This window comes from Leptospira broomii serovar Hurstbridge str. 5399, from assembly GCF_000243715.2.
Classification (GTDB): domain Bacteria; phylum Spirochaetota; class Leptospiria; order Leptospirales; family Leptospiraceae; genus Leptospira_B; species Leptospira_B broomii.
The window spans coordinates 516,973-574,643 of record NZ_AHMO02000011.1; the positions used below are offsets into that span (position 1 = coordinate 516,973).

Below are 57,671 nucleotides of genomic sequence, written 5' to 3' on the forward strand. Positions count from 1 at the left end.
AATATTCGTCGCTATTTCCTTCGTTGTGATCGATTGTTCTTCGACCGCAGAAGCGATGCTACCGCTGATTTGATTCACTTCGGCTATCACGTTCGTGATACGACCGATAAATTCGATCACTCTTTCAGTGCTTCTTTGGATGGCTGAAATTTTGTTTTTAATCTCCTCGGAAGATTCTGCGGATTGTCGCGCCAACTCTTTTACTTCGGACGCAACCACTGCAAAACCTTTTCCCGCGTCTCCTGCGCCGGCCGCTTCGATAGCAGCATTCAATGCGAGAAGTTTGGTTTGTGATGCTATATTCGAAATACTTTCAATTACATTACCGATCTCTCTCGCGTTTTCACCGAGTTCTTTTACAACTTCGCCCGTTTCGAGTGCGGTTGAGTTAGCTTCTCGAGCGATCTTGGCGGAGTCCGCAGCTTTCTTCGCTACCTCTCCGACCGATACAGACATCTCTTCAATCGAACTTGAAACCATACTCAAATTTTGATTCATCTGAGTGGCAGCTGCCGCAATCGTTTGCGATTGCTGAGACATCTGCTCGGTTCCTGAAGATAAATTTAAGCTAGCGCCGGAAAGATCGCTGGAAGATTGGAGTAAAATATCCCCGTTTTCCTTCAATCTAGCGATCAATCCGGCCGTATTGATCAGCATGCTTAAAATAGCTTTGTCTAATTCTCCAATCTCATCATTTCGGTTATGAACAACGTTAACCGATAGATCTCCCGTCGCAATTCTATTCGCAACCTGAGTGGACTCTTTTAAGGGTTTCAAAATATAACCTATATTATAAAATCCCCATACTATTTGCGTTACCGCAAAAAGAGCCGCTCCCGTATACGCGATCAAATGATTTAAACCGAAATAAATCGAACCTGCCAAAAAGGAAAGTCCTATTACGTTTGCAACGATATACGCCGTTAACTTGAAACGGATGGAAAGCCATCTTGAGCTGGTGGAATCCAATGTGGTCTTACCGGATAATATATCCTTATACAGTTTAGCCGCCGATTCCACTTGAGATCGGTTCGGTTTTCTCCGAACGGAAATGTATCCGACCGTATTGCCGTTTTCGATTCTAGGCGCAACATTCGCATCGACCCAATAATGATCTCCACTTTTACTCCTATTCTTTACGATCCCTCTCCAAGGTTTGCCTGCTTGTATCGTATCCCAAAAATCTTTAAAGACGCTTCGAGGAATATCAGGGTGGCGAACTACATTATGCGGTTTGCCTACCAATTCATCTTCGGTAAGACCTGCGATTTCCAAGAATTCCCTGTTTGCGTATATGACCTTTCCTTTTAAATCGGTCATCGAAACGAGCGTAGTCCCATCGCGCATCGTAACTTCTTGGTCTGTGACTGAAACGGACATTTGTTTCCGTTCGCTCTCTACTTGGTTCTTTTGTGAAACAAAGTTAAACATGCTTTTTTCCTCTTACGCGTCCTCTAAATGCAATAATTCTTCATGGTTTAAGACGATTAACGTTTCGCCTTTAAATACCGCCACATTTCGAATATACCGGCTTTCCCGCTCATCCAAATGGGAGGGACAAGGCTCGAAATTCTTTTCGGATACTTCGATGATATCCGAAACTTCGTCTGCAAGAATGGCAAAAGCCTGTTTCTTACCCTTCAATCTTATGATAGAATACTTATCTTTATCCGGATTTGATTTCTTTCCGAATAGATTCTGAAGATTCAATATCGTCACGACGTCTCCTCTTAGATTCACTATTCCTTCTATATAAGGAGGTGCACAAGGTATCCTTAAAATTTTTTTATTATGATCCACCTCTTTGCATTCGGCAAGAGGTATTCCGTATATTTCTCTGCCAAGAAAGAAAGATAGAAATTGTTTATTATTTATTTCATCCATTCAAGTTTCCTTCATTAGTGTATATCCACTAATGTCAAATTCCTACTTATCTTACTCATCACCGTCTTACCATCTATTATGATTACGATTTGTTCGGAGATGACGCCGCTGCCCAATACTCCTGTGGACAAATCCTCGCTTTTGGTAAACGACGGAATTTCCTCGACTACGTTTACGATTTCTTCGACTAGTAAACCTTTTCTGCCATCCTCGAAGTGCATAAGAATAACGGTACTTTGAGAATGAACTTGCTCGTTCGAGAGGTTAAAGTAATTCTCCAGTCGGCAAAGCTCCAAAACTTCGCCTCTATACTGAATTACTTCTCTCTTCATAATATACTCGATTTGTTTAATATCGATTAGTTCGATTCTCTGAACGTCGTTCGAGTTTATACCGAACAATTGACCTCTCACTGCAAATAGCAGGTACTGATCCTGTGATATTTTTTCCTTCACTGAAAGCGATTTTGTTTCTTCCAGAATATTCGCTTGAAGGCTGAGATATTTGGCAATTCCGGATATATCCAAAATAAGGCTAACACTCCCGTCTCCAAGAATCGCGGCGCCTGTGTACAAATTAAGGCGGGCTAAATCCTTAGTTAACGGCTTTACTACGATCTCTTCGGAATTTTCTATCTCTTCGACAAGCAATCCGAAATGATGCTTCTCGGTGTGGACAACGACTAAATATCTGCTTTCCGTAATAGAACTATTCGAAAGTTGAAGGATCTTATTTGCACTTAGTATAGGAAGTAAATGCCCGCGTAACTGATAGACCTCCTTATTTTCTATCGAAGAAACTAATTTTCGATCCAACAATATCAATTCGCTAATATTAGCTTGCGGAATAGCAAGATGCATACCGGCAGTCGCTACCATTTGACAGTTTATTATGGATAAAGTCTGAGGGAGTGTTGCGCTAATAATCGTTCCCTTTCCGGAGACCGAAGATATCGAAACCGAACCGCCGGCCTTCTGAAAATTCATTTTCACGACGTCCATTCCGACCCCGCGACCGGATGTTGAAGATACGGACTGCGAAGTGCTAAAGCCTGGAATAAAGACTAACTCCGCTAGCTCTTCCGTCGATTTTCTCTCCGCTTCCTCCGGGCTAAGTATTCCCCGCTCGATGGCCTTCTCTCTAATCCTTTCGAAATTCAGGCCGCGTCCGTCATCGCTTACTTTCAGGATAACGTTCCCTCCTCGCAAAGCAGCGGAAAACAGGATATTACCTTTAGCCGGCTTTCCGGAAGCCGTCCGTTCGCTTGCAGTCTCGATACCGTGATCGATTGCGTTCCGAATCATATGCGTAATCGGATCTGAAATCGTATCGATAATATTCTTATCCAACTCGACTTCCCCGCCTTCAAGATGGAGCTCGACTTCCTTACCTGTGATTTTCTCCAAGTCTCTAACTAGTCGCGGAATTTTTTTATAAAACGATTCTAGCTTTTGAAGACGAGTCCTCATTATGCTTTCTTGCGACAACGTAATGAGTTGGCTTAGGTTTCGCACGATTGACAGTAACGAGTGATCCTGATAGGATTCCACTTTCTGTAATAATTGGTTTCGAACGATAATTGTCTCGCCCGCCAAATTAATCATATGATCGAGAGTTTGAAGAGGAATTCTTAAATACGACTCCGCCTGAACATTCGCCGCGTCGACTCTTACTAATGAAGAGGATTCGTCCTTCGGCTTCGAAATAGGATGAAATCCGTTTTCGACTCGTCCGTTCTCTCGACTCTCAACGACAGCTATGAATGCATTGGTTGGAATATTCGTTTTCCTTGATATTTCGGCTACGCTTAAGTTCGATAAGACAACGAGGTACCGCTTATGGGAACCGTTCTTGGACGATCCGTTTTGAGAGGAGTCCAGTTGGCCGGATAGTAGGATTTCACCTACTGTCGAAACGACCGTCGAGACAGGATCATTTCCTGCTTCCTCGTCGATTTCTTTGGATTGATATTTTAAAAAAAACAGGGAGCTATTCTCGGTTTTTGCTTTCTCCACGTATTTCTTAGGAATGGAAACTTTAGATTTTTCTTTCGGAACGATTTTTTCCCCATTCTTTTCTTCCGATTTCCGAGGATACAAACCGAAGCTGGCTTTTTCACCGGATTCGAATACCGTTAAAAAGGAATTAATTCGAATCAAAAGATCTTCGACATCCCATTCACTATTCTTTTCTACCTGGGAGAGCATTTTTCGAATTTCATCTAAGCAATTAAGAATAAGCGCGATTTCCTCATCGGAGGGCTTGGTCTCGGTCTTTCGTCTATAATTTAACAGGCTCTCCAGAGAATGTGATACTTTTGATACTGCAGGAAGATCGAATATTGCTGAATTTCCCTTAATAGTGTGGATTACGCGAAATAGAGTATTTACCTGTTCTGGTTTATATTCTTTTTCAATATCAAGCACTGCCTGTTCCGCTAAATCGAGCAGGTCCGCGGATTCGGCCAGGAAATCCTTCAACAAACTCACATAATCAACTTCCATCTATCCCTCTTCTACGGCGAGCCACTTTAAACGATCAACCAAGAAACTTAATATATTAATAATAAACTGATATTATTGATATATTATTACATAAATATAGAACAAAAAAATAACTTTCTATCATATCGTATCATCGATTCTAACATTCGATCTTAAACTCGACTTTCTATTTCTATTTCGGAACGAATTCGATCTATATTCTCTCCCACAAGAGGTCCTACGTCGCGAAGAAATGCTTTTAAAGCTTCCGAACGGGAGGAGAATGCTGAAAGGACATGTCTTTTATCCTCCTCGTTAAACTCGTGAATATAACGCTCACCCCAAAGTTCCGGCTCGATCTTCCACCAATCCGGAACAGCCTCTTTCAAATTAAAATTGCATCGAAGATATCTTTCCATCAAAATGCAAATCGCGATGACTCTATACCGGGCATTATTCATTTGAAATTAAAATCCTCAAATACTCAATTTCATAATATATCAACATATCGGAAACTGTAGCTCGGCGGCCACTCTTCGAGAACAAGACTCGCTTGTGTGATCGTTTAGTTCGTATATCGATACTTTACAATCCGATTGTCTTGCAAGATTTTGAGTCAAATTCAATCCAATTCCGAACCCGAAGTCGAGGGCATGAAATCGCTCGTCATAAATATGATTCAAACGGAAAAAAGGTTCGAAGACTTTGAAATAGTATTCCTCGGGGATACCGGAAATTCCTGTCTCGCCGATCGAAATGTCATTCATGACGATAAGCGAAATATAGCTCCGATTGGAATATAAGAGAATATGAATTTTTGAGTTCTCCGGGGAGAACTTCATTGCATTCACCATCAGCTCTTTAAATGAAAACTTCACAAAATCCGGATGCGAATAGACGAATTGATCAAACGATCTATCTTCGAAGAAAATCTGCTGATTCTTAATTTTGGCGTATTCTTCGAATTCAGCGATGCTGGATCTAATCGAAGATAGGACGGTTTCAAAAAGGGTACGTTCTTTATGTATAGCAAGATCGAACAAAGATCTGAATTTTTCTAGTTTGTCGGTCCAATCGCGAAGTATATCCTTGTTCTCAAAAATGGAATCAAGCAAATCGATAGGTACGGAATATCGTCCATTCTCGCGAACGAGAAACGATTCGACCAAATCCAATCTAGTAATTAAGGAACCGATGCCTAGCCCCTGAGAAATGCTATGAGTCAAATTATCTAGAATATTTTTACCGATCGTAAGACTTTCCGAGCTTCTTCGATTCTCCTTCCATTGAAGCCAGGCTACTTCGGATACCAAATTCTCTTCATTTAATGCCTTCTTATGAAATTCACTAAGACGACTTTCTTTTTCGCTAAGCACGGCAGAAATGCATTCGACGATTAGATGGATATCTTGCCCCTTATCCAATACGCTATGAATCCAAGGTAACGAAGATATATTCGGATCGAGCGATTCCGACGCCGCATTTATGAAGAAAACGCTACCCGGAGACAATTTTCTTAAAGATCTCAGAAATTTCGTGCAATCGATGTCAGTAAAGCTGGGATCAACGATGATCGCCGGCGGCTCTGTCAACATGCAGTTCTCCAAAGCATTCGCAACGGAAGACACGTATATAATGCCGTATTTTCCTTTCTCAAAATATGTGGATAGATTTTCGGCATAGGCGGTATCGGAATCTATATAAAGGATATTGTTTCTCTGATCGGACAAAAAATTCCTCCCGGTAAAATCCTCAATCAAATCGGCACTCATAAACTTTGACACGAAGCTATCCTAATATTCCGGCGAACCTTATCGAGCGCGTACGGAAAATATTTCTTTCGACCTAAATACAAGGACGGGTTTTAACAGGCCGATCAACAGTGATGGCTTAAAAAAAATTGGCGCATTATAAATTATTAATTATAAGAACTATATACCCTTGAGTAATGTATTCGATTTGTGTTCCACCGGCAACGATCGCCGCAATTTTGTGAAGAATGAATTGTTTTTCTCCCCCTGAGTGAATCTAGTTCAATCATATCTGCGGCATTTCAGAAACAATTGGCGCATTTCTCGAAAAAATCGGTGATAGCAAATTTCCTGAACTTGAGAAAAAAGGAAAATTCATGGCAATGATTCGTAAGCTGAGAATTTTCTATGAAAATCGGATTCTCGACAACTACCGATATTAAATTCGTCCCAATTACATATATTTCTTCTCTTTCGAAGCAAAAGAATATGGTTTTATACTAAAGTGTTTGGCGGAATGGCGTGAAAGCGACTTAAATACGAATTTCTACAATATGAAAGATGAGATTACTTCGGGTTCTTTAGATAAGTATTGTCGAATGGTCGCGTAATTTCGAAGGCTATCCGAGAGAGAAAGCCGCCGCATTTTGCTCGGAAGCTTATGCAGCGAATGCCTTGGACAATAAAAAAACCCCCTTAAGGGCGGGGTCTACTCTATTTGCTTGCATAATCTAAAAAGAAAATTCTTTCACTCTCTTTTTCATTAATTACGAATGTAAGTTATACTTTTAATTTTCATTCAAAAGAAGAAGAGCTGCCTCTTCGGAGCAATCATAAGCTTCGATTTCCAATACAAAATCGTCGCCGGAATTAAGATTTGTGAGAATTTCGAAACCGTTGCCTCTTAGGTCGCCGGAGACTACTTGATTTACTCGCATATACTCGACGTTCGCAATCCCGTACGTATATCCAAAATCGGTCATAATAATCACTTTGCTATCTTTTCCGTTAATTCCGGCGATCGTCCCCTTCATTACAACTACTCCCTACTTGAATATTAACAGGTTCTTTAGGATAACTTAGACGTTGGAATCTTACTAATTAAAAGGAAACTTTTATTCGTTTAACAATATTTTTCCGCACATTTTGCGTCGCAAAATGTAAGATGTGTGTCAGATTAGTTTAGCGTTGCTGCCGGCTCAAAATAGCAGGAAGAAACAACCAATCTAATTCGAAGATTCCTAATCAAAATTCGGATTTCCGTTAGATAAGCTTCTTGCGGAATATATTCGACGCATTGTTCGAAAAAGACGAATGCAATAACTATTTTCCTTGACGTCCCTCTATTTTTTGTGATGCTACGGAGTCCCGCCCGCATATGGATCCGATTTATTTCAATTTTTACTCGTTCGGCTCCCTACTAGCGGCTTTATTCTCGGCGTATGCGGCATTTTTTTTTCTCGGAATAAAGGATAGAAGCAAGGCGGCGCTCAACATAGGCATCGCCACTTTAATCACGACTTTCTATCATTCCGCGTACGCTGTCGGTTTCTCATCCTATGACGAATGGACAATCTTCCATAGATGGTTCATGATTCCGATTCCTTTAATCAGCTTAATTCATTTATTTCTTTTCTTCTTTTATTTTCCGGAACCCCAAAAGGAAAAAATCGGGTTAATTCTTTTTGGAATCCAATACTTAGGAATCTTAATAGTTACAGGATTCTACGTAACGGTTTCGTTAAGGGCTACAAGAACATTCGTATTTGGAAGTCATCACTGGGATTTTCAAACACCCTTGTTTTATAAAATATTTTCGCTAATAGTTTTGATCTATATCATATGCCTAATTGCGGCAGGCGTCTGGAGAGCCGTAGTTGAGAAAGGTAAACAAAGAAGGGCAGTTATTTATATTTTATTGTCGTACTGTTTTCTAAGCATCTTTTCGGGAATTATGAACGCATTAAGCAGGGACGGGACGGTTTCTCGGGCGGCGTATCAGCAATGCGCGGATCTAACCCTCGTCGCCGGCTACTTCATCATGATCGTCTTATATATAAATATCACCAAAGAGCGAACGACCATACTTAGTCGGATCGTCGGCGTCGCTATGGCGACTTTTTTACTCGTATTTCAGTTAGTCGGCTATGCAATTCTCAACGGTTACGAATCGTCCTTCGATACGATTCAAACGAAAACCACCCGATTAGTCGTTTTAAACGGAGAAAGGCCGGATGATCTTTCTTACCTAGTTTCTTTCGATCCCGAAACATCAAAAATTGAAACCGAGTTCGGAAGCAAGGATAAACGAACTGGAGCCGATGATAAAGACGAGTTACGAATGCTCTATTATAAAAGTAAACTAATCCGATTGGGAAACCTAAAAGGAGATCAGCGCTGGGAACGTTCGTCTGAAATTATACGGCAGGATCCAAAGCATTTCTCCGTATATCGGGCCGGTTTAAGAGAGTTTTTACTCTCAAAAGGATCGGAAATCGTCTCGGATGAAGTAGTTCATAGTTTTTTTATTCATTTGGAAAGTAAGTTAAGGGTAATTCGAAGTAAATTCTATAATTCGCCGCAAAAGAATGATAAATCCTTAGCATCCAAGCTTTTCGTTTCGAAAGAGCCCGGCGTATCGGCGACTCTGGAATCATTTTCGAAAATATTCCTGTCCGAAGTCGAAAGCGGAAAAAATGGCGAAGAGATGAACAATATATTCCTATCCACCTTGATTCCGATTCGAGAGGAAGGTGAAAGAATATACCGAGGAATCCGGACATTTCGTCCGGGGGATGAAAGGCCGAAATATTACGTTTCATACATATACACTCATCCCAAGACCGGAATAATTTACGAAGCCGGATTCGATTACAAATCTTTGAGACGATACCTTCATCAACCGGCTTTGATATTGGTCGTTTCCCTGCTATCAATAGTGTTCGTGACTGCCGTAGGATTTAGACTTTTCTTTAAAGGTGCATTATTAACTCCTTTAGATAACATTGTGATAGGATTAAGAGAAGTTAATTCAGGTAACTTAGATTACCGACTAGTTCCCCATGTGGAAGACGAAATCGGTTTTATTGCCCGTTCTTTCAATAGGATGACTCTTTCGATTAAGGCGGCAAGAGCGAGGTTGGAGCAATATGCCGCAGAGCTGGAAGGAAAGGTAAAAGAAAGAACGAGAGAGTTGGAGCACACATTAGATGAGATCAAGGAGCTAAAACAACAACAAGACGGCGACTATTTCCTGACTTCCCTATTAATACGGCCTCTCGGTGAAAATAAAGCTACACAAGAAAAAGTGAAAGTAGATTTCTTCCTTGAGCAAAAAAAGAAATTCTCATTCCGAAACTACGAAGAAGAGATCGGAGGAGATATGAATATCGCGAATCATATCGAACTCAAAAACAGATCCTTCACTGTTTTTCTAAACGCGGACGCCATGGGAAAATCCATGCAAGGGGCCGGAGGAGCCTTGGTTTTGGGGGCCGTATTCGAATCCATTATCGAACGCACACGTTTGATCGGTTCGATTCGCCTACAATCTCCGGAATATTGGCTGAAGAGCGCCTTTACGGAACTTCATAAAGTTTTCGAAAGTTTCGACGGATCGATGTTGGTTTCATTAGTGATGGGACTCGTAGACGATCAAAGCGGAATTTTATACTATATAAATGCGGAACACCCCTGGACGGTTTTGTATCGCGACGGTATTGCTTCCTTTATCGAAAACGAACTTCTATTTCGGAAATTAGGTACGACAGGATTGGAGGGACGAGTTTTCATAAAAACGTTTCAGTTAGAGCCGGGAGACGTTATCATAGCCGGTTCCGACGGAAGGGATGATATACTTCTATCCACCGACGAAATGGGAGGAAGAATCCTAAACGACGACGAGCAACTTTTTCTTAAACTAGTGGAGGAAGGAGGCGGCGATCTCAAACGGATTTATGAGAGAATCTTAAGCCGCGGACCTCTCACGGACGATCTTTCCATGATAAGACTTTCATTCTCCGAAACGAATGAACAGGTCAGCGCAGAGGAAGCGAAAGAAAAGGAAAAGATAAAAAAACTTCTAGTCAAAGTAAGAAAAATGACTAAGAGCGATGAGATGGAGGAAGCGATCTCGTTTTTGGAAGAAGCAGACACGCTAAACAATAGAGTCCCGGAAGTAAAAAAGAATTTCATTCAACTTTATTTGAAAGTTAAAAACTATCGCGAAGCCGCACGATATGCGGAAGATTATTTAGATTTAAAACCCATAGATAATGACATATTATACATAGCTTCCTTTGCCGCAAGGAAAGCCGGATTACTTAGAAAAGCTCTGAACTTCGGGGAACGTTTAAGATTAAGAGAACCGAGTCATCTAAAGAATCTAATCAATTTAGCCCAAATTTACATCGTATTCAAAAAATTCGACGAGGCTGCTTCTACTATAAGGTTTGCCATTGAACTCTCGCCTGAGAATAGTACGATAATGAAGATCAAAGATCTTTTGGATCGATTGGTTGAAAAACAAGAGAGTGAAAATCTTTAACTCGCTTTAAAACCGAATCGATGAAATCGCCTGTATTGTATTACCGAATCCTCTACCCTGCTTGGTCTGCAAGCCCTTCTTTAACGAATTCGGGAGTTTCTTTTCCTTCATCTCGATCTTTAGCGATTTGCTCGAAGTAAGATTCGTAATAAGGAAAATTCGTTCCCATAATTCTATCCCAAACATTGAAATATAAACTATAATTTCCGTGAAACTTCTGATGGTGTAAGTTATGATGCGTGGAAGTATTAATCCATTTTAAAATTGGATGACTTGTCCATCCCCGAGGAAAGAACTCGTATCCAAGATGCCACCAAATATTCATTACCATGGCGTATATCGTGTGAGCGAGAAAGAAGCCGAAATGTATAGGCACAAAACAAATAAAGGGGACCACGTAAAACGCTTCAAGAAACGCTTCTAACCAATGGAAATTATAAGCGGCTAAAGGAGACGGATTTACTGATTGATGGTGGACGGAGTGAACTATCGGATATACTTTCCGGTGATGCATCAGACGGTGAAACCAGTAAAACCATGTTTCATGCCAAACTGTAATTAAAATAAAACTAAATATCGCATAAATCCAGCCGCCGTGTTCGGAAAGATTGAAGTAAATTTTCCGATTTAAATATCCGAATCCCGCTAACACATAAACGGAGAATGCAATCCCGCTAAACATAAATAGAGTAACGGCGGACTGCTTAATTTCGGATATAATCCTTTCGCTTTTAGGGAATTGTTTCTGAATTCTAAACCTTTGAAACGTTCCCTTCTTCCAGACCCAAAAGATGAAAAAAGCCAGGCCGGCAACAGGATAGTACCGAAGAAAATTCATCGTAAGTTGAAAAAGCCCGAACGATTTTGCACATTCCCAACTAAACTCGCATGACGGCATCTCATTACCTCTCGGAAGGAATAACGGAAAGATACTCGACTTTTAGAATTGACTCGACCGCACCGATCGGAACGGGAATAAAAAGGTGTCCGATCCGATCGAATCGGACCTATTTTCCGTTTCTTTTTACGATTCGCTTTCTATATTCGGAAGGCGTTAAACCGGTTTCCCGCCTAAAGACATCGTTAAACGTCGATTTAGAACGGAAGCCCGACGAATAAGCGAGTCAGCAACGTATCCATCGGACTCGATCGAATTTTCTCCATGGCTTCCCGGACTCTATATTCGTTTAATATTTGAAAGAAACTCTTCTTTTCCTCGTTGTTCAAATACTCCGAAAGCTGATGGGTGCTCAATCCTAAACGACGCGCAAGAGTAGATAAGGTCAATTGCTCTTCCCTATAGATTCTCTCGTTTTCAAAAAGATCTTTCAGCTTGGATTTGATATCGGTAAGGTCGAACTTTCCCAACTGGGATGCCTTAACTCGTTTTTCCTCCTCCACGACTTTACGAACCGCCAGAAAAAATTCCGGGTATCTCTGTCTATAAACGTAAATGAATAAAAGAAAAAGGCCAAGCCAAGCCCCAATTATGCCTAAAGGGTCCTTTCCGCCGAAGAGGACCGAATAGGATCCTATGAATGTGCTCAAGATCGCAAAGCTACTGAGAAATAGAATCGTAGCTAAATTAATATCTTTTTTAACGACCGAAAAACGAACTGTTCTGAATAGTCGTACAAGAACCGAGACCAAAAAATAAAGGAAGACACACATGGTGAATAGCACGGGTATTTTTACATGCCAATCGGTCCCGGAGACGGCGATTTTCTCTAAAAGTCGGATTTTATCATCACGATCCTGAAAGTAAAAAGGAGTAAGCCAGATAGCTATTCCTAGCGCCGGTAAAATCTTCAGCAGAAATCTACCAGGTTTTTCGGCGGGGTTTCCCCATGCCAACAATAAATATCGTTCCAACAATGCGCCAAGAACCGCCGAACAAGGAAGGTGAGTGAGAAATAAATAAGGAAAAAGTAAAATATTTCGAGAAGATACAAGATACGCGTGGAATAGAAAATAGGAAAGGGATAGAAAAATCCCGAACAAGACGATTCTTCGATTACCTCTTGAAAACGAAAAAATTTCCCCGATTGCGAAAAGTAACGAGAGTAGAGCCGAAAAAAGCAAGAAAAATGATAAAAACGAATTAGCCAATGTCTTGTGGATTGATTATGTACTAAATTTTAAATATTACGGTTTTATGTTTCTCTTAGCGAGAATTTGAAAAACCTTTCTAGAAACTTTTCAAAAAACTGCTTTCTTGTTTTTTACGGTTTTCTTGATATTATGACTATAGTTCCCTTCTGCAATCAAATTATGGCGGAATATCTCCAAATCACACTCTTAAAAAATGACCGGAATTGGAATATTCGAACTCAAATCATAGATAGAATCGCTGCGTTCCATTAAATCATTCGCCGCGACCTCACTTAGCATCCTATGATTCACAAAATGCGACTATAACCGACAATTATGGAAAATTCGGCGATATATTCAACGCATCCGAACCTGGGAACAAACGACCTACCGGTGAATATGATATCGGTTGGTCCAAAAGTAGTTGCATTATTATACAACTTTCCGAAAACTAACTTAGTTTCATTATTAAACCAGATCGTCAGGAGACGAAAACCATGAAATTTGAAGGCAAGAGAATATTAATTACCGGCGGGAACAGCGGAATCGGTTTAGCGACCGCGCGCAAATTCGTATCGGAAGGTGCGCGAGTTGCCATAACCGGTCGAGATAAAAATACCCTTGAAAACGCCGTTAAGGAATTAGGACCCAATGCAAAAGCGTTCCGCGCCGATGTTTTAAATTCCGATGAACGGAAGAATCTGTTCAAATCACTGGAGGAAGACTTCGGCGAACTGGACGCCGTATTTGCGAACGCGGGGATAGCAAAACCTACTCCATTAGGGAATACATCGGAAATCGACTTCGATCAGATCTTACGTGTTAATATCACGGGCGCATTTTTAACGATCCAAGCCGCACTCCCTTTATTAAAACGTGGATCATCTATAATATTAAACGGTTCCATTATGAGCTCGATAGGCCCTGGAGGAAACTCGGCTTATTCTGCTAGTAAAGCGGGAGTTAGAGCCATGACGAGAGTGTTAGCGGCCGAGCTAAGCCCGAAAGGAATTCGCGTTAACGTCGTCGTCCCTGGAGCGACTAAAACTCCAATCTGGGGCCCTATCGAATCTGCAAAAGCCAGACTGGAAGGCATCACAATGAGCATACCTTTACGGAGAATCGGGGAAGCCGACGAGATAGCAAACGTTGTCGCGTTCTTAGCGTCCGAAGATTCTTCCTATATTCAAGGATCCGAAATAGTCGTCGACGGAGGCACTAGTAATTCGCCGGCAGGAGCTCCAATTTATCTTGGCAAATAAGGAAAGCTATCGATAGAGTACAACTTTGAATATCGGGCAAAGAGGTAGATCCGTGAAACGTAGAAATTTAGATCAAGACGACTGCCCGATCGCGAGATCACTCGGAACATTCGGAGAATGGTGGTCTCTCCTCATTCTCCGAGACGCATTTATGGGAAAAAAAAGATTCGGCGAATTCGAAAAAAGCCTGGGACTTGCGAAGAACATCCTGAGCGTTCGATTACAGAAACTAGTCGCTGAAGGTATTCTTGAAATCGTTCCGGCTTCCGACGGAAGCGCTTACCAAGAGTATATATTAACCCAAAAAGGCAAAAGTATCTTTCCGATACTTGTCGCGATTCGGCAATGGGGGGAGGATTTTCAGTTCGGTAGCGGTTGTCCGGACAAAATTCTCGTAGATCGTAAATACGGAAAAACTTTACTCCCGATTGAAGTCAAATCTCGAGACGGCAGGGTCGTCGGGCCGGAAGACGTTCTTATTCAAAATACTGCTTTACGAAAACCGAAAGTTAAGAAAACCGTGAAAGCAAAAACGACTTAATTTTTGTTACAACAAATTCTAACTGCTTCCATCAATTTAGTCGAATCCCATGGCTTGGAAAATACGGCGTACGTTCCTGCCTCTCTCTTCACTCGTTCGGCTGCCGACTCATCTACATGCCCGGTAATTAATATGGACCGAATATTCGGATACTTTGCATGAATCAAAATTAAAAACTCATCTCCTTTAAGTCCCGGCATCAGCCAGTCCGAAAGAATCAGAATCACGTTTACCCCGGCTTCCACAAGTTCGTCTACGACTTCTAAAGCTTCGTTTCCGTTCAATGCGATTTCATACTGGAATTCGTCCCCGAATTGCTTTCTTAATTCTTGCTTCAACGTGATAAGAATTATAGGCTCGTCATCGACGCATAATATTGCATTTCGCTCAAACACACTTTTCACGGTAGAGCCTCTTTACTGGAATTAGCAGATTTTAGCCACACGCTAAATTTCGTTCGACCAGGTGCACTTTCAAATTCGATCCTTCCGCCCATCTTTTCGATGATCTTTTTACAGATATCCAAGCCCAAACCGACGCCTTCGCCGTGCTTTTTTGTCGTGAAGAAAGGTTCGAAAATTTTACCTTGAATTTCTTTTGGAATACCGGTGCCGGAATCTATAAACGAAGTTATAATCCAAGGTTCTTTCTTTTCAATTATGATTTCCATTTTGCCTTTGTAGTCCATTGAATGCAAACCATTATTCAATAAATTTATCCAGACCTGGTTTAGTTTATCGGCGTTACCTAAGCACTTTTCATTAGTATCGTAATTCCGAACAATTTCGACTCCGTACTTAATTTTACTATGATACAGAGTCAGAATCGTTTCGATCTCCGACCTAACGTCTACAAGGGAAATTTCGTCTTCTTGAACTTCTCCGCCGGGATTCAAATAATTTTTTAGAGCTTCCACGACATGGGAAGCCTTTCCAGTCGCAATGGAAATTACGTTGCTGAGTCGAACGATCGTAGATAGAGAAGCAACAGCTTGTAAAATCTCGGATGCGTTCTCGCTTTGCAACAGCCAAGGAAGATCGTGTTCGACTCTGTACAGCCCGGTTTCTATTACGGAATTAGCGATACTTTCATAATCTTTGATTCCCGATTCGCGTAATGTCCGAAATACTTCCTTTCTCAAAGTTCGATTCGGAAATTCTTCCGAACGGGAAGCTTCCCTCAGACCGACATCCAAAATGATTTTAAACCTTTTTAAATCTTCCTCGTTCAAATTCGAAAGGAGATTCGGTATGCTCTTTATTTCGTCCTGAATAATATCAAGTATAGCGCGATTGGAAGAAACAATCGCACCAAGCGGAGTATTCAATTCGTGTGTCATACTCGCCGCCAATTGCCCGAGAGTGGCTAATTTTTCCGAAAGAAGCAGTTGTCCTTGCGCATCCTTTAACTCGTGCATAGTCTTTTCTAGATTCTGAACGGCTTCTACAAGACTTTCATTCGATTTTTTCAATTCATCAGTTCGAATTTCGATTCGTTTCTCGAGCGTTGCGTTCAAATCCAAAATGGTCGCTTCCGCTTGTTTGTTTTTTGTTATATCGTATGATATTCCGAATATCTCCTTAGGAGATCCGTCCGAATTCCTTCTATAAATCAATTCCCTTGAGGTCAGCCATCTCCAATTCCCGTCTTTATGACGAATTCTATAATAGTGTTCGATTAAATCCTTGTCTCCGGTAGTCGCATATTTCGGGACAATACGATCCATATAGACTTGATAATCTTCCGGGTGAATTAGTATTGGTAGGATTTTACTACCCATTTCCTGAATTTCTTCGACCGAATACCCCAGTACAAGCTGAATTCCGTTGTTCGAATATACGTTTTTCATTTCAACTATATCGTAAATATATAATATATCTGGAGTGATATCCAAAATGGATTCGATAAACTGGTTTCTTTCCAAAAGTTTTTCTTCGATGATTTTTCTTTCGGTTATGTCGACCATCACTCCTCGAAGCCATTTCGGTTTTGCATCTTCGGCAATCACTCGAACTAAATCCCGAAGCCAAACGGTTCGGCCATCTTTACCGATAAATCTGTATTCGAATTCATGCGATTTCAAATTGGCAGTGCATTCTACGCAGTAATTTACCGCACGTTCCCTATCTTCCGGATGAATATGATCCGCCCAAAAGCCAGGCTCCTTCCAATCCCCAACCGAATAACCTAGCAAGCGTTCCGCCTGCTGGCTCACGAAAGTGAAGTTGAAAGTGATGGCATCCGCCTCCCAGACAATGCCCGGTGTGGTAGCAATTAAATCCCGAGACCGTTCCTCGCTTGACTTGGTCCGATGTAGGAATTCTTGAAGTTGTTCAGCCATATGGTTAAACGAACTGGAAAGAACTCTCAATTCTTCCAGGCGACTCATAGGGACCCGTTGAGTCAGGTCCCCTCCGGCCACAGCCTGCGTGGCCTGAGAAATCCGACTAATCGGAGCAGTCACCATGCTTGATAGGAAGGCTGCAATCAGTAAAGAAAGAGCTAAGGCAACCGCAAATACCATAGCAGATTGGCTGTTTCCCGTTCGAACTCCTTCCAAATAATAGGCTTCCGGCATAGCGGTAATGACAATCCAATCCATACTCTTGGAGTTGTCTTGATATGGAGTCGCCTGCATCAACCAATTCTCTCGGGACAAAGGCTTGGCAGTTATAATATGAAAAGAGGATTGGGTAGAAACATCGAGCCCTTGCAAGTTTCCGAATGTCTGCGTCAGTTTTTGAACCGCATTTTGTATCACCGGATCTTCGACCGACTCTCCACCGTTAGGCTGAGGCGTGAAAGATCTAGTTTGATTCGAACTCGAGATTAATTTACCTCTTCGATCTATAATGAAAGCCCGACCTACTGTCGCAATATTCGTATTTTTAAGCAGTTCTCCGACACCGCGTCGCCTTTCGAATTCGCTCGACCTTTCCGACAAGGCTAGAAAATCATCTAATTGTAAATTAATATTTTCGGATATTTCCTGATGTAGTCGCGCGGCGAGTTTATTTGCGGTTTCTTCGGAACTTCGTAAAGTCAAGTAAGATGTCATCCCTACCATTATAAGAACTAATACGATAAAGGGAGTCACTAGAAACATCCGAATCGGCAAGCCCTGATCGTAAAAACCGCCGCTCGGCTTTACGCTCCCTCTTCCGCTTTCCCAGATCCAATCCCTCGCTCCTATGATTTTTTCTTTAATATGACCGGGAATCCCGGCCCAAAACAGGGAGTATCTTTTCGCGAGAGGGAAAGCTCCGAGCATCGCAAACGGAGCGATTATCCAGGTAACGAGCGTAGTGAAAAATAATGCCGGAACGATATTTCGATAAGAAATCTCCGAGGTAAATTTATCCGAACAAATATACCCCCAAAGCTGCGGCTCGATGCTCATAAAAATTAAGACAAATAGTAAATACCAACCCCATGTCTTAGGTTTTCGAAAATCGGGATCCTTGCCTATTAATTGATAAGCGACCCAAAAACATGCAGGATTAATAAAATAGCCTACCAACCAATCTAACAGAAAATCGGGCGGAACGCCTTCCATTAGGTCCGAAATTCCATACGCAAACGGAACCGCGATTAACGCAGGGTAACCGAAAAGCAAAATGCATAAAAAAACGGACAGGTCCTTGAGGGATTCGAACGTTTGCGCTCCCGGTACAAAAACGATCAGGGACCCGAGATATCCCGTTATCAGGATCGAAACGAAGGTTACTATGACGCTTAACAATGCCTGCGAATCCCAGGCTTGTCGTTCTCTACCGAATCCCCACCTACCTCCCGGTCGAAACGTAAAACCGCCGTAGGCGGCAAGCATTAGAGCGAATCCGATCAAATAACCGAAGCGACCCCATACCTCTAGTAATGGGAGAGGTAATGATGCAAAAATTCCCTCAAACCATTTCAGAATGGGATTCATTCTTAGCCTCCACTCCTTCAATAGATGTAAAATTATTTCGATTCATGCCAAACCAGAATTATTAAGGTCGAGACCGATCCTTATTATCTATTACTCGAAAGAAATACCAGAATAAATCCGCTGCCGAAGGACGAGAAATTTAATTCTATAGGAAAAAATCAAACTCATTAAAGAGTCGATTGGGTGAGGATTTACGTAATTCTTCGCTTAATAAAAATACTAAAATTCGAAACGCTTACGGTTATTTTTTCGCATTCCGAATCGCAAAGTCCGTTCAACGACGTTTCGCCTGATATTAAAGTAGAAAAGCGCGTAATCCGCAACATGATAGTTGTCGCTCCAATATTGCCTGTAACCGGTATGGTTCGGTTCCGTCACTCTTAAAACACCGGCTTCACAAACGGCTCCGCAGATTTCCGAATCCACTCGATCAAATGAGAGAGGAACTCCTCCAAAATTCTCTTTTGCCGATCTAAACTCCTGCTTTAGATCCCAACTTAATGGATTCACGCAAATGTACGGGCCGGAAGAATCGTTTGGAAGCACTGGTACTTTAGCATTCTTGGAAAAAGATCTCCAAGAAACGAAGCATCTTGTTTGGAATTTTTCTTCGCAAGCGGGAATCCCGTTCGTATCCGAAAGCGGAACCGCTCCGCCGATTAAATATGCAACTATAAGTTTTTCCGAAAGAGGTTTATGAGAAAACCTTTCTCTTAGAAGTCGAACTGCATGCCTTGTTCCTTGACTGTGGGAAGCGATTATGATAGGTCGCCCTTGATTCCACAATCTTAGATAAGTATCGAACGCTTTCAAGACGTCCGAATAAGCTAGATCAAGAGCCTTTATACCGTCCGCCGCATCTAGAAACGAATATATAGTAGCTTGTCTATATCTTGGCGCAAAAATTCGGCCGACCTCATTGAACACGGTCGCCTGCCTTCGGATCGATTCCATATCGGTTCTATCATTTACGCTTTCGTCATCCATCGATGCATTCCAAGTACGACCGAAGTAGGTGGTAGGATGAATAAAGAAGATATCGACTCCATAGGAATCGAATTTATAAACTTTATAGGGAGATACCGGAATACTAAATGCCTGACTATCTTTTCCGGGAATCGCCGCCCAAGATTTTAAGTTCTCGTAATTCGGAACAGCCGGAGGAACGGTTTTCTGAAAAGATAAAGGAGGGCGAATTAACCAAAGACAAGACGGAATAGAGAGGATTGCGATCAGCGGAAATAATTTCTTCATACGCTCCGTACGGTAACACGTCAGGCATTACGGTAAATTAAATCTTAATCGTGATTCGATTGACGTATAGAATAATTTTCTATACATTATTGGGCAAGAGGATCGAACTCGGAATGGTCTCCTACTCCTCCGTATTTCTCTCGTCGATCGCCTTTATTTCCTTATAAAACGATAAAGAATTCAATGCCAAAGCAAGCTCGGATTTACGATTCGCCAATTCCCATCTCAAAGTTCGAATTTCCGACTTTAGTGCAGTCGTTTCGCTGATCATTTCGAGCATCTGAGAACGTAACCAACGTATTTGTTTTTTTTGAATCTTCGCTTTTGCGAGTAACCGCCAAACGAAGATAACATTCTTCATGGATCTCGGAACTTTTAAGGTCCCCGTCGCCGACAAAGTTCTCTCCTTTAAGGCGAGAGAATGACGAAGTCCTTTTACTAGAAACGATTCGCCGAGCAATCCCTCAAAATAAGCAATGCTAAACCAGTTCGAAGTTTTCATGAATTTAATATATAAAGACTACCCTAACAAGAATAAAGCTAGAAGGTCCTCTATCATCTATTCAATGAACCGCTTGACCATTGCCTTAAATTATTAAATATGAGTCATGCCGAGAACGCTTTGTCTATGCACCTTACGTTTATGTTCGCCGCTAAAGCATTTCTTTCACGGAAACCATATGCTACATTGTGGCATTTTTCAATAATAAAAATCTATTTAGTAGATAAAAAATCTTGAAAACACCTGCGGAACGATTTCAGCATATATTGGACAATTTTCCGGGAACTCAAGAGGAGTTCGGAAATACCATACGTAAATCTAGGCAATTAATCGGGGCGTATGCCGCAGGAAAGCGAATCATACCGGAAGCAACTGCATTAATAATAGAGTTAGTTCACGGATACAATAAGGAATGGTTGCTTAAAGGAGTCGGTCCGGAAAAAACCCAATTAACGAATCCGATTAAAGCTCTAAATAGGAAGGATTCGGATAGAAAATTAATTCGGAAGATAAATGGTCGAGAGGGCATAGTTGATCTAATCGAAGATCTATTACAGCTCTCCGTAAAAGAAACCGAAAGAATTCATAAAACCATTAAGAGTATCATTCGCAAGGGAAAGAAATAGGCCGCTATTTTAAATGCTTCCCGAATATTTTAACTAAGATATCGACCCTTTCCCTATAAGGTAGATCCATAGCCTCACCCAGCCGATAATCGTGCGCGATTAAATTCATGGTCAAGCGTCTCTTCCTGGCTAAATCTTGAACTTCATAATCCATAGGATCAGTCAGACGATAAAAGAATCCGTAAATCGGTTTTGTAATCCTCACGAAATGCGGAAGATCAGGCTCATACATCGAGAAGGTCCTGAGCTTAAATGCATTACAGTTTACGATCGCTACAGTCCAGATAAAAATACCGAAAATGGAACCTATCGCAGCCTGCCCGCCGGAAAAAATCCCGTAATGAGTCGGCTTAATCCAAATATACCATCCTACAGAAACGATGGGAGGCAAAAGTCCTAACAGCAACAAAACCGAACTCGCTCTCGTTTTTCCCCTAAAGCGAATCGCATTCCTTCCAAAATTAAAAATTGCGATCAGGAAAAGTAACAGAGAATGCAAAAGAATTCCGGAATAAACGAACGTCCTCGTAAATCTAAGCTGCTCCCCGGGGTTAGAAGCGAGGGTCAATACGTTCAATCTTAGGCTTTCTTCCAAAAAGAAACCGACAAGGATTAGGTGAGGAATCAGCCATTTCCAATTTGGACGGTAGACTTTCGCATTGTACGATATTGATATTAAATAGATAAGAAAAGGAGCGGGTATACTCGATGCCAGACCCAAATTTAATAAGACATTCAGCCAAGAATAGGGGACAATCTCCCTAAGTATAAAAGAGGAAAACCAAAGCCCCATAAATAAAGTCATGACGCCAAACAGAATCTGCACGGCTTTCCTCGGCTTAGGAACGAGTATTAACGCTCCTAAGACTACAAAAAAAAGAGCCGCGCAAAGATTCAATGCGACGACATGATTCGATGCAACAATTGACATGCTTGCGCCTTATTTAAAGTAATAAACGCAGCAATTTCAAGCAAACTTTTTTTGGGAATCTCGATTGTTTTAAAAAGTACCAATTCCCCATTGCAACGGAAGTCAGGAAAATAAATAGGTCCTGGATAATCCACGCTATGAATGGCGCCGGCAGCTAAATAAACACGTTCTATTCCCCGACGAAAGGGGCTGTACATCCCAAAGACTCGCGAGTAATTTCGCTTAATACAATAATCAGCGACACATCCGAAATTAAGAAAAGCTGCATATGTCCCTCGCGGAGTCCTTAAGAAAGCGACAGAATTCCAATCCGCGACATTCCGATCCAGGACGGCATATCGTTTCGGTAAATCCCCTAAGATCACTCCGATTTCCAAAGGAATTAAATTATTCGGTCTTTTTTCCACGATCCGCATTACCGATAAAATTTCTTCTCCCTTGGTGATAATAAACCAAATCGACCAAGGATCCAAATCGAAAGCTCTCCATTCCGAATCCTCATTACCCACATCCTCGTTCGCTTTTCTAACAAAGTCCTTTATTCGATGGATGAGAGGCCCCTGTGAAAAGCCCGCCACTTTCCAGCATTCGAACGAATCATTCTTCCAATAAACGGACACGCCTACCGGCGAGGTTTCTTGTTCTGTTTCTTCTGCTACAAACATATTCTCTCCGCGAGACCGAACGCCTCATATGCTAGATGATTATGTCATGTCGATAGACATTCACAAAGGATAAGTTTCCGTTATATTCAAAAGTAAAATAAGGATAAGAACCGAAGATAATACTCCAGATGCATTTTGGTAGGAAGGTTCTCAAATTTTATCGAAATGAATAACTATACTTAATCTCCGAATAAAAAATACCCCCTTAGGCATAGATAAAGCCTAGAATTTTCTTATTTTTTAATTAACTTTGAATGTATTAGTAAAAACGAAAGAACTTTCGTTTGAAATTCTTTTGATCTAATCTAAAGACCTGACGGCGTTAAAATTAAATGAACGCATGTTCGAAGCATATCGGCTACTCGATCCGTTATTGGAGGCTGCTGCTCGCGGATTAAGTCCGGAGCCGCGGAGATTTGTCAGGTTTAAAAACCCGAATTATTCCGAAGAAGACCGATGTCACCTGCCCTTCTTACTAATTCGGCCCGATTATGCACATTCATTTTTTTATAAATGTTCTTAACGTGATGCTGGATCGTATATTTACTGACTCCAAGGAATTCGGCTACTCGGTTAATCGTTTTTCCTTTTACCATCTCGTCTAAGATTTGTTTTTCCTTCTTAGTCAGTTTCACTTCGCTCGAACTTTCAATTCGCTTGAAACTATTTAAAACTCGAAACGCAATCGTAGGTGTGATAATGGCTCCACCGCGTAAAACTATATCGATGATGTCCGCTATATCCTGTAATTCCGATTTAAGTATATATCCTATCGCTCCGTAACCTAGAGATTTGAAAATAAGTTCGTCGGAATTCATATTGCTTAACATGATTTTGCTAGTTTCGGGCTCTCTTTCCGAAAGTTTTGCGGCCAAGTCCACTCCGTTCATTCCGGGAAGCATAATATCTAGAAATACTATATCCAGGCCTCTCCCTTTCTTATCCTGCAAAAAAGCCTCTGCAGACTCCCAATGAAGGAGCATACCGATCTGCGGTAAGGCCTCTAGTACCTTTATAATTTGCTCCTTATAATTGGAATCGTTTTCGACAATCCCGATATTCACGATCTTCTTTTCTTCATTCTCATTCATTTGATTTACTTAACCTTAATATTCGGAAATTTTTCCGAAGGGTATTTGCAGAGTGATTTGATAACCGCTATCCGAAAGAATCATTTTCATTCGACCTTCCAACTTAGCGGATCTTTGAATTAAATTTTCGGTTCCGCGTCCGGTCCCGTGTTCCTTTAAATGATATAATGATTCCGATCTCATATCCATCACGATTTCGCGATTCTTAGACTCGAAATTCCATCTAGAAATTCCGATTCCGTATTTCAAATCGTTATTCGCAATCTCGTTAACGATTCCGTAAAGTTCCATTAAACTATTCTCATTCGGTTTTATTACAAAATTTTTAATCAGACCTTCGTCGCATTGAAAGTCAAGGTCTCTCCCTGCATCTGAATACCTTCTTAACAATATCAGGTTTATCCCGGAAAAGAAATTTTCCGATACCAATCCTAAATCCTCTATTTTAAGCATCTGATCCCGAAGCATCTGAATGGATTGATTTACGTTACCGTTGATTTTACGGATCAGAGCGGGGTCCGGAACTTCCGAATTCAGCAGCTCTTCGGAAAGGAACTTTAAATCGATTAGCTTTCCACCCAAATGGTCGTGAAGATCGATATTAATTTTCTGTCTTACCGTATTAATCGCGATTCTCTTCTCGTTTTCTTGGTGCATTAAATTCTTATGCCCTCTTGCAAGCTCGATAAGGTTATTTACTCTCCTAATCAATTGTTCAAAGTTAAACGGTTTGAGCAAATAGTCGTTAGCTCCCGCGTTTAACGCATTTACTAAATCCTTATCCTGATTTTTAGCGGTAAGCATCAAGATAGGCAATTCGAGAGCGGAATAACTATTTCTAATCTCTTTAGCGGTTTCTAATCCGGAAAACCTAGGCATCATTACATCTAGAATAATTACGTTAAACGACTTATCATTTGCCAAAATGTCAAGAGCTTCCAACCCGCTTCTTACGGCGAGGCAATCCATTTTACATAAAGCAAGGTAGTTACCGATGACTTCCAAATTTATCGGTTCGTCATCGACTGCGAGGATTCTGACCGATCCGCGCGAAAAATCGTCGTTTGCTTTTAAAAAATAGGAATCCGGAGTAAAATTCAATTCCAGAGAACTGATCTCGCTTTTTATATACTGTTCCGCATTTGGTTTAGAATCGGATCGTTCTGAAGATTGATCGCTTACGGGCATCGTGAAGTAAAACCGAGCACCGTTTCCATCTTCGGACTCGACCCCTATTTCCCCTCCATGTAGCCTTACTAACGCTTTACTAATCGCTAATCCGAGCCCCGCCCCGCCTACATTTCGTGCATCCCCTCCATCGGCTTGTTCAAAAAAATCGAATATCTTTTTCTGATCATCTTTTTTAACGCCGATACCGGTATCTTGTACACTGACTTCCGCAAATTGCGAATCGATCAATCTGGCGCTGATAGTAATAACACCGCTCTCCGTGAACTTAATCGCGTTACCTATTAAATTTTGTAGAATTTGCTGTAATCTATTCTCATCCGCCTTGAGATGGGGAAAATCCGCAGGCACTGAATTTACCAAACTAAGTTTCGATTCATCCACATTTATTCGATTTAATCCCAGCGTAAATTCGACGGACTGGCGTAGATCAACCGGTATTCTATTTAGCACAAGATCCTTATGCTTTAATTTCGAAAAATCTAAAATATCATTCACTAATGCAGATAGTCTTTCTCCGCTAGCGATAATCATAGTCATCTGCCTGTCCAAAAAACGGGACAAAGGTCCTGCAGCTCCCCTCTTTACTGAATCGGCTATCCCGATGATTCCTTGCAATGGAGTCCGCAATTCGTGCGACGTATTCGCCAAAAATTCGTCTTTCAACTTATCTAGTGAAACCAATCGTCGGTTCGATTCGAGCAACTCATCGGTAAGTTTCTCCGATAAATTGTATGCGTAGGAAAATCTTTGCGACACCATGAATGCCTGAGCAATAAAAAAGAAGGAAATACCGTAAGAGAGGAAATAAGTGGTATTTATTATCATATTAGCGTAAAGAAGATCGTTGATGATAATCGTGAATAAACCTATAAAGAGTGTGAGCCCGATCCAAGCGCCCGGTCGATCTTTCTTAACGGCCCTACTTAATGCAAAAAGAAGGTACAACCCTCCGGATACTAAAAGTAGACTAAATAAAGGAAGTGTTCTGGAATAAGTCTCTAATTCCGTAAAAAGTACGATAACGCTTAATGCTAAAGACCCGACAACCAAGGTAGTCGTCGCAGGCTTCCTAACTTCATCCGGAAACATCGAACGAAGAAAAAGAGCGAAAAAAATACTCTCTAAGTAAACCGAAAGTAATTCCAAACGGTAGGAAAGATTAAAGTCAAATTCAGGAAAAGCGGAAAACGCAAATCTTTCCCCTGTCAAAACCATCCGAATCATGGCGAACAGACACACGAGCCCGAAATACAAATTGAAACGGTCTCTTCTGAGGAACGCAAAAAGACTCAACTGATAAAGTCCCATTACGGAAAGACCGCCGCTCATGAATAAATCGAACCAAATACTTCTTTGTCTCAGAATCGATAATTCCGAATGATTTCCTATAAAAACGCGCCCCCAAAGCCCTCCTTTAGAATGCGAAAAATTCGAAACCTCCACAATTAATTCATTATCTTTTTCTAATGTAAATGGTTCGCTTACCGCAGGACGATAGAGCGGCTTCGCGGTCTCCCTGGTCTTTCCGACAGTTCCGTTCGATAATAAGAGCTTACCGTTGACGAACAGCCTATACGCAGTGGCTGCTTCCAACATTTTAATCGAAATGTCCGGGACCGGTTTGTCCGTCAAAATTCTCATCCGATAGGACGCGAATCCGAATCCTGGAAATTTCCCGGATTCGTAATTATTCCATGCGTCGGGGACGGGTTCATACAGAACTTTCAGTCCGTGGGATTCGCTTGATCGAAGTCGTTTGCTGGATGCAGCTTCCGCTACCGAATAGAATTCCTGCCAATAAAATTCCCATATCCCGTCCAATCCGAGTAATCCCTGAGTATTAAAATCCCAGCCGGACCTCAAATCAAGAATGCCGTTCTTAACTTTCGGGATATTTTCGGAGCGCGATAATTGCGTGCAATAAATATGGAAGATACAAAATTGAACGACTATAAAATAGAAAAGTGCAGTTCGGAGGATATATTGCAAATCGCGTTGAGTTGATTTCAATTTCATTCTAACGAACTCTTTCATAGAACTGATTCCTTTATATTTCGAAATCAAGAAAGAATTTTATTAGTTTATTTATCGATCTATTTATTCCAGATCGAATTTGCAATAGGCGCAAAACTACTCGTTTAAGGGATATGTGCAATTTCTCATCGACACTCGTCGAAATCCCCGCTTTACCGGCTGATTCAGGACCGAAAGCCGGAGACGAATTAAATTATTTAAGTTTTCTGACTTTGAATTTGATCAATCGATTCAATCCTCCTCGGTTAAACGACTTCAATTTATGTAAAATTCCTTCTTCGTTAACTAAGTTCGAATATTATTTTCCGCTATCGTCCGGATAGCGTATTTTATTAACAAATGTTAACGACCTTACTTAATTCTAAAAATGTCTTATATTATAAAAGGACCATTTCGACCTTTCGACTTTGATTTAACGGAAAAAAGGAGCTTCGATGCAAGAATGCGAAGAACAAACTTCGAGCGGTAAGGATGGTAAGGATTGCGATCCTCCATATGTGGAGACGCCGCACCCTTCTACCGGAGAAGCGGATTCTTTCGATAAAACTCTTATTGAAAACGAGCTTAGATTCCATACGGCAATGTACCACTCCCCTCACGGCTTCGCAATCGTTTCCCCCAACGGAAGATGGATCAGCGTAAATCCCGCGTTATGCAAAATAGTCGGATATTCGGAAGAGGAACTGCAAGAAACCGATTTTCAATCAATCACTCATCCTCAAGATTTGGAAGAGGATTATAATCTCGTTCAAGAATTATTGAGCGGCAAATTAGACTCTTATCGTCGCGAGAAAAGATACCGGCATAAGGACGGCCACTATCTCTGGATTCAACTAGATGTGTCACTAGTCCGCAAAAACGGAGTGCCGAACTATTTCGTAGCTCAAATACAAGAAATTTCGGAACGTAAACAAGCCGAAAAAGCTCTCCGAGAAAGCGAAGAGAGATTTCGCCAATTAGCGGAAACAATCGACGAGATTTTCTGGATGAGGGACGCCGAAACGAATCGTCTCTTATACGTGAGCCCGGCGTATGAAAGAATTTGGGGACGCTCGGTCGAAAGTCTTTTTCAAAATCCCGATTCTTGGCTGGACTCCATCCACTCGGACGATTTACATCTAGTTTTTCCGAATATTAGAAAACAAAACGAACAAGGCGGTATGAACGAAAAATTCAGAATCGTACGCGCGGACGGTTCCGAACGTTGGATACGCGCTCATTCGTTTAAAGTAATCGGCTCCGATGGAAAAGTGGATCGAATCGTAGGCGTCGCCCGGGATGTGACGAAACAGCACGAACTTGAAAAGCAGTTGGCTCATTCGCAAAGAATGGAGTCGATAGGTTCTCTCGCGGGAGGAGTCGCCCATGACTTCAACAATATACTTACGGTTATTATGGGATTTTCTTCCATATTGGAGCAGAATAAATATGATCCGCAAAAAATTATGCAATCCGTTGAGGTAATTCGAAATACAGCCGAACGAGGAGCTTCGTTAGTTAAGCAGCTACTGACATTAGCGAGAAAATCGGAATCGTTCTTTCAACTTATTTCGTTAAACGAAGTAGTTCGGGAGGCGTTAAATATCGCCAAGTCCACTTTTCCGAAATCCATCTTAATCGAAGCCGATTTTCAATCGGATCCGATACGAATCAATGCGGACTATACGCAAATTCATCAAATTTTCATTAACTTAATTCTCAATGCCAAGGATGCCATGCAAAAGGGAGGGAAACTCACGATAGGTATGAAAGAAGTTGATCGAGCTTCTTTTTCATCCGAAGACCCGATAGTATCGCAAAAGAGATTCGCTTTGTTGGAAATCAGCGACACCGGAATCGGAATGAATGAGGAAACGAAACGGAGAATTTTCGATCCTTTTTTCACGACTAAAGCTTTAGGAAAAGGAACTGGACTCGGTCTATCCTTAGTAGAAGGAATAGTTGAAAATCATAAAGGGTTTATAACCGTTGAAAGCGTGCTAGGCCAGGGAACGAAGTTCAGCATATACCTACCAGTCGAAACTCAAAAACCGAAATCTCTTCGTACACTTGACAAAGTCGAAAACGCTCGACACGGAAACGGGGAGTGGATTCTTCTCATAGAGGACGAGGAAATGATACTGGAACCTCTGACAAACTACCTTTCACACTTCGGATACAATCTGCTTTCCGCAAAGGATGGAGAAGAAGCATTGTCGGTCTTTTCAGCAAACAGAGATAAGATACAAGTCGTTTTATGCGATTTAAATCTTCCTAAAGTAAACGGAATCGAGGTTTTGAGAAAACTTAGATCGATGGACTCTTCCAAAACCTTAATCCTAGCAAGCGGATATATTGATCCTCAATTAAGGCCTGAAATCGAAAATATCGGGCTAAAATATACGATTCAAAAACCGTATAAGTTCGAAGAAATTTTGAGAATATTGAGAGAGATTTGACTTCCGACATCCCATCTAAATTACATTTATATTTAAATAGAATATTATAATTTATGCTCCTTCCAAACTCGGTTTCTAATCCTGCTTAAGGAAACGGGAGTGATTCCCAAATAAGACGCTATATAATGCTGGGGAACTCGAGTCAGAATATCAGGTTGTTGTTTAACCAAATTCAAATATCGTTGTTCGGGACTGTCCCTAATTCTCGATAAGAAAAGCACCATATATGCATCGAAGCGTTCCATGGCGAATTCACGTAAATATTCGACAATCCCTTCATTCTCTCTATAAATCTGGGCGGCATCTTGTTCGGTTATGAAGTATAATTCGGTAGGTTCCAAGCTCTCCAGGATAAACTCGCTAGTTTATATCCTTACCTCTATAGCTATAAATGGAGGTAAGAAGGTCTATTTTCAAAGAAAAACCCGATGGTAATGTCCTTTCCTTGGCCGTCAAACCACAAGCGAAGACAACCTTTCTTAACGATATATATCGTTTTTGTAAATTCTCCCTTCCGGATCAAAACGGTTTTAGCGGGAATCTTCATCTCCCGAAACTTGGGCTCGTATTTCGACCAATTCTTTTCTAATTCCGGGATTTTTCTCTTAATCTCCTCGATTAAATGTAGATTGATCATACGAAACCTTCCGAGTTTTCGACGTTACTATACACCGATCCGTCAAAAATCAAGATTTGTTCGCTTTATTCCAGGAAGGAGCCGCCTTTACGTTTCTATCCATTCGAAAAAGTGGTCGATCTTGTCCGGAACGTTAAGGACTTCGATGAAATACAGTTTCAATTATGAATCTTAAATTGATCCGCGATCTTTTTCAACGTTTCGGCATTCGAAGAGAGGCTCATAGACGTCGCTGAAACTTCCTCCGAACTGGAAGCGGTGCCTAAGGCCTCTTCGTTCCAGCGAAATATGACTTCCGTAATTTCGCGTACCGCCCTTTTTTGCTCTTGGATCGAAAGTTTTACGGCCTCGGCCTCTGCCCCGATCTTATCGGATTGTTTATCCACCTCCACATTCAGCGATTCTTGCGCGGAAGTGATATCATAAAGGTGCTGCATATCGTCCGCCATCGCGTCTATGTTAGCAATTATATTATGAATCGTTTCCACCGATGACCTCACCCCGTTTACGCCGTTCGTTAATTCGGATTTATTCTTTCCCAGCATTACCGAGATGGACTTTATCGAAGAGGCCGTTTTTTCGGAAAGCTTCGAAATTTCGTCCGCAACTACTGCAAACCCTTTCCCTGCCCCACCGGCCCTAGCTGCTTCGATGGCTGCGTTTAAGGAGAGTAGCTGCGTTTGATCGGAGATTTCGTTGATTATATGTATGATTTCCGACATCTGCTCGGATGATTTAAGAATATTATTTAAAGTGGAATCCATCAATACCAAAGACTCTTCTCCTTTTTTGGCTTCCGATGAAATCGTATTGGCTTTTTCCAAAGAGTTTTGAATTTCCGTACCGATTTTCCTCACGCCCTTGGATAAGTCCTTTATTTTGGAATGAAAATCATGGATGTTCTCGAATTGGTTTTTCACTTTGTCCGCGATATTTTCCATACCTGCGCTCATCTCTTCGGTCGTCGCGGACATTTGTTCGGAGGAGGCCGCGGTGGACTGCGCTACAGTTGCAAACGATTGGGAAGAAGCACTCAATTGATTAGCCGATGTCGCCAAATCTATCGCAATATGCTGAACATTCTTCAATGAACCTGCGATCGTTTTTATGAACGAATTCATATCCCGGCTCATGATTCCGATCTCGTCCTTATAATGTGCATCAATTTGTTCGGTCAGATCTCCGTCCGACATTCTTTTAAGCACTCGACTTACGGAGCTCAAAGGGCTTAATCTCTTATTCAGCAAACGATAAAGAAATATCCCCGAGGCGGAGGCAATCATTATCGAAACTAAAAAGATTCCCAGGATAAGTTCGTTTAACGAATCCGATATTTCTCCGAACGGTTGAACTGCCACCACATTCAATTTCCAGTGATCCAGGCGTTTAAGTGTGGCGAAACGATCCTGGCCACCGAAGTAAAATTGCATTATTTCGCCGTCTTTTAATGACATCAACTTTTCTCCGAAACTCTCCTTTGAAATATCCACTTTCAAAATTAAGTCCTTAACTTTATGTGCGATGATCCGGCCTTCCTGCTCCACGATGGAAACGTATCCTTCCCTTCCCAATTGAGCGTTTGCAATAAGCTGTTCAGAAATACTTCCTAATGAAAGTGCAATGCAAAGTACGCCGATAAAAACTCCGTTCCGACGGATTGGAGTCGATAACACTACGACTGAATTTCCGCTAATAGGGGATTTTTTAGCACGGCTTATCGAAATTTTTTGATTTTGCAACGAATTGAAAAAATTCCGAAGGTCTTCCCTCTGCTCCGGTGTTTTACCGTATCCCAAAGTTTTTCCGTCCAAAGAGTCCGCGACTACAAATGAATCGGGGCCAGAACCGTATATAAAGATGTTCTCATATACTTTATAACGATCGAAAATTTCCTTAAAGTATGAACTCGCGAGCGGCCTTCCGCTTTGAATCGACTGAATAGTACGTTCGTCCGCTGCCAGCGTTTGGGCCATATTTGCGTGTGATATTAGAAAATTATCGAAGTCCATTGCGACTATTTTCGCTACTGTTCTCATCTGATCCTGATAATGTTCCGTAATTTTCTTACTGCCTAAGAAATAGGCGGTTCCTGCGATCAAAGAAGTCAGAATCGCTATTATGCCGACACTCCAACCTATTAAAATGAATTTGAGACCTGCCTTTTTCATAATCGACTCCCGGATCGGATATTCGAGTTAGGATAAAAGAGACCTAGTCCGAAGTATCACTCTTATACGTGAGACTTCTTTTGCCTTCGAATTCGTTATTAACGAATGTAAATAAATTTCGAAGGCTCAAAATGCGGAATGTAAAGGAGAGTTCTTAAAATATCAAAAACTTAACTCTTCATGAAGAGGTAAAAAAGTTGACGAAGAGAACTGTAATATATATATGTAGCCAAACGGCTACATATATGAGACGAGACGTATTTCAAGCAATTGCCGATCCTACAAGGCGAGAGATCATTCGCTTGCTTTCCGTAAAACCCCTAACTTTGAACGGAGTGACTGCTAATTTCGAAATAAGTAGGCCTTCCATATCGAAGCATATTAAAATACTCCAGGAATGCGGACTAATAACGATCAAGCAAAGCGGTCGCGAACGGTATTGTGAAGCTAATTTGAAAAAACTGAAAGAAGTCTTCGACTGGGTGGAGTTCTACCGCAGATTTTGGGACAAAAAACTACTTTCTTTAAAAGATTATTTGGAGAGCGAAGAATGAATAAGGAATCCGTAATTAAAGAAATAACGGTGAAGGCATCGACTCCTCGAGTATGGAAAGCGATAACTAATAAAGACGAAATGAAAAAATGGTATTTCGATTTACCTACTTTCAAGCCCGAAGTCGGCTTCGAATTTCAGTTCGCTGCCGGTTTGGATGAAAAGAAATATGTCCATTTATGCAAAATCACGGAAGTCGTCGAAGGTCTGAAAATTGCATATAGTTGGCGCTATGAAGGATACGCGGGAGAATCCTATGTAACCTTTGAGCTATTTCCCGAAGGTGACTCGACGCGAATTCGTTTGACGCATTCCGGTTTAGAAACATTTCCGAGCCAGAATCCGGATTTAAAACGGGATAATTTCGTAGCCGGATGGACTCAGATAATCGAAAAACAGTTAAAAGAATTCTTAGATTTATCGATCGGGAAAAGTTAGTATAAAAAGTCCGTCCGAGCATAGTCGCAAAAAACCGAAATCCCTGCATTTAAAATGAAATCGTTCTATTTCTTTACACTGATTATCCCTATTTACTTCGCGATCGATGCGGCCCCGAAAAAGGAACCTCCATTGGGTCTCTGTCAAAAAGAAATAGGGACTTTTTGTCAAGATCGAAACATCCTGAATCAACTCATGGAATGTTTAAAAAAGGACGAATCCAGATTATCTTCCTCCTGCAAGCATCAATTAGGATCGCTTATCGAAGAATTCAAAACTAAAATGGAATCATGCAAAGATGATCGAGCCAAATTCTGTCGATGGGTGGTTCCCGGAGGAGGTCGAATTATAAAATGCTTAAAAGATCGTGAAACCGAAATTTCCACCTTCTGCAAGGAGACTTTAAAAGAGTTGTATAAACCGCTCAACTGAAGAATAAACCGATTCTAAATCTACGATCGTACGTGTCTCATATCCGGAGTTTTTAAAAAGATGAATTCTTTCGGAAGTTATCATTTATCAGCATTTGTTTTCGAATAAATAACTTTTCTCTTTCAAACTTTATCCGAGAATCGTTTAAAATGAAGAAACTCCGGTCGAAATCAGAGGAATTCGTCGTATTCAGAACCGTAGGATTGGCAAAAATTTATGATATGGGAGAAATCAAAGTTCAAGCTCTTACGGACATCAATTTAAAATTCCTAAAATCGGAGTTTGTAGTCATGTTGGGACCAAGCGGAAGCGGCAAATCGACTCTATTGAATATCCTGGGTGGATTGGATACCCCCACGTCAGGGGAAGCTTATTTTAATAATCAACCTTTGCAGACAGATAGGGACGAGGATCTTACGGAATTCCGAAGAAAATACATAGGATTTGTATTCCAATTTTATAATCTTATTCCGAGCTTAACTGCGGAGGAGAATGTGCAGTTGGTTACCGATATCTCTTCAAATCCGATGAGACCGATGGAGGCGTTGGACTTAGTCGGTCTTGCGGATCGAAAGGACCATTTTCCTGCTCAGCTTTCCGGAGGAGAGCAACAGAGAGTCGCAATCGCTCGGGCGATCGTAAAGAAGCCCGAAATTCTGCTATGCGACGAGCCCACAGGAGCCCTGGATTTTACTACCGGAAAAATCGTCCTGGATGCCATATCTAAAATCAACAGAGAATTAGGGACAACTACGATTATTATTACTCACAATGTCGGAATCGCAGCGATAGCGGATCGCGTAGTTGAAATGAGGGATGGAAGAATCATTTCGGACAAATTAAATAAGAATAAACTTTCCACGGCTAGCCTGCATTGGTGAAAACGTTAGATAAGAAAGTATTTAGGGAATTTTTAGCTTTAAAATCCCAAGCAATCACGATCACACTTGTTGTCGCCTCCGGTATCGCCGTATTTCTCACCTCTTTAAGCGCTTACAACTCTCTACTAAACGCTCGCGATCGCTTTTACGCAGACTATTCTCTTGCACAAGGATTCGTATCGCTTAACAAAGCCCCGAATTCAATTCTTTCGGAAATTTCGAAAATACCGGGCGTTGCAGCTTCGGAAGGTAGAATTGTAAAAGACGTCGTCCTGGACTTTGAAACCGAGTCAGTCCCGAGCGGAGGAAGAGTTATCAGCTTAACAGAAGGACTCAGTACGTTAGCGCTTACACATGGCGCTCTCCCAAAGAATAAGGACGAAGTAGTTATCAGCGATGCATTCGCCGCGACTAATCTGTTAAAAGTTAATTCTAAAATAGTGGCGATATTAGAAGGGCAGAGAAAAATCCTGATCGTTGCCGGAATCGCCCTCTCCCCCGAATTCGTCTACGTATTTCGCCCTTCTAATTTCCTCCCTGACGATAAGCACTATGGAATCCTGTGGATGCAAAGGGAAAATGCGGAAGATATTTTTAATATGCAGGGGGCAATCAATGATATAGTCTTTAATTTCACTCCGGATGCGGATAAGAATTTCGTATTAAAGGAAGTGGACCGACTATTAGAACCTTATGGAGGATTAGGCTCTTACGACAGGGACAAACTTCCATCTCACTCGTTTTTGCGGGATAAGTTTAAACAATTAAAAACCACTGCGTTCTCCCTGCCGTTGATTTTCCTGGGAGTCGCCGCTTTCCTACTTCATATAGTTTCCACTAGAATTATTTCCAAACAAAGAGAACAGATTGCCACCCTAAAGGCGATCGGGTACGGCAATACTGCGATCGGACTGCATTACTTAAAAATAATATCCTTAATCAGCTTATTGGGTTCAGTTTTGGGAATCGCCTTCGGTATTTACTTAGGAACCAAAATGGTAGCTCTCTACGGCGAGTATTTTAAATTTCCGAAATTACAATTTGTGTTGGATCCAAGTTTGATTTTCCAGGGAATTCTAATCGGTTTTGCTGCGGGGGGCGTTGGATCGTTGCTTTCCGTAAGAAATGCAATCATGCTCCAACCCGCACAAGCGATGAGACCGCCGATTCCGGAATCGTATTCCCGAAATTTTCTGGAAGGGTATATAAAAAATTTCTCCGCAATATATCGAATCATGTTAAGAAATTTAACGAGGAGACCCGGTAGGACGTTCCTATCGATTTTAGGAGTTTCCTGCTCCGTAATGATCATGATCCTAGGTTTGTTCACTCGCGATACGATGGATTACATTCTAAAAGTTCAGTTCGAGTACTTACAAAGGGATTCGGTCACTCTTAATTTTTTGAACGCAGTTTCATCGCATTCGATAATTGAAGTAGCGGATAAAGATGGAGTCTTATCGGCGGAAGGCTTTAGAACGGTTCCGATCCGAATCATATTCGGAAATTTGAATAAAGAACTTCTGCTTATGGGCCTTCCTGAGAATTCCGAATTAAGAAAATTGATGAACGAAACGGGAGACTTTGTATCTCCACCGGGAGACGGAGTTCTACTTAATGCGAAAGTTGCTAAGAAGCTTGGAATCAAAAAAGGGGATCGCTTACAGCTGGAAATTTTAGAAGGTAAGCGCGAAACTGCAGAGGTGGAAGTAACCGGAATGATAGACGAGATACTGGGTCAAGGCGCGTATATGGAAAAATCGTCGGTAAATAGATTGCTCCGAGAAGGAGATCTCATAAACTTAATGGCGCTTCGCACCGATTCCCTCAAGGAGGAACAGTTATTAAACGAACTAAAAAATTATCCTAAAATTTCCGGCGTCTCAACTCGGGAAAGAACGCTGAAAATATTTTATGATACCATATCCAAAAGCGTTATCGCGGCTGCCGTCATAATAATTATTTTCGCTTGCATCATTTCTGTCGGAGTGGTTTATAATACCGCCTTAATCGTGCTATCGGAACGAGTCTTCGAATTAGGCAGCCTACGAATCCTGGGGTTTACTAAAGAGGAAGTCTTCATGATCCTATCGGGAGAACTCGCTATAGAAATTCTCCTCTCTATACCCTTGGGTTGCTTATTCGGATACGGTTTCGGTTATGCGTTGCTAAGCACGATTCAAACCGAAGGATTTAAAATCCCTCTGTATATCTCCGAGAAAACGTATTTCATCGCAATCATGACGGTTCTCGCCACGTCTGCGATCAGCTTTTGGATACTTTATTTAAAAGTGAAATCGATGGACTTAATTTCCGTTTTAAAAATAAGAGAATAATTCATGAATTTAAAAGAAACAGCTTTATCCATCTATCATAATAAAAAAACCAGAATTGCCCTCGCAGTCGTTTTACTGATCCTCATTGCATGGTCTTTTTTGAGACCGAAACCTGTGGTCTCGGAAAAAGCAGCCGTCCGCCGAGGAAACTACGAGCAAATCGTGGAGGAAGAAGGAACGACTCGAGTCAAGGAAAAGTTCACTTTGTATTCTCCTGTAACGGGAATTCTCCTCAGAGTCGATAAACATATCGGAGACAGGGTCGCAAAGGGCGACACCGTCGCCGTCGTCAAATGGGATTACGACAGAAAGGTCTTAGCGCCGATTTCGGGAACGATTCTGGCGATCCAAAGGGAAAGCGAAGGCCCCATATCGATGGGCGCTCCTATTTTAGATATTGGTAATACAAAGAATTTGGAAATTTCTTGTGAACTTTTAACCCAAGACAGTGTGCATGTGCATCCCGGTGATCCAGTCCAAATAAACGGATGGGGAGGAGATTCGATTCCGGGAAAAGTAAGGCTGATCGAGCCTTCAGCATTCACTAAGATTTCCTCGTTAGGCGTCGAAGAACAAAGGGTTCGAGTAATCATAGATTTCGCATCGCCTCCGGAAATGGGCGATTCGTTTAAAATTAAAGCTAAAATCATTTCCTTCCGAAAGGAAAACGTCCTGATTCTTCCGAGCGCAGCTCTCTTTAGAGACGGCGAGGATTGGGCTGTCTTTCAAGTCCTTAAAAGGAAGGCGAAAAAAGTGCATGTCCAAATCGGGGCTCGGAGTGGAAAATCCTCACTGTTACTAAGCGGTTTAAAGGACGGTGACGAAGTTATTCTATATCCGAATGAAGAGATTCGAGAAGGCGTGATTGTGGAATAATCGCGACATCTCTCAAGTCGCTTTACTAAAAATCAGACCGTCGGGAATCCTGGATCGACTTTGTAAAAGTTACAAAGAGATTGTTGAAGATGTTTGTCTTCTTGATTTGAGTCATTGTTAAGCGTCGAAATTCAAAGTCCCGCAAAAAACGATAATCCATCCATATCGATCTTAGGAATAATAATATCCTCCGAAACGACTAATTGGCAGGAAATGTCTCCAGTTAACGCTAAGACGCGGCATTATTGAGCAATCTCGCCCCTCTTCAATCTATATGGTTTTTAATTTTTCAATATAGGGATTTTTTCATTGACTAAGTATATACTCAGTGAGTAAATACTTATCGAAATGATTCCTCTAACTCGACACGAACAAAAGGAAAAAACTAGGCAGAACCTGATCGAAACTTCCCGGAACCTATTTGCCAAGGAAGGAATCTCGGCGACGACTACCGCAAATATCGCAAAGACGCTGCAGATTTCTCACGGCACTGTTTTCCTTCACTTTCCCGTTCGTGAAGATTTAATCTTAGCGGTAATCGACGATTTTGGACATTCGCTTTCGGACGAACTCAGAGTCAACTTAGAGCAAGAATCCGGAATCAAAGGGATATTAACGGCGCATATCAAAGTGCTAAGCGAATTCGAAGACTTTTATTACCGCTTACTTACGGAAATGCATTCTTTACCGGAAACCGTAAAGGGAACGATTTTTATGTTAAACGCCGCCGTTTCGAAGAAATTGTATGCGGCTGCCGAACCTCTAATGAGTCGCGGAGAAATCAAAAAAATGGAACGGCAACTCTTGTTCAATACCTGGATGGCACTACTTCACTATTATATCGTAAATAGGGAACATCTAGGTAAGACGTCTCCTATTCTAAAGGAGAAGGGAAACTACCTACTCAAGCATTTTCTAAATTTAATTTATGTGTAGTAGACTCGTTCAAACGAGTAAGGAGAAAAACAATGAGTGAGAAATGCAAATCATGCGCCTCCTGCGGGATGCCGCTTGAAAATAAGGAAGACTTTGCATTAGGGGATCCGTCGCAGATCTATTGTAGATACTGTACTGACCCGACGGGAAAACTTCTTCCTTTCCAGACAATTCTTGCAATGAATGCAAAGCAATTCGAGGAATCGCAGGGAATCACCGAGGAAGCGTCAATACGAATGGCTAGAGACATTCTTAGGAATCAACCGGCCTGGAAAGGACTAGGCGTTTAGAATACGAAGGAGCACTATTATGCAGGAAAAACAAATTTTGGAATCAACTCGAGAAACGAATATTGAAACGGAATATCTCATGTCGATGCAGGTTCCCGGGGCAGGAGCTCCACACCTAATCGATTCGAGTTTACGAATTCATAGAGCAGGCTTGGACGGGCGGGTGCACGGTCCGAAAATTTCAGGTACAATCGTTCAACCGACGGCCGACTGGCTGCGCATCTGTCCGGATGGAACAATGCGTGTTGATGCCCGCATAACCATAGTCACGAACGACGACGCTGTTATATATGCGTCTTATAACGGGATCATCCGAATGTCTCGCGGGAATTTTGAACGAATGTCAGGTGGAGAAACGTTAACCGCTAAGGATATGTATTTCGTCATCGCACCGACGTTCCAAACCGGCAATGAAAAATATCTCTGGTTGAATCAATTACAAGCCGTCGGAAAAGTTTCGGCCATCAAAGGAGGGGAAGCCGGATACGTTGTATACGATCTATATGCGATACGATGAATTGAAAGCTACGGCACGACTTCGGAATTTCCATTAAAGAATGAGATTCTTCGAAGCCGAAAGCCGTGTCTTCCCGTTAACAAGCAAATCGATTAGATAAGTCTACTCGACATAGAATCGAACAAACGGAGCAACTATCTTTGAAAAGAATCAAAATCGCTTAAATGCGATCGATTCAAAAAGCTTAGGTTTGTTCGAGGCTAAGCGCACCGGAAGGACATTTTCGAATTTGTGCAACAACATCCGCGGACGAAGTTCCCTCCAGCGTAACCCAGGGAGATTTCCTTGGATCGAAGACTTCCGGCAACCCGCGAAAACAAATTCCGGAATGAATGCAAATCCCCGGCTTCCAAACTACGGTAATTTCTCCGTTATTGTATTTTTTAGTAATGTCTTTCATCGAGATTATCCTTCAAAAAAGTTTTGTATCGATCTTAATTGGGGAAGTTAATACCTTATGTATAGGGCAGGCGTTTGCCGCGTGTAATAATCTTTCCCGCTCTTTTTCGTTCAAATTTCCCTGGACAGTGACAATGCGTTCGATTTCGGTATGATCCTTTCCTTTAGTCAGATTCAGTACGACCGAAACATTTTGAAGATCCATTTTTTTTACCTCGGCATACATCCTAAGGGTAATACTTGTGCAAGCGCCTAAGGCAAGAAGAAGGTATTCATGCGGAGAGGGCCCCAGATCCTGACCCCCATTCTCTTTGGATTCGTCAGCAATCAATTCATGAAGGGAAGCTTTAAGAATCGTTTTATAATTTTCAGGAGTGCTAGTTACGGTTACTTCGACGTCGCTCATAAAAACCATAACGGTACGGTAAAAAATAGTAAAAGCAAATCATTTTTGCGATATAGAGCGAATTGATTCGAAAATGAGATACCGAACTTTCTTAATCGAATATCTTCGGATATGGTTTCGAATCCCTTACCGCTGTTTCCACCCCTCTTCGAAAATTAAGTTCGAATCGGAAACGAAGAATTTTTGCCCTCCTTTGGATCGGATCTCGAAACCTTCTGAAAGAAAAATACCGATCAATTCAGATGAAGCGCTTCGAAGAAGCTGCGGACGAATGTTCCAACAAATTCTTACCCGACTACTAAACCTATCAGAATGTATTCGGATCTACAGATTTAAAAATATTATTTATAAATTTAGAATACACTTTAGAATTTAATTACGCGATCATTTTTAAAAATTGAGTCTTCAAAACTCGGTAAATTTCTCATTGTCTCGCTAACCAATCCAGAAGTTTCCGGATACTGCCGGTCGCGAGGGCGATACTCTTATCCGCAGCTCCGTAATAAAGATGAAGCGTATCTCCGTCCGAACCGATCGTAGTTCCGCAAGGAAAAACGACATTGTCGACATCGCCTCTTTGCTCATAGATTTCTTCAGCACCGAAGATCCAATCTCCGCCGCGCTTCAAACAATGTTCCGGCTTTTGCAAATCGAATAAGGCAAGTCCAAGACGGTAAAGAGCGCCTGACGCATTGTGTCGAACTCCATGGTAAATGATCAGCCATCCTTCCGACGTTTCGATTGGCGGTGGGGAAAGTCCGATTTTATTCGCGTCCCACCAACCTCCCTGCCTAGCTTCCAACATCAATTCGTGACTTCCCCAATTCCGAAGATCGGTGGAATAAGATATCCACATGTGGGCGCCATGCCATCCGATAGGCCGATGGATCAAAGCCCATTTACCTTTGATTCTATAAGGAAATAAGGCCGCGTCTTTGTCTTCAGGTCGCATAATCATTCCGTAACGCTCAAAGTCATGGAAGTCTGTAGTAAATGCCAACGCAACACCCGGACCTTCCCGACTATAAGCGGTATACGCGATCGCATATTTCTGCAATTCCGGAATGAATGTGATACGCGGGTCCTCGACTCCCCAAAGTTCTTCGGGGAAATGTTTCGGGTCCGCTAAGAGTGTCGGCTTAGGATCAATGGTCCAGCCGTCGATGCCGTTTGAAGATCTAGCAGCGCAGAGATGAGACGTCCCAGTCCGATCCTCGACTCTGCACAATAGAAGGGTTTTCCCATCCGGTAAAACGGTCGCTCCTGGATTGAAGACGCTGTGAATCGGATAAGTCCAATTCGCAGCCGTTAGAATCGGATTTTGTTCATATCGGTGAAAAAGCTCGGTATACTGTTGACTCATAAAGATTAAATTTCCTCTATGTCTAGCGGATTCTCCGCTAATCGAAGTTCCAATAAGCTTTGTAGAAATGCGAGTGTGGACTCGGCGCCTTGATTTTCATTTACTCTATCCGGATGCAGACCGTCCCTACAGCCTCCGGTGGTAGGATCGTAGACGGGAGAGCTTAAATCGTTTCGACCTAAAAACCATTCGAAAGCTCGCCTAGCTTCCTTGCGCCAACGAGGGTCTCGGCTACTGCGATAGGCTTCGAGGCAAGCGGAAACCATCGCCTGCGCTTCTACCGGTTGTTGGTCAAATCTTGCATGCTCTCCGCCTCGCGGATAAAAGCCGTTGGATCCGATCGGAACGAAATGCCCGCCCTCCGCGTCGGCACGCTGCAAGTCCGCCAGCCAAGATAGCGATTCGAGTCCGATTTGAGTCATCGAGTCGTTCGGAATCGATCTCCCCGATAATAACATCGAGTGTGGTAAAACCGCATTGCAATAACTGAGTCCCGATTCGAACCAATGCCAGTCTTTGGCATTATTATTTTGATATAAGGTGTGCAGCCTTCCCGCTAATTCTTCCTTGACTTGGCTTGCCATTCGATCCCCTGCAAACCGTTGAAGATATTCGTGAATGCCGATAAGAGCGAATGCCCAGGCTCGAGGACTGGAGGTTTGCAAAATAGCAGGAAGAGCTTGTTCGAATAATCGTCCGGCGATACTCGGAAGAGTCGGGATACTAGCGCGGCCGAGAACGGTTCCCAATGCCCATAAAGACCGGCCATGACTATCATCCGATCCGTTAGCTTCCAACCAGTTTCGTTGATAATCCATAAAGTTACGAAAACGTCCCGTCTCAGGATTGTATGCGTACCATACAAATGCCAAATAACGAAAGGCAGGACCGAAGACCTTGCCGCTTCCAAGTTCCTGCATAAGCGTGCTTACCATCAAAGCTCTCGCATTATCGTCCGTTGTATAACCTTCCTCATAGTTAGGAATTGTAAAGAACGCGTGCTGCAATATGCCCGTATCGTCCGTCATGTGGCGCAAGTGATCCAACTTGAGAGGAGGTAACTCGCCTCGTCTTTTATCCAAAGGCTTGATCGAAAAACCGTGCGAAGAAAAATGTCGACGCTCGACGCGGGCTCTCTCAAAACTTTGCATATAACGTTTTGCGACTTGAGGCCAAATCATCTCACGTCCATACAGGTAGGCTCGCTTTCTCATAGAATGACGCTTGGCTTCGTTATCCAATAGATCGATCACTTGATCGGCCAATGCAACGGAATCCCTAAAGGGAACCAATGCTCCTCTGCCCTCGGAGAGCATCTCTTGGGCATACCAGTAAGGAGTCGAGATAACAGCCTTGCCGGCTCCGAGAGTATATGCAAGAGTACCCGAAACTATTTGTGCGGGATCGAGGTAAGGAGTAATGTAGATGTCCGTTGCGCCGATGAATTCGATCAGTTCTTCCAGAGCCACAAACCTATTATAGAAAATAACGTTACCTTCCACTCGTTTCTCGTGCGCTAACCATTCCAGAGAAAGCCGGTATGTCTCTCCCTCGTTTCGAACGATATGCGGATGAGTTGCACCTAAAATAATATATACCACATTAGGATGTTTACTCAAAATCGCTGGTAAAGCTGCGATGACCGTTTCGAGTCCCTTGTTAGGCGAGAGTAAACCGAAGCTTAGAAGAACCACTTTGCCTTCCACGCCAAACAGATCTTTATGAAAACTCGGATCGACAAAAGGCATATCCGGAATCCCGTGCGGAATGAGATCGATTTTGTCGGGTTGAATACCGTATATCGTCTGTAGAAATTCAACGGCTCTCTCGCTCATTACGACTATTCGATCCGATAGAGAAGCGACCTGTTTCAGAACCTGACGCTGATCGGGATCCGGATCTTCCAAAATTGTATGTAAAGTCGTCACGATTGGCATACGCAAATTCCGTAAGAGCGCGAGGATATGACTACCGGCTCGTCCGCCGAAAATTCCATATTCGAATTGTAAGCAAACAAGATCTACATTATTGACGTTCAAAAAATCGGCGGCACGGTGATAAGATTCGATATCTTTTTCGGTCAGCTCAAATCGAACACGACTCGGGTACGCATACCCCGATTCTATATCGTTAACAGGTAAAGCGATGCAAGTCGTCTCTTGGTAGGCTGACGCAATTGCCTCGCAAAGATCGGTTGTGAACGTGGCGATTCCACATTGACGAGGAAGGTAATTTCCGATAAAAGCAATGCGACTAACGGTGGATAATTTCAAGCTGTGTTCCATGGCAACGTCTCCTTTTGACGATAGATTGACCGAAATGATAGCGGGCCAGCGAGCCTGGAATAGAAAGATAGCCTGAAAGATTTATTCCAAATATTAACTATTTTATATATTCTAATTTACTAGATTTTCTACGATTTGTAAGATAAAGACCTGTCATCACTTTATCGAAAAGATCGGCAGACACCAGAGCAAGCCCCTTGCTATCAGGTCAGAAATCGATCGAACTTATCGATAGAAAGAGCCCGGTTTTCGAATCGTTAATTCATATCAATAGATAGCAAGACGATAAGAATCGAAAAATCTTAAAATTTCAAAGGAATCACATTTATCATCTTCGCTTAAATTAGATCTGTCGACAACAAAACCGATAAAACCGTCAATATCAGGAAAATATAAAAAAACATCTTTAGCGGATACGCCGGAGCTCTCCGGCAAGCAAGCTATTAATACGGAAATAAAAGCTCTGTTTAAATCATTTAGTATTATTCAAATTTCATTTTATAAATAAAGATGCAAACATTCCGAAAAAGAATGCAAAATATCAAACTTCATTCCATAAAATGGATTCGAACAAAATCCTAATTTTACTTTTCCATAATGGAACGGTCTAAACCGATTCCCGACAAATTCGTCGTTAGAGAAGAACAAATAAAATTTTCCAATTCAATCTCAAGCAGAATCTATAGAATACATAATCGATTACGACGAATCTTTAAATAAATAAAAACCGCAGCGGCTATTCAAAAAGGATTTATAATTCGAAAGGACAAGCGTCCGACCGAGAAGGTTTCCCTTGTAGATTAGGAAAAATTGAATGATATGGTATCTATATTTTAGACAAAATATCCAGAGGAAGTGTGATTATAATTTTCGTTCCATTTTCATTGATTAATTTAATTCCGCCATTCAGCTGATTCACCATTAATCTTACCAAATGAAGACCGAGCGTTTTGGCTTGAAGTATATCGACGTTCTTTCCGACACCTACCCCGTTGTCCCCGACCGATATGAGCACTTTATCCTCCACCTTTCGAATTTCAATATTAATGGTGCCATTCCTCTTTTCAGGAAATGCATATTTAATGACATTAGATAGTAGTTCGACAAGGATCATGCCGATTGTGGCAGCATCCTTGGCAGGGACAGTTATTCCTTCGATCATTTTATTTACCGTAACGTTTTCGGAAAATTGCACCATTGAATCGATGACTTTGTTAGCGTATATCTGCAGTTGCACCTCTCTGAACGAATCAGTTTCGTACAACAGGGAATATAAATCCGAAATTGAGCTCACTCTCAAATTTAACTCGTCAAGCACCCGTTTCGTATCCACGGAATCCGAGGCAATGGATCTGAGGTTAATCAGACTTGTTATCATGGTAAAACTATTTTTTGTTCTATGCTGTAGTTCTCGTAACATAGAAACTTTTTCGTCAATATCCGCAGCGAGAGAATTTTCATGTCGATTCCTGTCTTCAACATCGCGAATATTGCATTGAATCACGCGTTCTCCCGCGACCAAATACACGTTACTTACGAACTCCACATGAACTTTCCTTCCATCAGACGTTTCTAAGGGCAAATTCGCATACCGAGCATAACCGGTTTCCTGTAATTCTTTAAATAATTTTTTCGAATAATCCGCGTTTCGAAAAGCGTTAATTTCCCAAATACTTTTTTCCAATAGCTGATCCTTCGAATATCCGAGCAACTGGATCAGAAATGGATTAACGTCAACGATCTTTCCGTTTACTGCATCAAGTATTAATATTCCGTCCTTCGCAGCTTCGAATAATCTTCGATATCGCATCTCGAGAAATTTTAGTTCATTACTCTTGGACTCGATTTCGAACTTCTGCTTTTGCATATTTACGTAAGCATCATGTAACCGGAAGGCCATTTTAATCGAGGCATCTAATACGATGATGCCCGAATTTTTAACGACGTAACCGTAGGAAGTTATACCCTCTGTTTTTTTTACAATTTCTCGATCAGCTCTACTTGACAGGAATAAAATAGGTATATCGTGATCTTTGAGTATAATCTTAGCAATTTCTGTTCCGTCCAATTCTTTTCCGAGGTCAATATCCATAAGAATTAGATCTATATCCGAATTCACACTGTCGATAGCAAGTATCGCTTCTTGACCTTTCAGTACGTGACGGACACGATATCCATAATCCGTTAATTGCCTGGACTCGTTCATGCCGATAATGGCGTCGTCCTCAACTAGGAGAATATTTCTTTGCCTTTGCTCGTCCACGATTAAATCTCCTTCATTCAAGACTTATCGATTCGATACGAAAGTTGAGTGCCTTGGGAGCAAGTCGCGCAAAGATGCATCTAACCGATTACAAATAATATCAGAACTTCTATCGAAATGGAAAAAGACTCTCTACCCTACAAATAGAACAAATTCATGCGTATCAAAGCAATTCTTATTTATTCTTATATTATTTTAAAAATACATTTGAGATAAATAAATTTTATTATAATATTCAATAGCCTTAAATTCAAACTAATACGAACATATAAAAATATCCGTTCCGAGTTATGCGAAATAGAATAAAAGGACTCTTCGATTGCGGAATCGATTTATTCCTTCTCCGCAGAATAGCCAGTCGATCCAATTAGAACGATTAGAAGATTTATAATTTTTACAAACATACTTACAGAGTTTTTCTAAATAAAATTCTACATTTACTTTTACGAATAGTAAGAATCCTCAGGGAAGTCCGAGAAAATTAGCCGAGATTCGATAAACCGAATCTTAACAAATCAAGAATCGCTAGACAGGAATGATATAACTTTGGCGTAAAGGTTATCTTTCCCGCACGGAGTCGAAACGTAATGATGCCTCGAAGATCGGGTTAATCGATGAAAAATGGGATTTAAATTTATAGAACCGAGAACCGTCCGTATTTAAGAAAAATTTAAATCTCGCATTCGTTTCGGGAAAGATCCTTTTTACCGCGTAACGCTGATCGGAATAAATCGCGCGAGGATTTCTCTGGCTGTTCGATTTAACCTCGGCTTCCCGGAACCTTCAAATAAAATCCAGTAAGCATAATCAATACTAAACATATCCTTTATATTATGCCTTACTTTTATCCACTGTTGATCGACTCGTTTTTTCGCCTCAACTGTCAGATTCTGGTTTTTTTGAAAATTCTCCAGATAATTATAATATTCGGATATTAGCGTTGGCGGCATTGGGTCTTTCCACCTTCTACCGCGAAACGACCTTTCCGTCTCCCAACGAAATTCACCCATCGTCTTCGTAACCGCCAAAGTAACGTTTTCATTTAAGATCGTAGGAAAAAAAAGTCTGCTATTCGTTAAATTTCCGTTCGAACCAGCCTGCCAAAAGACACCTCTATTGCCCGAGAACGGCAAAAGAATACAGTCGGCGAAAAATTCCTTACGAATCAAATCCTGTTGATTCGAACTCCCGACGTAACCGGATCTGGCTTCTCTGTAAAATAAACCCGGATCGACCTTTAAAACCAAATCCGCATTGAATAAAAGTTTCTTCGGAAGAAGAAGGTTAGAATTTGTATCCCCATAAAACTGATCTTCCGATAAAATCGGATATGCTTGGCTCGGGTTCAGGGATATTCCAAGCAAACCCATATGTAAAGTGTTCTCCAATTCCCAATCGAGAAGATGTAATAGGTATTCCTTATCGTGTAAATTCTTAACTTCCGGTTCCCTATTCCAAAGCAGGCTCGATTTTTGAACCTGTTCGTAGGATTGACCCATTTGATTTCTAGATGGATTCTTCTTTCCTGCAAGAACCAAATTTAACCAATCAGGAAGCAAATGGAGTGAAAGCTTAATTTCCGAGCCTGCAGGGTCTTTGACGGAGGAATTAAATTCACGAATTGACGCCTCTAAGTCTTGAATTCTTTTACCGGACAGAATCGTTTCTTCCAAGAAAAAGAAATGAATAAAAAGCAATACCGGCTTAGGTATGTCCGAGCTATCCGAGCGGAATTTCAAGAAGCAAGTCTTATATAAACGAATTAGTACTTTGTAATCTTCCGGATTATGCTGCCTTCGAACATAACCGGGATGATCTTTATAGCCTTTTACTAAATTCTTAATTTGTTCGCAAACATTCGATGGCAGCCCCGAATACGATAATATTTGTGAAAGGCTATCTCTATACTCTTCCGAAAAGCCATCCGGACTTCTCGGATTGAGGGAATCCCCTCTAGGCGCCTCTACCCATTCTTTCGTTTTTTTCTCATCCAATTCGGGCAAACTTTTGATTTGAAGAACTAGATTCGAATCCTGCTGAGAAATCAATACTGCATTCAATTTAAACCATTTTTTATCCGTATTCCGAAAATATATCTGAACCTTCTCGTACCTTGTTAGAGCGAACGGATGAGTTCCTCGCTTCGTGTAAACTTTCGCCTTAATCTGTTTACCGATTAAATTTTCATCGATCTCATGAACTTCAAGTATGGTAGGAAAACTTTCTTCCGAATCGGACGCCAAAAGGGCTTGAAGATTATTTTTCGGTAAAGGATTCGAAGTTTGAATCAGATGATCCAAGGATTGCACAAGTAAAACGTCCTTCCAAGCAGGAAGGTTACTATGATTCGCCAAGAAGGGCAGAAATTCAGGAAGAAAATATTTCTGGTACCAAGCCGGATCTACGGTGAGTCTTTTCAATTCGGCATATGGAATTCGATCTAAAAATTCGTGAAAAAGATTCACTTCCTTATTATTGAATTCATGCAGATGCAACTTAGCTAAAATTCTCTGCTGAAAAGATTTTTCCTGTTGGTTCCTGCGATTAATCGACTTTTGGACAAAGTAGATCGTAGTAACTAGGAGAGCCAAAAAAATGAGTCCATTGACAACCGGAGTCCACGAAAATTCCGGCCATATTAGAATAGGAGAACCGGATTCCTGACTTAGAAGAAACATGTAAGAACGATCGATGATCATTCGGAATTCGTCAAGTAGGAATACCCATAAGATTCGAAATCGACAATTTACGGCACAAATAATCTGAATTCCTTCGACAGATAAGCAAGAAGACATTAATTAAGCTTGAGATTTGCTATCGATCGTATCTAGATGATTTCGGAAATACTTTTGTTTTGACTCTGCCGCGATAAGATCGGCAGGCATCGATTGATATGCTAGAAAAGATTAAATCCGATTTTCCCTTCTTCGCAAAATATTGGGACGAGTATGAACATATGTTCAAAGAGGAAATCATTCCCGCAAAAAAATTACTCCTGCGCCAAGGGGAGATAGCAAAATACGTATACTTCCTGGATCAAGGTTGCCTCCGCTTGGGATTTAACGACAACGATAGGGAAATTACGTTTCAATTTTTCTTCGAATGCCAAGCTATTACCTCGATGGAAAGCTTCAAATCCTATTCCCCGAGTCCCTTTTTTCTCGAAAGCATAGAACCTTCCCGACTATTCGCATTGGGTCGAGACGATGCGTTGATGCTATATAATAAGCACGAGGAATTTAAAGATTATTTGATCGAATTCCTTTTTTCAAGAGTCACCAATTACATCCGATTATTTCTCTCCAGAATTAAAGATACGCCGGAAGAAAGATATTTGGATCTAATAAGAAACCATCCTGAAATTGTTAATCGAATACCGCAGCATTATATAGCTTCTTATCTAGGAATTACGCCTGTCTCACTAAGCAGAATACGTAATCGAGTCTGGTCCGAGCGTCGTTAAGCGAAAAAAATCCTCGATTTTTTGTTTTCTTTGGAATTGATTGTTGCGGTTACTTGCCGATGTCCGATTGATAAAAGTCGGATCAATTCTTAATTTCAATTTTTAAGCATCAATAGAATTTCGCTTATTATTTACTTGCCTCAGCTATGGAAGACGCAATTTACTTCCGGTAGGGAGAAGTATTCTTGAAATCGAAAATACCGCCTGCTAAAACCTATCTTTACGGTATTGACGGTGTAATTCGCAAGAGTCCAAAAATTCTTCATCCATTCGAATTCGTCCTACTCCTCTTATTACTTAATAATTGTTCGACATTCTTTATCGGGGAAATACCGAAATCACATCGCGAATTCACCAAGGGAAAAGCGAATATATCATACGAATTCATCGGATGGGAAAATAAGGACCGAAGCGAGCTAGCATCGGTGATTTTACAGACGTTTCACGAGAGCGGTATTTTCGGAAATATTTCCTCTTACGTAAATTCCAGGAGCGAAGTCAAAATTCAGATTATTTCCGCCGAATCCCCGAGGTTTTCCATTTTGTTAGGTGAACAAAAACAACCTGTATCATGGGCGGTAGAAAAGAAGCCCGGTCGATTTTTGTTATTTTTGCTAAATCGAGTATTAGCATATCGAACCTACTTAATTTTTCCCATTTTTTATGAGAATCAAGATTACATAATATATAAAATATGGAAGAATAACACTAAAATCGCCGAATTTTCTTACTCCTTTCAAACGCTCGGAATTCTGGGATGGCTATCTTTGGGTTTGGCTTGGATGGATGACGAAGAGAGAATGGGTAATATAATCGAAAGTATAACTGCAAAATTCCTTAAGGACTCGGAGGGTCTCTATTAACGTGAAATTTATTCTTTGCGCAGCCCTACTCGCTTCCTACTCTTGCATCGGCTTTCAATCCGATCCGACGGTGGCAAAGAGTCCAGCCGCAGGAAATATGATCCGAAATGCCAGGCTGGAGTTTACCGGATTTACACATTACGATTCCGAAAAAGAACTTCTGTTAAACGAAATCGTTCTTTCCGGAATTCGATCGGACGACTTATCCAAGAATACCATAGAAATTATACTAGAAGAAAAGCCCCCCATCTATAAATCCCCGGGGCTCCATTTTAATAATTTAATATTTAGCGTTCTCTCATTAAGTTTAATTCCGTATCATACGAACACTCACCATCGAATCTCTTATAGAATCTACTCGGAGCATTCTCTAATTTCAGAATCGGAGTACCGGCTCGAACTCAGCCAGTTTCGAGGTTTATTGGTGATATTCCTAAGTCCTTTCTTTTGGCCTTCGACCGCGTTCGATAAGAGCATTAAAGAATCCTGGAGGATGGAGAAATTTCAAAATGATTTACGTCCGAAGAAGAATTAGTAAGCCAGAATGCGGAGTGCTTTCCGTCAAAGGCGCCAATATCACCTTTGCACTTACCGCTATTCTACTCGTCCTTTTGATTTCGAATTGCGTTCGAAGACAGGAAGAAACCCATTTGAAGGGAACTATTACTTCCCGTTCCGTACGCATTCAAGAAAAGGAAAGATCGTTTCACATTTTCATCCCGTTCGCCGTGGAGGACCAAACTCTTAAAAGGCCTTTAGTCATCGCATTGCATGGAAGGCTTGGGTCGGGAACGCAGATTATGTCCGAATCTCGACTAAACTCTATCGCCGCAAGAGAGGCGTTTGTTGCCGTTTATCCCGACGGTTACAAAAGATCCTGGGCTGACGGCAGAGGAAGAACTCCAGCGGATAAGGAGCAAATAGACGATGTTTCGTTTATCGAATCCGTATCGAACTATCTGATTCAAAACTATAATATAGATCCGACGAAAATATTTATCTTCGGTCATTCCAACGGCGGATTCATGACGCAAAGATTATTATCCGAAAAAGGTTCCCTCTTTAAGGCGGGAGTAAGCGTTTCTTCTCAATTATCGTTTTTTGTTTTAAAAAAGCATCATCCATCTTCGCCTATATCAGTGGCAATAATGACAGGCACAAACGACCCGATCGTCCCTTACTTTGGAGGTTTCGTTTTAGACGGTGGAGAAATCATCGGGGCCGAAGAATCCATAACTCGCTGGGCCGACTGGAACCGATGCTCTGCCGTTCCGTTAATATCGAATGTTGATACGAAAGACGACCAAACTTCGTTAGAAATTCGCTCGTATGAAAACTGCGCCGGGAAAACTAAAACTCGCCTTTATAAAATAATCGGCGCCGGTCATCAGTGGCCCGGAAACGAAAGACGTAGTTTGTTCGGAATTAACCTCGGAAAACCGACACAAGAAGTAAATGCGTCGGAGGAAATCTGGAAATTTTTCCGAGAAACATTTCAATAGATCATAAACGATTTATATATTTATGAATTATCATTCATTTTTTCCAGATAAGTTTCAAATCGAAAGGTTTCTACGGAACTATGTGTAAGCCGGAATCATATTTTTTGACTGCGACTACTTATCCGATTATTTCTTAAATGTATTGAGCTTTACTAGTTTCATCTGCTCGGCAAAATCGACAATAGCCTCGAAATGAGGTGCATGAGCACAACATTCAAACGAGTAGAAAGTTTTCTTAGGCGCCTCCAGACCGTCTACATATTTCACAAGAATCTCTTCCGGATTATAATAATCGTATTTTCCTGTAAAAAAATAAACGGGTACTTGAATCGAAGGAGCTTGCTTAAACAGGTTCATTTGAAAAAAATAGGGGCGAATTCTCGAAGAAGATCTCCATATTCCCGGCAGGTATGTGATCATATCAAAAATCGAATATTCCGGAGAATTCTCCATTAGGCCGCGCAGAAATTTATCCTCATCATAGCGTTGGATATCGTGAAACAATCCCGCTCCAAACCGGTTCAGCCAAAATCTTCGGTTTTTTAAATATTCCTCTTCCGTTAAATCTTTTACCCTATCCGATATTTCAGGATTTTTTCTTCCATTCTCAAGAACGAACTTATAGGAAACCGCAACACTTTGCTCTCCATCCACAACCGGTCCGATTCCTATATATGCGAATAAATCCTTTGGGTGACGGTTAGCGACTATTGCACCAAGATAACCGCCCCACGAATGTCCCATCAGATAAATTTTAGGAACATTAAATTTTCGTTTCAGAAATAAGATTACTTCCCTCGTATCAGAGAGATACGTTTCCGGTGTAACATCGGACATGAACAATGAATATGATTTTCCGGCTCCTCGCTGATCCCAATTTACGACGATAAATTGCTTTTCCAATTCAGTATAAAAATAACGGGCGAATCCGATCGAACCTGCGCCAGGACCTCCGTGGAGAATCAAAAGTACAGGATTATTTCGATTTTTACCCTGAGAAAACAACCATTGATCTACGCCGCCGATTTGAACTTTCTCTAATTCCGAAATTTCGGAACCACCCGGCTGAGGATCGACCGCAGCTTGACGAGCGCCCGGTAAGCAACCCAATAATACCATAGCTAAAACACCCGCAATGCAAAACGTACGAAGAATCGTTCCGCGATAAAGAAGCATTCTTGAATCTTTCATTCTAGATTCGGGTGAAGGATTAAATCCGATAGATGATGTAAGCAAAGCAATTGGACCGGATTTAATTTTCTCTTTTGCGGTATATTTATAAAAAAAATTTAGGATCAAGGCTATTCGCATAACGGTATCGTATCTCCGAACGGATTGAATCAATGGTTCGCTTCGGACCGAAACTTACTTATTTTGAAAGAATTCGTAATTCCATCCGGTAGAGGAAGCATTGTTTATCAGACAGGAAAAATAATAGGAAAGATCGTTTGTTAGCGATTAACCGTTAATTTATTTGGACTAAGTTTGTCCATCTCTCGAATAAATCGCAAAATCGCCGATATTTCAGTACCGATCCGAAAATTTTGAGTAGATAACTTCAATCTACCCGAATAATTTTTGTCTTATGAATTATTTTCGAGAAAAGATCGAACTTAAAAATGGTCGAGCCGAATTTATTAAAATCCAAACGAACGAGCAAAATTCTCTGACAAGAGAGAATTTAATCGAATTAGAAGAAATTCTCAAAGAGATCCAAGCCGATGACGGTATTCGAGCCGCAGTCTTGACTTCCGAAAACGAGAAATTTTTTTCCAACGGCGTCGACGCTGAAAATATCCTGAACACTTCCAGAGTAAAGCTAACGGAAGAAATGGGACAAATTGTCCTGACCTTCGGCCAGATGCTTAGATTCGACAAACCTCTCATTGCCGAAGTGACCGGCTATGCGATGGGGGGAGGAGCTGTCATGACTTTAGCCTGCGATTTTAGATATATGTTGGAAGGCAAAGGTCGAATCGCTTTTACGGAAATACTTGTCGGGTTGCCGTTGCCTTTAACTTTCATAGAGAGACTACGAGAAACGGTCGATCCTCGTTGTTTAAACGAAATGTGTCTTTTGGGAAAGCTATATAAAGCAACGGAAGCCAAAGAAACAAATCTAATCAACGAAGTTGCAAGTTCTCGTATCGATCTTAGAAAAATCGTTATAAAAAAATTGGAAGAAGTCATGGGAATTGCTCCGAGCGCCTACAGAAAAACTAAGCAGGCCATGAACAGAGCCGTTATAAGTCGCTCCGAGGAAAATCTAGCTTATACGAGAAAAAGCCTGGAAGATCCTATCGTTGTTTCCAATTTACTAGAAGCAATGACAGCCCTTAAAGAGAAGAGACGACCAAAACTAATGTAGCGGAGGGTTTTTGAAAATAGGATAACGCGACTCGTATTTACTGAAAGTAAGTGAAGTCGCGCGACAATATCGAAATTTGAAATCCGCCCGGTCTAAAAACCGATTGGAATCCATCTATAGCGGTAAAATTTTCGCTATTCCAGCGTCGACCCCGTCCTCTTAAAATTAATTCGACGCCAGCTTTTTCTTAACCAGCTCGATCACTTTTTTCACATCTTCCGGGCTCATCGTACTCTGATGGCCCATCGGTGAGTTTTCTAACTCGCTATGATCATGATCGTATGGTATATTTGATTTTTGTAAATCTTTCGGAGTTAAATAAATCGTCTTGTTACCTTTCGTCACCGATAAATAGTCGCCATCATTCACTTTCTTAGAGTGACTCTGCCTATTCTCCGACTCGATCTTCCCTTCACAATGGCAGATAAACGTCATATCATCGTGGATGCCTGTATAAAATTTAGTTCCTCTCACGCCCGCAGTTACGGTTGGCGTCTGCAAAGTCATTCCCTCTCCCTTTAAAAGTCTATTTGTCTTAATCCAGGAACTTCCCTTCTCCTGAAAGAAAACTTTCTCGCTATTTATATCATTAAAATTAAATCGAGAGTTCGACTGAATTTCGAGGACAGATGAATTTGCTCCGAAAACGATCATTGCAACCGATTTATCACCGGTAGCCAATATATCTCCTGCCTTGATTTCTTGAGAGATGACAGGTTTTATAGTCTGCCCCCCTCTCTCTATGGTCACGCTTCCGGAAAGAAAGTTAATCACGCCTTTTGAGCTCTCTATTTTGTTTTTTCCGCAACCGCCGGCAAAGACGGTAATACATAATAGAATTATAATAACTGATATTTTCTTCATACGACTCCGATCCGATAGGAATTTTTTTGTTAATCCCTTGGCATAAATTAATGTTAACTTATTAAAAAGCAAACTAATAATTTTGCTCTAAGAATAACCCCGATCCATCCACTTATACCCGAAATACGGAAAAGTTAAATATCAAAGAAATTAATTTCAATGGGATTAATTTGAAATTTAATAGCTTGATTTCGAAACTCTCCGCTTGATCAGGGAGGACGTAAGACCTTCAATCGATTTACTCGGTTAATGGAGCATATACTGCAAGCGGATAGAACTAAGTCGAAAAGCCGAACATGACTTTAAAAAATATGATTATTCGAAGGAGAAGCAGTAAGGATCTCGTAAAATTTAACGAGCGTAATATAATAGAAATTCCAGATAATCCCCAACTTCTCCGAAACTTTTAAACAGAAGTTAGCGAGCGATTCTTTTTGCATTTTCATCGTCTACAATCGCGCGATTTAAATCCGCCCGGAGGGAGTCAAAACGAGCATGCAATTCCGTTGCGTCTCCATAATCGATAAAGTACGGGTAACGTTTATGGACAGAAAGGACGTTACGGGCGTGTTTGATTGGACACCAATATTGCTCTGTGCGAGCTGCAATTTCGCCTACATAAGCGATGAGTCCATTTGCATATCCGCAATAATCGCAATTTATTTTTTCAAGAAGATTTAAATACCCTAGGCGGTGTCGATCCAACGTTATATAATTCGAACGATTTACCGCAGGAATTCCGTACAAACGAAAACAAACGGCTTGATAAACCGTCATAAAAATATCTAGAAAAACCAAAGGTAGAATGATCATATAAATAAATGGGGCTGATAAAATGTTCTGAGGTCTGCTAGAACGAAACCAAGCGATAAGCCCCATCTTCATACGTTTATGAGCCAATTTCACTTTTCGCTCAAACAATACCTTAGTACCTTTTAATTGAAATAGCGCTTGCATTTCCTGCTCATGCAATTCCTTTCTAAGGTCCTCTTCCAAAACGGAAATCTGATCCAATATCTTTCTAACTTTCTTATTCATACTTCTATACGAACTCAATTTTCAAGTTCGTCAAATCAATAAATGTAAATATTTTAATATTAAAATCAATCGACCCATGATCGATCTAAACTATATCGAACTCTATTATTAATGTATATTATATTATTACAATACATGAATAATAAAAAAGAATAAATTGCCTATAACCGATCGCATAGCCTATATTCCTGGAATGTCGCATAACGTAAAAAACGGTTCATCGATTTATAAAAAATTAAAACCCATTTTTTAGTTTATTGGCGCCTCTTATGAAGTTCCGCCTTCCTTGCCCGGTTCGCACCTGCCGGAATTCTCTTAGAGCAGAGAGCCTCCGCTTCTGCAAGAACCATAGACTCTCTTTGCTTTGAAACTCCGATTTGCTTTAAAACGCCAGGATTGGAGCATAAATCTTTACATAGGATTGTTTTAAGATTAAGCAAGGCGCTTTTCTCCCGTCGCGATAAGGTAGAGAGACAGGTAACCGGATATAGACCCATCGAATCGATCAAAACTTTTAGGCTTTCGTGCTCGGGAAAATCCCAACTTATCAAGTGCATACCTGAACAGAGTCCGAACTTTATCGCATCAGTCGTAAAGCGAGTATTTGTAACGATCCAACCTTGATGAAATTTTTCCCTTTGATCCGGTAGACTTTCCCACTCCTTTTCTAAATCGAGGAATCTCGCGTAGATATATAACGAAATCTTTACGTCGGAAACGATTCCTGGAAGATTATGATATTTGCATTCGATCATGAACTGCCGATTTTCTTTCTTGGCTATCACGTCTATCTCGTGATTTACGCAATAACCTTTTACCACTTGACCAACCGCAGTCGTATAACCTTGGTGAGTGAGAATTTCCGAAACAAATCCTTCAAACGGATATCCGGAAGGTCCTAACTCCATAATTCCGTTCTTTAAATGATATCTGGAGGCAAAAACGGGTGATTCCTCCTTCAGCTTTGCATAGGCCAACTTATATATGTCCCTAGTGGGCAATTCTCTGGGATTCATCCCTCTGACGTCTCGAACGATTCGCTCGATGACGCGATTCGGTGCCCCGATTTTATGCAGCGATGATCTTAGCTTTTCTTCGGAAAAATCCGAAATCTCTCCACTGGACTTAACTACGGAATATTTCCTACTTTGTTTTGACATAGTTTAATAAACGAAATTATCTTTCTCTTTATTTCTTAGCAAAATTCGACTCGTCGGTAACAATCGAAACCGCTACGATCCAATAGTTCAACTACACTCTATAAATTCCCCGCGATTTTTTTAAAATTAACGATCGGTTTTCGTAATAGACGACTCTACTCCTAAGAGCTTCAATAACGAATGGCTTAAAATCTCAACGCGAAAAGGCCGGAATCGTATCGTGTAGGAGGTTATTAAAAAAGGCCGAATCCTTTCGTCGCTAGCATGTAAAGGGACCATAGGAAGATTAATGTCATTAAAATTAATTCACGCCAAGCTTTACCAGGATTCGCCTGAATCGAATAAGACATCAATTTAAGAGCGGTAACAGGAGGTTTCGGCGACTTCTCCGGAGGAAGGGGTTCCGAGAATC

Annotated in this window: 49 protein-coding genes and 1 pseudogene (2 of these 50 only partly in view); 19 read left to right on the forward strand and 31 right to left on the reverse strand. The window is 41.3% G+C overall.

What is annotated here, in order from left to right; translation table 11 throughout:
• From LEP1GSC050_RS19745 to LEP1GSC050_RS19770, 6 genes are all read right to left on the reverse strand, one after another.
• A protein-coding gene (locus tag LEP1GSC050_RS19745) for a methyl-accepting chemotaxis protein (RefSeq protein ID WP_010570083.1) crosses the window boundary here: on the reverse strand, window positions 1-1,431 show its 5' portion. The gene continues 165 nt to the left of window position 1, outside the view; 1,431 of the gene's 1,596 nt are visible here — the first part of the coding sequence; it begins with the start codon at window positions 1,429-1,431; its stop codon lies off the left edge, out of view.
• 12 nt (window positions 1,432-1,443) lie between these two features.
• Window positions 1,444-1,884: a chemotaxis protein CheW gene (locus LEP1GSC050_RS19750; RefSeq protein ID WP_010570084.1), complete on the reverse strand. Its 441-nt coding sequence runs from the start codon at window positions 1,882-1,884 to the stop codon at window positions 1,444-1,446.
• A 14-nt stretch (window positions 1,885-1,898) separates the two neighbouring features.
• Window positions 1,899-4,388 (reverse strand): chemotaxis protein CheW, encoded by a 2,490-nt coding sequence (locus LEP1GSC050_RS19755; RefSeq protein WP_040911954.1) that lies wholly within the window; start codon window positions 4,386-4,388, stop codon window positions 1,899-1,901.
• Between the two features lie 152 nt (window positions 4,389-4,540).
• Window positions 4,541-4,828, reverse strand: a complete 288-nt coding sequence (locus LEP1GSC050_RS19760) for a hypothetical protein (RefSeq protein WP_010570087.1) — start codon at window positions 4,826-4,828, stop codon at window positions 4,541-4,543.
• A 39-nt stretch (window positions 4,829-4,867) separates the two neighbouring features.
• The gene (locus tag LEP1GSC050_RS20445) at window positions 4,868-6,097 is read right to left on the reverse strand and encodes a sensor histidine kinase (protein ID WP_232225843.1); all 1,230 of its coding nucleotides are present in this window, start codon (window positions 6,095-6,097) and stop codon (window positions 4,868-4,870) included.
• 809 nt (window positions 6,098-6,906) lie between these two features.
• Window positions 6,907-7,152 carry a hypothetical protein gene (locus LEP1GSC050_RS19770; RefSeq protein ID WP_010570089.1) on the reverse strand — a complete coding sequence of 82 codons (246 nt, stop codon included), beginning with the start codon at window positions 7,150-7,152 and terminating at the stop codon, window positions 6,907-6,909.
• Window positions 7,153-7,496: 344 nt separating this feature from the next.
• Here LEP1GSC050_RS19770 and LEP1GSC050_RS19780 point away from each other — a divergent pair, with 344 nt between their 5' ends.
• The gene (locus tag LEP1GSC050_RS19780; RefSeq protein ID WP_010570091.1) at window positions 7,497-10,664 is read left to right on the forward strand and encodes a SpoIIE family protein phosphatase; all 3,168 of its coding nucleotides are present in this window, start codon (window positions 7,497-7,499) and stop codon (window positions 10,662-10,664) included.
• Between the two features lie 52 nt (window positions 10,665-10,716).
• On the opposite strand, the gene LEP1GSC050_RS19785 is transcribed toward LEP1GSC050_RS19780, so the two are convergent.
• The 3 genes and pseudogenes from LEP1GSC050_RS19785 to LEP1GSC050_RS19790 all read right to left on the reverse strand — a co-directional run bounded on the left by LEP1GSC050_RS19785 (window position 10,717) and on the right by LEP1GSC050_RS19790 (window position 12,665).
• A complete protein-coding gene (locus LEP1GSC050_RS19785; RefSeq protein ID WP_010570092.1) occupies window positions 10,717-11,562 on the reverse strand; it encodes a sterol desaturase family protein in 846 nt (281 codons plus the stop codon).
• A 109-nt stretch (window positions 11,563-11,671) separates the two neighbouring features.
• Window positions 11,672-11,749, reverse strand: a pseudogene (locus LEP1GSC050_RS21170) (hypothetical protein); the annotation flags it as partial.
• 10 nt (window positions 11,750-11,759) lie between these two features.
• Window positions 11,760-12,665: a helix-turn-helix domain-containing protein gene (locus LEP1GSC050_RS19790; protein WP_232225845.1), complete on the reverse strand. Its 906-nt coding sequence runs from the start codon at window positions 12,663-12,665 to the stop codon at window positions 11,760-11,762.
• A 587-nt stretch (window positions 12,666-13,252) separates the two neighbouring features.
• On the opposite strand from LEP1GSC050_RS19790, the gene LEP1GSC050_RS19795 reads away from it, so the two are divergent.
• Complete coding sequence (locus LEP1GSC050_RS19795; protein ID WP_010570096.1) at window positions 13,253-14,017, forward strand: SDR family NAD(P)-dependent oxidoreductase; 765 nt, start codon at window positions 13,253-13,255, stop codon at window positions 14,015-14,017.
• 52 nt (window positions 14,018-14,069) lie between these two features.
• The gene (locus LEP1GSC050_RS19800; RefSeq protein WP_020987849.1) at window positions 14,070-14,558 is read left to right on the forward strand and encodes a winged helix-turn-helix transcriptional regulator; all 489 of its coding nucleotides are present in this window, start codon (window positions 14,070-14,072) and stop codon (window positions 14,556-14,558) included.
• Here LEP1GSC050_RS19800 and LEP1GSC050_RS19805 read toward each other — a convergent pair.
• The 4 genes from LEP1GSC050_RS19805 to LEP1GSC050_RS19820 all read right to left on the reverse strand — a co-directional run bounded on the left by LEP1GSC050_RS19805 (window position 14,555) and on the right by LEP1GSC050_RS19820 (window position 20,245).
• The gene (locus LEP1GSC050_RS19805) at window positions 14,555-14,962 is read right to left on the reverse strand and encodes a response regulator (protein ID WP_010570098.1); all 408 of its coding nucleotides are present in this window, start codon (window positions 14,960-14,962) and stop codon (window positions 14,555-14,557) included. The two genes, LEP1GSC050_RS19800 and LEP1GSC050_RS19805, sit on opposite strands and share 4 nt — an antisense overlap.
• The gene (locus LEP1GSC050_RS19810; protein ID WP_010570099.1) at window positions 14,959-18,489 is read right to left on the reverse strand and encodes a PAS domain-containing protein; all 3,531 of its coding nucleotides are present in this window, start codon (window positions 18,487-18,489) and stop codon (window positions 14,959-14,961) included. The genes LEP1GSC050_RS19805 and LEP1GSC050_RS19810 overlap by 4 nt, the downstream gene beginning before the upstream one ends.
• Window positions 18,490-18,708: 219 nt before the next feature.
• Window positions 18,709-19,743, reverse strand: coding sequence for a DUF3089 domain-containing protein (locus LEP1GSC050_RS19815; protein ID WP_010570100.1), 1,035 nt, complete (start codon window positions 19,741-19,743; stop codon window positions 18,709-18,711).
• 121 nt (window positions 19,744-19,864) lie between these two features.
• The gene (locus tag LEP1GSC050_RS19820; RefSeq protein ID WP_010570101.1) at window positions 19,865-20,245 is read right to left on the reverse strand and encodes a hypothetical protein; all 381 of its coding nucleotides are present in this window, start codon (window positions 20,243-20,245) and stop codon (window positions 19,865-19,867) included.
• A 233-nt stretch (window positions 20,246-20,478) separates the two neighbouring features.
• On the opposite strand from LEP1GSC050_RS19820, the gene LEP1GSC050_RS19825 reads away from it, so the two are divergent.
• Window positions 20,479-20,871 carry a hypothetical protein gene (locus LEP1GSC050_RS19825; protein ID WP_010570102.1) on the forward strand — a complete coding sequence of 131 codons (393 nt, stop codon included), beginning with the start codon at window positions 20,479-20,481 and terminating at the stop codon, window positions 20,869-20,871.
• 4 nt (window positions 20,872-20,875) lie between these two features.
• Here LEP1GSC050_RS19825 and LEP1GSC050_RS19830 read toward each other — a convergent pair whose 3' ends face one another.
• The 4 genes from LEP1GSC050_RS19830 to LEP1GSC050_RS19845 form a co-directional block, all read right to left on the reverse strand.
• Window positions 20,876-21,802, reverse strand: coding sequence for an LIC10906 family membrane protein (locus LEP1GSC050_RS19830; protein ID WP_020987846.1), 927 nt, complete (start codon window positions 21,800-21,802; stop codon window positions 20,876-20,878).
• Complete coding sequence (locus LEP1GSC050_RS19835) at window positions 21,766-22,467, reverse strand: LBL_2463 family protein (RefSeq protein WP_010570104.1); 702 nt, start codon at window positions 22,465-22,467, stop codon at window positions 21,766-21,768. The genes LEP1GSC050_RS19830 and LEP1GSC050_RS19835 overlap by 37 nt, the downstream gene beginning before the upstream one ends.
• 425 nt (window positions 22,468-22,892) lie before the next feature.
• Window positions 22,893-23,558: a response regulator transcription factor gene (locus LEP1GSC050_RS19840; protein WP_010570105.1), complete on the reverse strand. Its 666-nt coding sequence runs from the start codon at window positions 23,556-23,558 to the stop codon at window positions 22,893-22,895.
• 15 nt (window positions 23,559-23,573) lie between these two features.
• Window positions 23,574-26,783 carry an ATP-binding response regulator gene (locus tag LEP1GSC050_RS19845; protein ID WP_010570106.1) on the reverse strand — a complete coding sequence of 1,070 codons (3,210 nt, stop codon included), beginning with the start codon at window positions 26,781-26,783 and terminating at the stop codon, window positions 23,574-23,576.
• Between the two features lie 434 nt (window positions 26,784-27,217).
• Here LEP1GSC050_RS19845 and LEP1GSC050_RS19855 point away from each other — a divergent pair, with 434 nt between their 5' ends.
• Window positions 27,218-29,221 (forward strand): hybrid sensor histidine kinase/response regulator, encoded by a 2,004-nt coding sequence (locus LEP1GSC050_RS19855; protein ID WP_010570108.1) that lies wholly within the window; start codon window positions 27,218-27,220, stop codon window positions 29,219-29,221.
• Between the two features lie 44 nt (window positions 29,222-29,265).
• Here the strand turns inward: LEP1GSC050_RS19855 and LEP1GSC050_RS21250 are convergent, their stop codons facing one another.
• From LEP1GSC050_RS21250 to LEP1GSC050_RS19865, 3 genes are all read right to left on the reverse strand, one after another.
• Window positions 29,266-29,562: a Crp/Fnr family transcriptional regulator gene (locus tag LEP1GSC050_RS21250; protein WP_020987841.1), complete on the reverse strand. Its 297-nt coding sequence runs from the start codon at window positions 29,560-29,562 to the stop codon at window positions 29,266-29,268.
• 44 nt (window positions 29,563-29,606) lie between these two features.
• Window positions 29,607-29,858: a cyclic nucleotide-binding domain-containing protein gene (locus LEP1GSC050_RS21180; protein WP_020987887.1), complete on the reverse strand. Its 252-nt coding sequence runs from the start codon at window positions 29,856-29,858 to the stop codon at window positions 29,607-29,609.
• A gap of 158 nt (window positions 29,859-30,016) precedes the next feature.
• A complete protein-coding gene (locus LEP1GSC050_RS19865; protein WP_010570109.1) occupies window positions 30,017-32,026 on the reverse strand; it encodes a methyl-accepting chemotaxis protein in 2,010 nt (669 codons plus the stop codon).
• 245 nt (window positions 32,027-32,271) lie between these two features.
• On the opposite strand from LEP1GSC050_RS19865, the gene LEP1GSC050_RS19870 reads away from it, so the two are divergent.
• The 9 genes from LEP1GSC050_RS19870 (at window position 32,272) to LEP1GSC050_RS19910 (ending at window position 39,285) form a co-directional block, all read left to right on the forward strand.
• Window positions 32,272-32,580 (forward strand): ArsR/SmtB family transcription factor, encoded by a 309-nt coding sequence (locus LEP1GSC050_RS19870; RefSeq protein ID WP_010570110.1) that lies wholly within the window; start codon window positions 32,272-32,274, stop codon window positions 32,578-32,580.
• Window positions 32,577-33,017, forward strand: coding sequence for an SRPBCC family protein (locus LEP1GSC050_RS19875; protein WP_010570111.1), 441 nt, complete (start codon window positions 32,577-32,579; stop codon window positions 33,015-33,017). The genes LEP1GSC050_RS19870 and LEP1GSC050_RS19875 overlap by 4 nt, the downstream gene beginning before the upstream one ends.
• A gap of 54 nt (window positions 33,018-33,071) precedes the next feature.
• Window positions 33,072-33,449 (forward strand): cysteine rich repeat-containing protein, encoded by a 378-nt coding sequence (locus tag LEP1GSC050_RS19880; protein ID WP_010570112.1) that lies wholly within the window; start codon window positions 33,072-33,074, stop codon window positions 33,447-33,449.
• A 149-nt stretch (window positions 33,450-33,598) separates the two neighbouring features.
• Window positions 33,599-34,330: an ABC transporter ATP-binding protein gene (locus LEP1GSC050_RS19885; protein ID WP_010570113.1), complete on the forward strand. Its 732-nt coding sequence runs from the start codon at window positions 33,599-33,601 to the stop codon at window positions 34,328-34,330.
• The gene (locus LEP1GSC050_RS19890) at window positions 34,324-36,666 is read left to right on the forward strand and encodes an ABC transporter permease (RefSeq protein WP_010570114.1); all 2,343 of its coding nucleotides are present in this window, start codon (window positions 34,324-34,326) and stop codon (window positions 36,664-36,666) included. Before LEP1GSC050_RS19885 ends, LEP1GSC050_RS19890 begins: the two co-directional genes overlap by 7 nt.
• A gap of 3 nt (window positions 36,667-36,669) precedes the next feature.
• Window positions 36,670-37,542 (forward strand): efflux RND transporter periplasmic adaptor subunit, encoded by an 873-nt coding sequence (locus LEP1GSC050_RS19895; protein ID WP_010570115.1) that lies wholly within the window; start codon window positions 36,670-36,672, stop codon window positions 37,540-37,542.
• Window positions 37,543-37,890: 348 nt separating this feature from the next.
• On the forward strand, window positions 37,891-38,478 hold the full coding sequence (locus LEP1GSC050_RS19900; protein ID WP_010570116.1) for a TetR/AcrR family transcriptional regulator: 588 nt from the start codon (window positions 37,891-37,893) through the stop codon (window positions 38,476-38,478).
• 32 nt (window positions 38,479-38,510) lie between these two features.
• Window positions 38,511-38,768: a zinc ribbon domain-containing protein gene (locus LEP1GSC050_RS19905; protein ID WP_010570117.1), complete on the forward strand. Its 258-nt coding sequence runs from the start codon at window positions 38,511-38,513 to the stop codon at window positions 38,766-38,768.
• 19 nt (window positions 38,769-38,787) lie between these two features.
• On the forward strand, window positions 38,788-39,285 hold the full coding sequence (locus LEP1GSC050_RS19910) for a DUF3237 domain-containing protein (protein WP_010570118.1): 498 nt from the start codon (window positions 38,788-38,790) through the stop codon (window positions 39,283-39,285).
• A 184-nt stretch (window positions 39,286-39,469) separates the two neighbouring features.
• On the opposite strand, the gene LEP1GSC050_RS19915 is transcribed toward LEP1GSC050_RS19910, so the two are convergent.
• The 6 genes from LEP1GSC050_RS19915 to LEP1GSC050_RS19945 all read right to left on the reverse strand — a co-directional run bounded on the left by LEP1GSC050_RS19915 (window position 39,470) and on the right by LEP1GSC050_RS19945 (window position 48,700).
• Entirely contained in the window at window positions 39,470-39,685 is a 216-nt protein-coding gene (locus LEP1GSC050_RS19915) for a (4Fe-4S)-binding protein (protein ID WP_010570119.1), read from the reverse strand.
• A 12-nt stretch (window positions 39,686-39,697) separates the two neighbouring features.
• On the reverse strand, window positions 39,698-40,090 hold the full coding sequence (locus LEP1GSC050_RS19920) for an OsmC family protein (RefSeq protein ID WP_010570120.1): 393 nt from the start codon (window positions 40,088-40,090) through the stop codon (window positions 39,698-39,700).
• Between the two features lie 424 nt (window positions 40,091-40,514).
• Window positions 40,515-41,453, reverse strand: a complete 939-nt coding sequence (locus LEP1GSC050_RS19930) for a glycoside hydrolase family 130 protein (protein WP_010570122.1) — start codon at window positions 41,451-41,453, stop codon at window positions 40,515-40,517.
• 5 nt (window positions 41,454-41,458) lie between these two features.
• Window positions 41,459-43,738: a glycosyltransferase family 4 protein gene (locus LEP1GSC050_RS19935; protein ID WP_010570123.1), complete on the reverse strand. Its 2,280-nt coding sequence runs from the start codon at window positions 43,736-43,738 to the stop codon at window positions 41,459-41,461.
• An 826-nt stretch (window positions 43,739-44,564) separates the two neighbouring features.
• Window positions 44,565-46,001, reverse strand: a complete 1,437-nt coding sequence (locus tag LEP1GSC050_RS19940; RefSeq protein ID WP_010570124.1) for a sensor histidine kinase — start codon at window positions 45,999-46,001, stop codon at window positions 44,565-44,567.
• Window positions 46,002-46,705: 704 nt separating this feature from the next.
• Window positions 46,706-48,700: a hypothetical protein gene (locus LEP1GSC050_RS19945; protein ID WP_020987947.1), complete on the reverse strand. Its 1,995-nt coding sequence runs from the start codon at window positions 48,698-48,700 to the stop codon at window positions 46,706-46,708.
• Between the two features lie 194 nt (window positions 48,701-48,894).
• Here LEP1GSC050_RS19945 and LEP1GSC050_RS19950 point away from each other — a divergent pair, with 194 nt between their 5' ends.
• The 4 genes from LEP1GSC050_RS19950 (at window position 48,895) to LEP1GSC050_RS19965 (ending at window position 51,829) form a co-directional block, all read left to right on the forward strand.
• The gene (locus LEP1GSC050_RS19950; RefSeq protein WP_010570125.1) at window positions 48,895-49,464 is read left to right on the forward strand and encodes a Crp/Fnr family transcriptional regulator; all 570 of its coding nucleotides are present in this window, start codon (window positions 48,895-48,897) and stop codon (window positions 49,462-49,464) included.
• Between the two features lie 185 nt (window positions 49,465-49,649).
• The gene (locus LEP1GSC050_RS19955) at window positions 49,650-50,327 is read left to right on the forward strand and encodes a hypothetical protein (protein ID WP_010570126.1); all 678 of its coding nucleotides are present in this window, start codon (window positions 49,650-49,652) and stop codon (window positions 50,325-50,327) included.
• A 1-nt stretch (window position 50,328) separates the two neighbouring features.
• Entirely contained in the window at window positions 50,329-50,862 is a 534-nt protein-coding gene (locus LEP1GSC050_RS19960) for a hypothetical protein (protein ID WP_020987912.1), read from the forward strand.
• The gene (locus LEP1GSC050_RS19965; protein WP_010570128.1) at window positions 50,837-51,829 is read left to right on the forward strand and encodes an alpha/beta hydrolase family esterase; all 993 of its coding nucleotides are present in this window, start codon (window positions 50,837-50,839) and stop codon (window positions 51,827-51,829) included. Before LEP1GSC050_RS19960 ends, LEP1GSC050_RS19965 begins: the two co-directional genes overlap by 26 nt.
• 126 nt (window positions 51,830-51,955) lie before the next feature.
• On the opposite strand, the gene LEP1GSC050_RS19970 is transcribed toward LEP1GSC050_RS19965, so the two are convergent.
• A complete protein-coding gene (locus LEP1GSC050_RS19970; RefSeq protein WP_232225846.1) occupies window positions 51,956-53,020 on the reverse strand; it encodes an alpha/beta fold hydrolase in 1,065 nt (354 codons plus the stop codon).
• 394 nt (window positions 53,021-53,414) lie between these two features.
• Here LEP1GSC050_RS19970 and LEP1GSC050_RS19975 point away from each other — a divergent pair, with 394 nt between their 5' ends.
• The gene (locus tag LEP1GSC050_RS19975) at window positions 53,415-54,197 is read left to right on the forward strand and encodes an enoyl-CoA hydratase/isomerase family protein (RefSeq protein ID WP_020987876.1); all 783 of its coding nucleotides are present in this window, start codon (window positions 53,415-53,417) and stop codon (window positions 54,195-54,197) included.
• Window positions 54,198-54,362: 165 nt separating this feature from the next.
• Here the strand turns inward: LEP1GSC050_RS19975 and LEP1GSC050_RS19980 are convergent, their stop codons facing one another.
• From LEP1GSC050_RS19980 to LEP1GSC050_RS19995, 4 genes are all read right to left on the reverse strand, one after another.
• A complete protein-coding gene (locus LEP1GSC050_RS19980; RefSeq protein WP_010570131.1) occupies window positions 54,363-55,061 on the reverse strand; it encodes a FecR family protein in 699 nt (232 codons plus the stop codon).
• Window positions 55,062-55,478: 417 nt separating this feature from the next.
• A complete protein-coding gene (locus LEP1GSC050_RS19985; protein WP_010570132.1) occupies window positions 55,479-56,099 on the reverse strand; it encodes a hypothetical protein in 621 nt (206 codons plus the stop codon).
• A gap of 254 nt (window positions 56,100-56,353) precedes the next feature.
• Window positions 56,354-57,259: an ATP cone domain-containing protein gene (locus tag LEP1GSC050_RS19990; protein WP_010570133.1), complete on the reverse strand. Its 906-nt coding sequence runs from the start codon at window positions 57,257-57,259 to the stop codon at window positions 56,354-56,356.
• Between the two features lie 233 nt (window positions 57,260-57,492).
• Window positions 57,493-57,671, reverse strand: the 3' portion of a protein-coding gene (locus tag LEP1GSC050_RS19995) for a hypothetical protein (protein ID WP_010570134.1). It continues 277 nt past the right edge of the window; the window shows 179 of its 456 coding nt (coding positions 278-456); its start codon lies beyond the right edge, outside the window; the stop codon is at window positions 57,493-57,495.

Excerpts from the sequence above, each read along its gene's own strand:
- LEP1GSC050_RS19865 (WP_010570109.1), bottom strand. The coding sequence starts at position 32,026 with ATGAAAAAGGCAGGTCTCAAATTCATTTTAATAGGTTGGAGTGTCGGC.
- LEP1GSC050_RS19980 (WP_010570131.1), bottom strand. The coding sequence starts at position 55,061 with ATGAAGAAAATATCAGTTATTATAATTCTATTATGTATTACCGTCTTT.
- LEP1GSC050_RS19835 (WP_010570104.1), bottom strand. The coding sequence starts at position 22,467 with ATGTTTGTAGCAGAAGAAACAGAACAAGAAACCTCGCCGGTAGGCGTG.
- LEP1GSC050_RS19875 (WP_010570111.1), top strand. The coding sequence starts at position 32,577 with ATGAATAAGGAATCCGTAATTAAAGAAATAACGGTGAAGGCATCGACT.
- LEP1GSC050_RS19830 (WP_020987846.1), bottom strand. The coding sequence starts at position 21,802 with ATGTCAATTGTTGCATCGAATCATGTCGTCGCATTGAATCTTTGCGCG.
- LEP1GSC050_RS19985 (WP_010570132.1), bottom strand. The coding sequence starts at position 56,099 with ATGAATAAGAAAGTTAGAAAGATATTGGATCAGATTTCCGTTTTGGAA.
- LEP1GSC050_RS19915 (WP_010570119.1), bottom strand. The coding sequence starts at position 39,685 with ATGAAAGACATTACTAAAAAATACAATAACGGAGAAATTACCGTAGTT.
- LEP1GSC050_RS19755 (WP_040911954.1), bottom strand. The coding sequence starts at position 4,388 with ATGGAAGTTGATTATGTGAGTTTGTTGAAGGATTTCCTGGCCGAATCC.
- LEP1GSC050_RS19990 (WP_010570133.1), bottom strand. The coding sequence starts at position 57,259 with ATGTCAAAACAAAGTAGGAAATATTCCGTAGTTAAGTCCAGTGGAGAG.
- LEP1GSC050_RS19815 (WP_010570100.1), bottom strand. The coding sequence starts at position 19,743 with ATGAAGAAATTATTTCCGCTGATCGCAATCCTCTCTATTCCGTCTTGT.
- LEP1GSC050_RS19945 (WP_020987947.1), bottom strand. The coding sequence starts at position 48,700 with ATGATCATCGATCGTTCTTACATGTTTCTTCTAAGTCAGGAATCCGGT.
- LEP1GSC050_RS19950 (WP_010570125.1), top strand. The coding sequence starts at position 48,895 with ATGCTAGAAAAGATTAAATCCGATTTTCCCTTCTTCGCAAAATATTGG.
- LEP1GSC050_RS19930 (WP_010570122.1), bottom strand. The coding sequence starts at position 41,453 with ATGAGTCAACAGTATACCGAGCTTTTTCACCGATATGAACAAAATCCG.
- LEP1GSC050_RS19770 (WP_010570089.1), bottom strand. The coding sequence starts at position 7,152 with ATGAAGGGGACGATCGCCGGAATTAACGGAAAAGATAGCAAAGTGATT.
- LEP1GSC050_RS19885 (WP_010570113.1), top strand. The coding sequence starts at position 33,599 with ATGAAGAAACTCCGGTCGAAATCAGAGGAATTCGTCGTATTCAGAACC.
- LEP1GSC050_RS19935 (WP_010570123.1), bottom strand. The coding sequence starts at position 43,738 with ATGGAACACAGCTTGAAATTATCCACCGTTAGTCGCATTGCTTTTATC.
- LEP1GSC050_RS19840 (WP_010570105.1), bottom strand. The coding sequence starts at position 23,558 with ATGAATGAGAATGAAGAAAAGAAGATCGTGAATATCGGGATTGTCGAA.
- LEP1GSC050_RS19760 (WP_010570087.1), bottom strand. The coding sequence starts at position 4,828 with ATGAATAATGCCCGGTATAGAGTCATCGCGATTTGCATTTTGATGGAA.
- LEP1GSC050_RS19880 (WP_010570112.1), top strand. The coding sequence starts at position 33,072 with ATGAAATCGTTCTATTTCTTTACACTGATTATCCCTATTTACTTCGCG.
- LEP1GSC050_RS21180 (WP_020987887.1), bottom strand. The coding sequence starts at position 29,858 with ATGATCAATCTACATTTAATCGAGGAGATTAAGAGAAAAATCCCGGAA.
- LEP1GSC050_RS19965 (WP_010570128.1), top strand. The coding sequence starts at position 50,837 with ATGATTTACGTCCGAAGAAGAATTAGTAAGCCAGAATGCGGAGTGCTT.
- LEP1GSC050_RS19855 (WP_010570108.1), top strand. The coding sequence starts at position 27,218 with ATGCAAGAATGCGAAGAACAAACTTCGAGCGGTAAGGATGGTAAGGAT.
- LEP1GSC050_RS19785 (WP_010570092.1), bottom strand. The coding sequence starts at position 11,562 with ATGCCGTCATGCGAGTTTAGTTGGGAATGTGCAAAATCGTTCGGGCTT.
- LEP1GSC050_RS19895 (WP_010570115.1), top strand. The coding sequence starts at position 36,670 with ATGAATTTAAAAGAAACAGCTTTATCCATCTATCATAATAAAAAAACC.
- LEP1GSC050_RS19870 (WP_010570110.1), top strand. The coding sequence starts at position 32,272 with ATGAGACGAGACGTATTTCAAGCAATTGCCGATCCTACAAGGCGAGAG.
- LEP1GSC050_RS19970 (WP_232225846.1), bottom strand. The coding sequence starts at position 53,020 with ATGAAAGATTCAAGAATGCTTCTTTATCGCGGAACGATTCTTCGTACG.
- LEP1GSC050_RS19780 (WP_010570091.1), top strand. The coding sequence starts at position 7,497 with ATGGATCCGATTTATTTCAATTTTTACTCGTTCGGCTCCCTACTAGCG.
- LEP1GSC050_RS19975 (WP_020987876.1), top strand. The coding sequence starts at position 53,415 with ATGAATTATTTTCGAGAAAAGATCGAACTTAAAAATGGTCGAGCCGAA.
- LEP1GSC050_RS19910 (WP_010570118.1), top strand. The coding sequence starts at position 38,788 with ATGCAGGAAAAACAAATTTTGGAATCAACTCGAGAAACGAATATTGAA.
- LEP1GSC050_RS19810 (WP_010570099.1), bottom strand. The coding sequence starts at position 18,489 with ATGAATCCCATTCTGAAATGGTTTGAGGGAATTTTTGCATCATTACCT.
- LEP1GSC050_RS19750 (WP_010570084.1), bottom strand. The coding sequence starts at position 1,884 with ATGGATGAAATAAATAATAAACAATTTCTATCTTTCTTTCTTGGCAGA.
- LEP1GSC050_RS19900 (WP_010570116.1), top strand. The coding sequence starts at position 37,891 with ATGATTCCTCTAACTCGACACGAACAAAAGGAAAAAACTAGGCAGAAC.
- LEP1GSC050_RS19920 (WP_010570120.1), bottom strand. The coding sequence starts at position 40,090 with ATGAGCGACGTCGAAGTAACCGTAACTAGCACTCCTGAAAATTATAAA.
- LEP1GSC050_RS19845 (WP_010570106.1), bottom strand. The coding sequence starts at position 26,783 with ATGAAAGAGTTCGTTAGAATGAAATTGAAATCAACTCAACGCGATTTG.
- LEP1GSC050_RS19820 (WP_010570101.1), bottom strand. The coding sequence starts at position 20,245 with ATGAAAACTTCGAACTGGTTTAGCATTGCTTATTTTGAGGGATTGCTC.
- LEP1GSC050_RS19905 (WP_010570117.1), top strand. The coding sequence starts at position 38,511 with ATGAGTGAGAAATGCAAATCATGCGCCTCCTGCGGGATGCCGCTTGAA.
- LEP1GSC050_RS19795 (WP_010570096.1), top strand. The coding sequence starts at position 13,253 with ATGAAATTTGAAGGCAAGAGAATATTAATTACCGGCGGGAACAGCGGA.